Raw genomic sequence first — 57,671 nt, 5'->3', positions numbered from 1 at the left:
ATTACTGCAATCCTAAACTCATTTTGCCAGCTTTATACTGCTCAATAGATTTAGCCAAATGGGCAGCATTAGCAGATGACTTTAATAAATACAGCGTCTCCATTAAACCATTGTAATGAGCACTCGACATAACAACCGCATCATTATCGTTTTGACGATTTATGACTACTACATCGGTACCATTATTCACCGTATCTAAAACGGCTTTAAAGTCTTTATTAGCGTCTGTAAAGCTGATAAATTTCATAAAATTTCTCGTAATATAAAATTTTAATAAAATACAATCTATAGTAACTCTGCAAAATTGTGATGCTGGGTTAAAAACCCAGCCTACGCCAAATTCAAATAGTTAGAGATTATAAGCTTAAAAAAGCCGATGCCATATAGACACTCTATACAACATCGGCTTATTTATTACTTATACGCTATGCCTTAACGCTTACGCAATATCTAGCGTGCCTTCGATAAACTCTTTGGCAAAGCGCTGCAGCATACCGCCAGAGTTGTACATTTTTACTTCATCAGCCGTATCTAAACGGCAAATAACAGGCGCTTTATCGACTGTGCCGTCTTTGCGATGAATCACCAGTGTCATATCGCCACCAGCGGATACCTCACCTTCGATATCGAAGATTTCTGTACCATCGATGTTGAGCGTCTCACGGTTGATACCAGGCGCAAACTGTACGGGGAGAGCACCCATACCGACGAGGTTTTGACGATGGATACGCTCAAAATCTTCAGCCACGACGACTTCCACACCAGCAAGACGCACGCCTTTGGCAGCCCAGTCACGGCTTGAGCCTTGACCATAGCCGTCGCCTGCGATGATGATCAGCGGTTGGTCACGATTCATATACGTCTCAATCGCTTCCCACATACGCATGACCTGACCTTCAGGCTCTACGCGAGCGAGTGAGCCTTGAATGACGTTGCCGTCCTCGTCGCGTACCATTTCATTAAGCAACTTCGGGTTGGCAAAGGTGGCACGCTGCGCAGTCAAGTGATCGCCGCGGTGGGTGGCGTACGAGTTGTAGTCTTCCTCAGGCAAGCCCATGGTATCGAGATACTCGCCAGCGGCGCTATCACCCATGATGGCATTAGACGGCGACAAATGATCGGTGGTGATGTTGTCACCGAGTACTGCCAACGGACGCATGCCTTTTAGAGTGTTTTTCTTCGCCATCTTGCCTTCCCAATACGGTGGACGGCGAATATAGGTACTCATTTCGCGCCAGTCATATTGCGGGTCGATGACCGACGCTTCATTACGGCCTGCCTGCGCTTTGGCTTCATCAAACATCGGGATGTACACTTGATTAAACTGCTCAGGCTTGACCGCTGATTTGACAATAGCGTCGACCTCCGCATCGTCAAACCAGATATCTTTTAGATACACATCGTTGCCGTCTTGGTCTTTGCCCAGTGAGTCTTTTTCGATATCGAAGCGAATGTTGCCTGCGATAGCATAAGCAACCACAAGCGGCGGCGAGGCGAGGAACGCTTGCTTGGCATACGGATGGATACGACCATCAAAGTTACGGTTGCCCGATAGCACAGCGGTACTAAATAAGTCGCGATCGATGATTTCTTGCTGGATATCTGGGTCCAGCGCGCCGCTCATACCGTTACAAGTGGTACAGGCAAAGGCCACAACATCAAAGCCTAGCTTTTGTAGCTCAGGTAACAACCCTGCTTCCTCTAAATACAGCTTAACGGTTTTTGAGCCAGGGGCTAGTGAGGACTTCACCCAAGGCTTACGAATGAGGCCTTTTTCCACTGCGTTACGGGCGACGATACCAGCGGCCACCATGTTGCGCGGGTTTGAGGTGTTGGTACAGCTGGTGATCGCAGCGATAATGACGGCACCATCTGGCATCTGGCTATCTTCTGGTTCTGGTAGTTTTTCATTTTCACCGTGGGCGATGCCTTCCTTGACAAGGTCTGTCGTTGATACGCGCGCATGGGGACGTGACGGTCCTGCGATATTACGCACCACTTTTGATAAGTCAAAATGCAGCACGCGCTCATACTCAGCATCTTTTAGGCCATCCGCCCACAGACCAACTTGTTTGGCATAAGCTTCTACGATTTTGATTTGCTGCTCTGAGCGTCCGGTGAGACGCAGATAATCAATGGTTTGCTCATCGATAGAGAACATCGCAGCAGTAGCGCCATATTCAGGGGTCATATTAGAGATGGAGGCGCGATCACCAACAGTCAGGTTTCGTGCACCTTCACCAAAGAACTCTAAATAAGATGATACCACACCCTCAGTGCGTAAAAACTCGGTCATCGCCAGTACTAAATCGGTACCAGTGATGCCTTCTTGTAGTTTACCTGTCAGCTCGACACCGATGATATCTGGCAAGCGCATGTATGAGGGATTGCCCAGCATCACGCTTTCGGCCTCTAGCCCGCCGACACCGATAGAGATAACGCCGAGCGCATCGACCATCGGCGTGTGGCTGTCGGTGCCGACTAGGGTGTCAGGGAAGGCGATAGCATCGCCGTCTTGGTCGGCAACCACTTGTACGACAGGCGACATTTTCTCTAAGTTAATTTGGTGCATGATGCCATTACCAGGCGGTACGACGTTGACGTTGTCAAAGGCGTACTGGCACCAGTTAATAAAGTGAAAACGGTCTTCGTTACGGCGCTCTTCGATCGCGCGGTTCTTCTCAAATGCATCTTCTTCAAAGCCTGCGTGCTCTACGGCTAATGAGTGGTCAACGATCAGCTGCGTCGGTACGATGGGGTTTACTTTGGCAGGATCACCGCCTTCCGCTGCGATAGCATCACGTAGGCCTGCCAAATCGACAAACGCGGTCTGACCTAAGATATCGTGGCATACCACGCGGGCAGGATACCAAGGAAAGTCAACCTCTTGCTTCCGGTAGATATGCTGTGACAGTGCTTCGGTCAAATCCTCAGGTGGGCAGCGACGCACGAGGTTTTCGCATAATACCTTTGAGCTAAAAGGTAGTTTGGCATAAGCACCAGGCTCGATCTCATTGACCGCTTGCTCGACATCAAAGTAATGTAACTGGGTACCGGGCAAGGGTTTTTTGTACTTATCGTTCATGGTTTGCGGATTAACTTGCGTTAACGGCTGTTTGTTGTCTGTCATGACGGATCATCCTTACTAAGAAGGGTTATTAAAAATCGCTGTTATTTAAGAAAATTAACCGCGCGCGCCGATGTCCGGTAATGGGCGCAGCTCTTCGCCCGTATATTCCGCGCTTGGGCGAATGATACGGTTGTTGGCGCGCTGCTCAAACACGTGTGCCGCCCAGCCAGTTAGGCGCGAGCACACAAAGATCGGGGTGAATAATTTAGTTGGGATACCCATAAAGTGATAGGCTGATGCATGAAAAAAGTCAGCATTACAAAACAGTTTTTTCTCGCGCCACATGACTTCCTCACAGCGTACCGATACTGGGTATAGCACTTCATCACCGACGTCAGCCGCCAGCTTTTCAGACCAACCTTTGATGACGACGTTACGCGGATCCGACTCGCTATAGATCGCATGACCAAAGCCCATGATTTTATCTTTACGCGCCAGCATGGCCATCATCTCTTTTTCGGCCTCATCCGGTGAGCCAAAGCCTTCGATCATGTCCATCGCAGCCTCATTGGCACCGCCATGCAAATGCCCACGTAGTGAGCCGATCGCACCTGTGACACAAGAATGAATGTCCGATAACGTAGATGCACAGACGCGGGCGGTAAAGGTCGAGGCATTGAACTCATGCTCAGCGTACAAGATCAATGAGACATTCATCACGCGCTCGTGTAGCTCGTTTGGCTTCTCGCCTTTGAGTAGATGCAAGAAATGCCCACCGATAGTAGCATCGTCCGTTTCGGTCTCGATACGCACGTTGTCATGGCTAAAGCGATACCAGTAGTTGATGATAGATGGGAACACCGCCAGCATACGATCGGTTTTATCATTTTGCTGATCAAAGTCGGTTTCCATCTCAAGGTTACCTAGCATCGAGCAGCCTGTACGCAGTACGTCCATAGGATGCGAGTCCGCTGGAATGCGCTCGAGTACGTCTTTTAGCGCTTGCGGTAGGCCGCGCATTTTTTTGAGTTTGGCTTGATACGCATCAAGCTCGCTTTGGGTGGGCAAGTTGCCATACAGTAGCAAATACGCCACTTCTTCAAAGATACACTTTTCCGCCAGCTCAGAGACATCGTAGCCGCGATAGGTCAGACCTGAGCCTGATTTGCCAACTGTCGATAGCGAGGTCTTGCCTGCGACTTGACCACGTAGGCCTGCGCCTGATAATTCTTTTTGTGCTGCCATGGTTGAATTCCTTTTTTTAGGTGGCTTGTTTGGGTAATTGACGAAAAGGGTGATGTCATAGTGATAAGCACTTACTATAGATACTTATTGATTGACACTTATTAATCAGTGCTTACTTGTTATCTGCAAACAGTTTGTCTAGCGTTTGCTCAAACTCGTGATAGTTTAAGAAATCATATAACTCCATGCGGGTCTGCATGGTATCGACGACGTTTTCTTGTGTGCCGTCATCTAATAGATGCTGATAGACATTGAGGGCGGCTTTGTTCATCGCGCGAAAAGCAGATAAAGGGTACAGCACCATATCGACACCCACTCCATATAGCTGATCGGTGGTGTATAGATCAGTCTGGCCAAACTCTGTCATGTTGGCCAGTACAGGGATATCGAGCACATCGGTAAACTTGCGATACATCTCGATGTCGGTTAACGCTTCTGCAAAAATCATATCAGCGCCGGCCTCAGCAAAAGCAACGGCACGCTCAACCGCCGCGTCTAACCCTTCGACCGATAACGCATCGGTGCGCGCCATGACCACAAAATCAGGATCGGTTTTGGCATCTAAGGCCGCTTTTAGGCGATCGACCATCTCTGAGATACTGACGATTTCTTTGTTTGGGCGATGGCCGCAGCGTTTTTGTGCCACTTGGTCTTCGATATGTACAGCAGCCACGCCCGCTTTTTCCATTTTTTTGATGGTTTGGGCGATATTAAAAGCGCCACCAAAACCAGTATCGATATCGACCAATAACGGCGTATCTACCGCGTCGGTGATACGGCGCGCATCCTCTAGCACATTATCAAGGCTGGTCATGCCCAGATCAGGTAAGCCAAAAGACGCATTGGCCACGCCGCCGCCTGATAGATAGATGGCCTGATGACCGACTTGGGTCGCCATCATCGCGGTATAGGCGTTGATAGTACCGACGATCTGTAAGGGTTGGTTTTGGTCGTTTTTTTGAGCCAAAGCTTGGCGAAAACGTGCGCCAGCGGATAAAGAAGTCATGTGGTGGTCCTTGTTATCGTTTTATGCAAAACACTGAGTATAAAAAGTAAAAAGTGAGGTTGATCGTATTAGTTTTTGATTATACCCAAATATCTACCGATGCAAAGACCCTGCTAAGTTAGGTTTATAAATGATTGCTAACTTATCAGTGAAATAAAAGTAAATCTATTCGTATTTCAAATAGCATTATCCAAAAAATCATTATTTCTTTGATTTATTATTTATATCCTTTAAATCATAAAAGTACTGGCGGTGGTTTATTTACATTTATTTACAATTACATCTACGCTGGCAGGCTTTGACAAAGCAAAGGAGCAGGGGCGTTATCTAGTCGCCAAAAAAAAGCCCTAATAGCAATATTAAAAATGCTAAAAGGGCTTTTATGGCTTGAGCCTTATTCGCTTAAGAAAGAGGTGCTTTTATGCTCTCTAGCCAAACATACCGGTTAGGTTGGCTAAGAACAACAACGCAAAGCTGGCTAAGAAAATAAGCCCAGCGATCGACCAAGCATTCATGCCAGCTGAGAGCTTTTTATGCTTTTTCACCAGTGAGTAGTTGAGCCAGCCAAAGATGGGCGCTGAGACAAAGGCAGAAATCATAGCAAACTTGAGCATCGCGCCGAGCTGACCTGTAAAGAAGGTAATGATTACCAAACCACCACCGATGGCATAAGTTGTCCAAAACGCGACTTGTTTTTTGTTGATTTCCTTTTCGCCTTTGAGCAAACGCCAGCACTCTGCATTGGCGCGGCCATAACCGTCGGCACAGGTGATGGTGGTGCCAAACATACACATAAAGGCGACGAAGGCGACCAGCAGCCGCGACCACTCACCGATGGTCGCTGTGTACATGTTGATCAACTGATTGATATAAGCGCCGCCAACCAGCTCAATCTCTTGTCCTGAGCCGTACTGCACAAACACGCCAAGTGATAAGAAAAACAGCGCCAAAATCGCAGATACTGAGTAACCGACATTAAAGTCTAGCAAGCCCTGACGGTGGGTCGTATGATCGGTTTTGACCTTGGCAGAGGTCCACATAGAGGTAATGGCAGCAAACTCTAATGGCGCGGGCATCCAGCCCATCAACGCCACAATAAAGCCTAGTGTCGCCAAATTCCATGGCGAGGCGGCAACAAAGTCAGCCGCCATCACGGTCGGCTTGCCAGCCGCGATGATGACCGCCGCAACGGTAGCCGTCGCGAGAGCAATCATGATCCATTTGGTCACGCCATCGAGTAACTTATAGTGACCTGCAATCAAAAAGAACCATGACACGGCCACGATGATGAACGATAACGTCATCGTCGATAGACCAAGAGAGGCGGGCAGCATAAAGCCTAATATCACCGCAGCAATCAGTGACACAGCGCCGGTACTGATGACGGCAGACAAGATAGATAGGATAAAGTACACCCAAAGATAGACCTTTGAGCGCTTGGCATAGCCAGCAATCAGACTCTCACCTGTGTCATAGACATAATCAGTACCAAAGCGAAAAAACGGATACTTAACGACGTTGGCCAAAATAATCATGATCGCAAGCTGCCAGCCATATATCGCGCCAGCCTGCGTTGATGAGATCAGATGCGAGCCGCCGATAGCGGCCGTCGCCATCAAAATCCCTGGGCCAAAGATACGCCAGCTAAAGCCCTTGGGCTGCTGCGCCTCATCGGTTGCGCTGTCGGTCGCGTCGGTGCTTGCAATGCGAGAGTTGTTGAGTGGTTGTGTGGACATGAATACCTCGAGATGTTTGAACGGCAAATCATCACTTACCTGTGTCAGTCTGCCAATGAACGGTCATGAATCGTTTTATTACTTTTAATAAAACGATTCATCTTTTATCGACTTTAGCACACCGAAGCTGTTCAGGAGAATGATTATTCTAATAACTATTACTAATTGTTTGCATGCCCATTCTTGATAGTTAGCATAATTGCATATAAATATCAAGAGTTTGGACGAATTTTTTTGGCCGTTCTTTATAACATAATAATCGTTCGATATCTGATAATTTAAGGCATCGAGGCAAATTTTTGTGGTCGATAGGTGATACCGCGCTGCTCATACACTTGATACGTCGCGGTGAGTAGGTCGGGGATGCTTGGATGAACGCAGTCTTTGAGCGTATGTAAATAAATAGGGGAGGTGGCGTTTTCGTGAATGAGGCGCTGATAGCTGATCTGCTCGGTACGGACAGTGCTTAGGCTGGCAGGCACCAGCGTGATACCTTCGCCTGCCGCCACTAGGCCCAGCGCCACTTGTAAGTCACTCACTGTCGTGGTCATAAATGGTGATACACCATATTGAGCAAATAAATGCAGCAGCGGCTCGGTGATCGGCTCGTTTTGTCCTAGCGGCGCTTGAGAGTCCAATGACGTATGCTGCTGAGCTGCAGAATCGGTATCGATTGGCGAAGAGGCTTGCGACTTAGTCTTTGGTGACGAAAAAGCTGTCGATACTGTGGTGGCTATCGGTAGATGCGTTTGGTGGTATAAAATCAGGCGGTTATTTGCCAAATCGATCAAACGCTGCGCACGCACCTGCGCGAGCGGATGCGCCTTGGGCAAGGCCACCACGTAGCGCTCATGACGTAGGAGTATCTGCTGAATCCAAGGATCTTGGTGAGCAAAGCGCCCAAAACCAATGTCAATCTCGCCAGATTTTAGGGCATCGATCTGCTGATAAGAGCTGATGTCTTTAAGATTGACATCGATGTCAGGGTTTGACTGCTTTAGGGTGGCGATAATATCGGGTAGTAGCCCATACAACACCGATGGCACAAAGCCGATATTGAGTGTGCTACTGGGCATAGATAAGCGCTGAGTCATGCTGGTGACTGCCTCAATCTCTGTCAGTACGGCACTGATTTTTTCATAAAAAAACGCCCCCGCATCTGTCAAATGCAGCGGCCGATGGTAACGATCAATGAGCACCACCCCCATCTCTGTCTCAAGCTGTTTGAGCAGGCGACTCAGACTTGGCTGCGACAAACCTGTCTGGGTTGCCGCTGCGCTAAAGCTGCGTAGATCTGCAATCGCAATGAACGCCTTCAGTTGTTTTAAATCCATATCTGAGTGCCTGTTATATCTATTGTTATCTTTATACTGTATTTTAATCGTTTGATTTAAAACGTTGGCAACGCGCCTGACATGATGAAAGAACCATCATACGTTTGAAAAAATCAAGCGCGCCCTGTAAGGGTAAATAGGTAAAACCTACAAATTGTGCTTGAAGATAGAGCAGTAGGCAATTATATTGGCCGTAACGGTGCTGTTACATTTGGCAAATAAACTGTATCATCCTTTATCTAATGGTAATAGTATAACTGGCTCGGTATCATTCTATGAACGATATAAATAATGACAGTAGTATTGATCTTGAAGCAAAGCTTGATACAAAGTTGGCAAAAAAGATTGCCAATGCTAAAAATCGCAGAGACAAGCGCAATGGTGATATCTACAAGCGTTTTTTGAAACGCGTGCAGCACCCTGAGCCTCATAAAAAACTAGAGCCGCTAAAAAGCGCACATCATCTGCCTGCTTATGAGCCGCTGACCGACGAAGAGCTACAATGGTTTGCCAGTCAAGATAAGCATGACAGCCAGCCAAAACAGCCGCCAAAAAACCCAACAGCTGCGGCACCAGATACTGAGCGCGACAACGACAAACTTGATTTTACGCTGGATTTTTCTGAGCCAGATAGCACGACTTCTCACAGTGTATCAACATCAACGCCTGAGGGTGGGTTAGATACTGACAAAGGGGCGGGCAGTGTATTTAGCGCAGATATTGTAGAAATAGATAGCGGCGTAGCGCCAAAGCATCACATCGACGACCATGAACCACAGGATCGTCAAGCGGCTGCCAGCACAGAGGTTGAGGCTAGCAGCTATCAAATTACCGACTCTCAAAGCCGAAGTATCGATCCTCAAGACGAGCAAGCGCTGGCAAGTAAACGCAAACCATCCACACTCATTATCGGTATCGGCTCAGTACTTTTGGCAGCGGCCGTGCTGGGTTATGCCGCCATCACTTATTTCTCTAGCGATACAAAAGACAACCCTATACAAAGTACAGAAGCCACAACCCCTGATAATGACGATGCAGCAACCACGGGCACTGTAGCTGTAGCGACTCAGCAAGAGCAAGATGCGATGACAGACACCAGTGCAACTGCTGATCATACAGCGTCAAGCGACTCTGCTGCAGCACTTAGCTCGGATAAATCAGACGAAATCGCCACAACCGAGCAGCCAGCTGATGAAAATCAAAACAATGCTGCCTCAACCAGTGAGGATGAGGATTTGGATACTGAGTTGGATGCTGAGCCTGTGATTACTTACGAAGAATTTAAAGATGAATCACAAACCACCTTGTACCGCGAGACCAATGATTAATGATGTTCCTTGTAGGGTGGACTGACCATACAGTGCTTAGCAAGGCAATATCTAGTAAGCGCTAATATAATCACTGATATAATATTTTATAGACCTTATTTAACATAATATACATTATGCGAAAACAAACCAATGCTTTTAATAGGTTACCGATAAGCTTTTTATAAATACTGATTCGACGATTTTACTTACGTTACTTTCTATTGATGCTCCCAGCAAATCATCAATCCGTCACCAAACCAATCCGTCACCAAACCAATCCATTACCATACTTTTCTCAAACTAACGGCAAGCTTTTAGCAAATGCTCACGCAGCGATTTTCCTTGATCCGTTAATATCACGTCTGCCACTTGGCAATTTTTATTATCACAAGTCAAATCATAATAGACATCGCCGCCTTGTGCCAAGCTGACTTTAACCAGCCCTTTATCGGTGATAGCAAACTGCTTGTCTTGCTGATAATCAGGATCCTGTGAGTTCCATAGTACATCATAACCCACATGACAAGACATTTGCGCTGTCTCAAAATATGTTTGTTCTAACTGCATGGCGTTTTGCAGCGCTGTATTGGCGTATTGTTGCAGGACGACTGGATTATCCATCCCTTCATTACGGATGTCTTGCTCATACATCTGGCGAATGGTTTGTAGTTTTTGCGCGTTATATGTCTGCGCGCCTGTTGTGGTATTACTCTTTGTAACATTACTTGCTGCATGAGCAAACATCGCAAATCCTGTCGCGAGCGATATCAGTATGGGTATCAATGGTTTAATAATCTGCATGGGTCAATTTACCCTATTTTTTTACACAAATAGCTATTAACCATTACATCACACTCATATGAGGGCTGTGCTGTCTTATCGTATCATTCAGGTTGAGATGATTAATGATTGTCGCTTTGCATACTCCCAGTAATGGCTATCATAAGGACACAATATGACCCTATTTGCAGCGTTAAAGCCCCCTTATTTTTCGATAATGACAAGTGGTATGTTCGCCTTTGTATTGGCAGCAACAGGCTGTCAATCCTCAGCTGAGTCCACTATAAATGCATCGGCGCAATCCACCAACACCCCCGTAACCACGGATATGAGCCAGCAAACGCTCAAACAGCAAGCGTTACGCATCCAGCGTGCACTTGCCAATAACGACTATGCCAGAATCACCAAAGACATTCATCCTACCCGTGGTGTGCGTTTCTCCATGTATGCCTATGTGCGCCCTGAGTCCGATAAGGTCTTTAGCCGTGAACAGTATGCCCAGTATTTGCAGCAGTCCAAAATCCGCTTTACTTGGGGTGAACGTGACGGCTCTGGTGAGCCATTAATCATACCGCTACCAGAGTACCTAGACACTTGGGTAAAGGCCAAAACCTTTAATGATGCTACCCTTAGCGTCAATGAGTTTCAAAAAAGTGGCAACAGTATCAATAACCTAAATAAAATATATCAAAACTCTGATGTCGTTGAGTTTTACTATGAAGGTAGTGATGAATACAGCGGTTTAGACTGGCGGGTGTTGCGCTTGGTGTTTGATGACTATCAAGGTAAGCGTTATCTGGTAGCCGTTATCACTGACCAGTGGACGATTTAGTGCATTTATACGCAAATAGTGGCTAAAACAGCAGAATGTTGACGCTCAACCATGATGCCCTGCCCTTTTTTGCTGTCTTTATGCTATATATTCGTATATATAAATATAAAAGACTGTGTTATTGCTTATTTTCAAGTATTTCAGTTTAGCGTTAATAATACCTTGTTATTCCGTGCTGGGCGTATCTTGAGGTGGATAACCAAAATACTGTTTATAAATGCGAGAAAAGTAACTTTGGTCGCCATAGCCGACCCTATGAGCGACTTCTTCAATGGTGACATAGCTCTTTGATTTTAGAATATGATTAGCCTGCTTTAAGCGCAGCATCTTGACCCATTCCGAAAAGCTATAAGGCAGGCTGGCAAAGAGTTTGTGCAGGTATTTAACAGAAAGATGATGAATCAGCGTCAAAATTTGCTTCATCTGAAACACCAGTAACCCAGTAATCTGCCTGCACCTTCGTCGATAGACAAGCTGCGGGCAAACTGCTGCTCAATGGTGCCCGACTGCGCTCTTAACAAGGTTAACGGGACTTTGATCACATACGATGACACTTCATGCAGATGATAAAACTCATAAGGTAAGTTGGACAGCTCAATAAAAAACTGGCCAGGTTTGGCGCTCAGTGAGCGATTTTTTTGAATAAAGCGCACATCGCCTGTCAGCGGAAACGTGATTAAAATTACATCTATGACTTACGGTTTTGCTATAAAGACTACAGCGGTGTTTGCTGAAAAAACTTCACCATAATGTCATAAATATCAGGAAACGCATCGAATAGCTTTTGCGGGGTCTCAAAAAACACTTCGCTAAGCACCGCAAAAAACTCCGCTGGATTGGTCGCACCATAGCGATCCAGTCCTGACTTGTGATGATTTTGAAAGTCTTCAAAATCACGGCTCATAATTTCCGTCCAGCGCGCCGGATCCATATCAGGGTGCATGGGCGGAAATCCGTTGGCGCGGCCATTTAACATATCGAGCTTATGCACAAACTCATGAATGACCACATTATGACCGTCACGCTCGCCTGAGTGCTTGGCATCCTTCCATGACAGTATCACAGGCCCACGCTGCCACGCCTCTCCGCTTCGATGCTGCTGGCCCTCATGAACGATACCGAACTCATCAACAGTGGTGCTCTCACTTTTATATGAGCCGTGGTAGATGATGACTGAAGACCAGCCTTTATACCATTCCAGCCCTAAATTTAGAATCGGTAGGCAAGCTTGCAAGGCAATAGACAGTCTGACTTTATCGGTAATCTTAAAGCCCTGCGCACCGGTAATCGACTTTTCATCTAAGAATAACGTCGCCAGCTCAAACAGACGGCTCCTTTCGTCCTCATTTAGTCTATCAAGTATCACAATGCGCTTGGCAGCTTGCCGCCAATCAGCCGTGGTAAACTCACTATTGTCTAGTATGCGCTGCTCACGCCAGTCTTTTATCATGCCAAACATGGTTGTTCCTTAACGTTAAACGATATGCAATGATGATAATACTGCGCCAATTAACGCTATATCAATAAAAACGGTGCAGTTTGGCTGGTCTTTGATGTTGCCACATCCTCAGGTATACCTTGAGCAACGACTTGCCCGCCTGCATCCCCTGCTCCCGGCCCAATATCGATAATCCAGTCGCTATTGCTGGCCACTTGCATATCGTGTTCAACCATAATGACGGTATTGCCTGCCTCTACGAGCGCATCTAATTGCGCCATCAACATCGACACATCGGCAGGATGTAGGCCAGTGGTCGGCTCATCAAGGATATAAAGCGTATCGCCACGCTGGGTACGTTGTAGCTCGGTGGCAAGCTTGATACGCTGCGCCTCGCCGCCCGACAGTTCAGTTGCTGGCTGCCCCAGCCGCAAGTAGCCAAGACCAACTTGCAAGAGAGCATCTAAAGCACGTAATATCGAGGCTTCTCCATCAAAAAAGGTATAAGCAGATTCTACCGTGAGATCCAGCACTTCAGCGATGTTTTTATCTCGGTAAGTAATCGCCAACGTGTCATTATCATAGCGCTGACCGTGACAGACTTGGCAAGGCGCATAAACACTCGGCAAAAATAGCAGCTCGACACTGACAAACCCTAGGCCTTCACAGTTGGGGCAGCGACCCTTTGGCGTGTTAAAGGAAAAACGTCCCGCATCATAACCGCATGCTTTGGCCTCCGCCGTTGCCGCAAATAATTTACGGACATCATCGAACAGCCCTGTATAGGTGGCAAGGTTTGAGCGCGGCGTACGACCAATGGCTTTTTGATTGATATCAATAAGGCGGCTGACTTTGTCCATGCCAGCAATGATTTGGCCTTTAGTGACCGTCTCAAACTCCTGCTCTAGTAAATCCGCTTCATCAGTTGCGGCTTGGGTAACCACCTCTTTCCCTAAGGCTTCATTAACCAACTCAACTAGCGCCTGACTGACCAAGCTCGATTTACCTGATCCCGATACGCCAGTGACACAAGTCATCACGCCTAGTGGCAACGCAATACTTAACCCTTGGATGTTGTTACGCTCTATATCAGCAAGCTTTAGCCAAGCGTTAGGTTTTCTAAGCGGTTTTTTGTGCGCCGTCTCTTTATCGGTAAAGAGATATTGCGCGGTTGTTGATGCAGCAACCTGACGCAAACCCTCTACAGGGCCGCTATAGACAATTTCGCCGCCATGCGTGCCCGCCTTGGGTCCGACATCGACCACCCAATCGGCATGGCGAATAACGCTCACATCATGCTCGACGACAAACACTGAATTGCCAGCGGCGATGAGCTCATCCAATGCCCCCAGCAGTGCTTGCGTGTCGGCAGGATGCAAGCCTGCGGATGGCTCATCAAGCACATACACCACCCCAAACAGCTGCGAGCGTATTTGCGTGGCTAATCTTAGACGCTGTAGCTCACCTGGCGATAATGTCGGCGTGGTGCGCTCAAGCGACAAGTAACCCAAGCCCAGTCTCGTTAGCGCTTCAACACGCGCTAATATATCACTAGCAATGCGCTGTGCGACGATAGCTTTTTCACGGTTGGGGGTGTCATCTTCGATTTTTGCATGCGCTGTTTTTTGCAGCGTTAATGCTAGATCAGTTAATGTAAGTTGCGACAGCTCGCCGATATCCAGCCCTGCAAACTTTACTGATAGCGACTCTTTTTTGAGCTTTTTACCGTGGCACTCTGGGCATACAGAGATTTGCATAAACTGCGAGACCCGTTTTTTGACCCGTGGGCTTTGCGTGGTGGTAAAGGCATTTAGGATAAAGTTTTTGGCGCTGATATAGGTGCCCATATAATTGGGCTTTTCACCTTTTTCAATCGCAGCACGCGTCTGCGCCATATCGTATTCAGGATAGACCGGGACTGTTGGCGTCTCATCGGTAAACAAAATCCAGTCGCGAGACTTTTTGGACAATTTGTGCCACGGCGTATCGATATCATAGCCAAGCGTGGTTAATATTCGGCTTAGGTTTTGTCCTTGCCAAGCGCCAGGCCACGATGCAATCGCCCGCTCACGAATGGACTTGCTACCATCAGGCACCATCAACTCTTCGGTCACATCAAACACTCGGCCAATACCCGAACATCTTGGGCACGCCCCCTCTGGCGTATTGGGCGAGAATGCATCGGCGTAGAGCATGTCTTGATCTGCTGGGTACTCGCCAGCTCGTGAGTACAACATCCGCAAGCCGTTTGATATGGTCGTGACACTACCAACGGAGGAGCGTACAGAAGGCGTGCCCCGCTGCTGCTGTAAGGCGACTGCGGGAGGCAGGCCTTCTATGGCATCGACATCTGGCTCATCCACTTGATCGATCAGACGCCTTGCATACGGCGACACCGAATCCAGATAACGCCGCTGTGATTCGGCGAACAAAGTCCCAAACGCCAGCGATGACTTCCCTGAGCCTGATATACCCGTAAACACCACCAGGGCATCACGTGGCAAATCAACATCGACGTTTTTTAGATTATGCACGCGTGCGCCTCGGACTTGAACGTGGCTGTTTGGTTGCTTGTTTCGCTGGTGATTGGGAGTACTATAAGGGTCGTGGGAGTTTGTGTTATTGTACTTGGCCATACGGCAGTCTTTCCTCTTAACGCATTATTATTATAAGATTTGATTAACGAGAGGTTAGCACACCTTGGCTGTAGGCTAGAGCTAAGCTTACGTATTCATAGCATAGAGAGACAAAACGATAACTTTATACCTAAATGACATAAAAAGAGCGTGTTAAGAAAATATCTTAGCACGCTCTTTTTAATTGAGATTGACAGCTCAGAGGAATTTTTAACCTTAGCCCACCACCAGCCGCATCATCTGCGTACTGATATAGCCGCCAAAAGTACCGACCGCATAACCAAGAATACCCAAAAATACCCCAACTGGTGCGAGTGATGGATGAAAGGCGGTAGCGACAATCGGGGCTGAGGATGCGAACGGCGCACGAATAAGTCTTGCGACAGCAAAGATAATGACGACGTGAATACTCATCCATAGCAGACCGATAAGTAGCAGGCGCCACTGCGAGACAATACCGGCTAGATTGATTTGCATGCCGATAGCCGCGATAAGTACAAAGATAAATACTGTACCGATTTTGGAGGCGCCCACATGATCAAGCCGGCGAATTTTGGTAAAAGAGAAGATCACCCCTATGATGGTAATGATGACCACCATCCAAAAGAAGCTACTGGCAAAGCTGTACTGCACCGCCCAGCTATAAGGCGCAAACAACCCTGCGATTTGCCCGCCCAAAAAGTGCGCCACACCCACCATGGCAAAGCACAGACCAAACATCACCATGAGGTCATTTAAAGTCGCAGGCCGCGCATGGTGGCGCTCATAGCTCTCAACTGCGGTGATAACTTTGTCGATACTACTGCTATCAGCTTTTAACAATTTATCAATTTTATCGCTGTGTTTGGCCATGATAAGTATCGCGAGTAACCACAGCGAAGCGTTGGTGGTATCGACCAGAATCATCATGCCAAACAAGTCATCACTGACCCCAAATAGCTCCTTCATCGCCGCTTGGTTGGCCGCGCCGCCAATCCAGCTGCCCGCCACCGCCGAAAACCCACGCCACAAGGTGTCATCACTAAACATACTGGGCGACACCCATTTGGCGATGCCTAAGCTGATCGGACCACTGATGATAATGGCGATGCTGGCGGCAAAAAACATGGCAATGGCTTTCCAGCCTAGACCCAATATCTTGGGCACATCCATCGACAGGGTCATCAGGAGCAAACTGGCTGGCAACAGGTAGGTAGCAGTAAAGCCATAAATCTGCGAGCCAACACCGTCTGCAAAAACCCCTAAGCTGTTGAGCGTTGCAGGTATAAAGCAGCACAGCACGATACCGGGCAATACCGCATAAAACCGTCGCCAGAACTTACCCGGCAAACCTTGGGTATAGAATACTAGGCCAATGATTGCCATGATAATACCAAAGGCTAATGGCAGGCTATCGATTGCTAAACTTGAAGTGGCGGGCATCAGAGGCCTCCGAGTGTACGATTGATCAAGCCCGTCAGTATAGACAAGGCAAAAAATAGGTGCAAGCAAGGATCCTGCATTCACCTGCGTTTATCCTATTTGTTTGATGATGGGTGATTATTAAATGGCCAACACCATTTAGTCCTTACCTATAGCCACAAAAAAGCCAGATAACACGTATCTGGCTTTTTTGTTATTGGGCGAGTTTTATACCGCTATATATCACAGTGTCATCAACGCCAGCAATATTATGGCGCTGTATTACGAGTTTTTACCACGGTTGCCGCCGTTTGGACGACCTTGGCCACGGCTATCAGCGCGACCCGCTGGGCGGCCTTGACTACCACTTGGACGACCACGGCCTGTAGCTGCACGGTCACCGCGCTTGCCCTGATATGGTTTACCACCAAAACGGTCTTTTGGCTTACCTGATGAATCACGTGACTTGCCAGCACCTTGGCCTTGGTATCCACTATCATTGCTGGCGCGCTGGCCTGTTGCTGCGCGATCGTTTGAGCGACCACGGCCAGTAGACTTGCCAGCATAACCACCGCTTGAGCGGCCACGGCCTTGACCACCACCGTTAGAGCGTCCGCGACCACGGCCACGCCCGCGTCCTTTGTTTTCGCTTGGTACGTAGGTTTTCTTAGGCTCCATGCCTTCGATGACGCACACTTCCATCTGACGATCTAAGTAGCGGTTGATGGCGTTTAACTGTGGGCGATCATCCATACTACATAGGCTGATGGCGACACCGGTACGACCTGCACGGCCACAGCGGCCGATACGGTGCACGTAGTCTTCTGTTTGGCGCGGTAAGTCGTAGTTGATGACGTGTGAGATGGCTGGCACGTCAAGACCACGGGCAGCAACGTCAGTCGCTACTAGGATTTTGCATTTGCCATTACGTAAGTTTTGCACGATACGGTTACGCTTGCTTTGCGGCAAGTCTCCATGTAAAAAGCTGGCTTTGTGGCCTTGCTCTTGTAACGATTTGGCCAGCTTTTCTGTACTGCGTTTGGTCGCCGCAAAGATGATGATTTGATCCATCTCTGGTTGGCAAACCACTTTATCAAGCAATCTGTTTTTGTGATCAAAATCATCACAGTAGTACACTTTTTCTTCGATGTGTGCTGACTCTACCTTGATAGACACGCGCTCAGGGTTTTTGGTAAAGCTGGCAGCGATTTTGCCGACAGGGCCATCCCAAGTGGCTGAACACATGATCGTCTGACGATCGGTTGGCGCGGCGCTTAAGATATCGCTGATATCATCAGCAAAACCCATGTCAAGCATACGGTCCGCTTCATCTAGTACCAACACTTCAAGGTTTGATAAATCCACACGGCCTGCTTTGATATGGTCAAGCAAACGACCAGGCGTGGCGACGATGACCTGTACACCTTTACGTAGGGCGGTGATTTGACCGTTGTAAGGCGCGCCGCCGACCAATGGTACGCAGAACAAACCGCGCATGTCTTTTGAGTACGTGCGCACGCTGTCATGCACCTGCTGAGCAAGCTCGCGCGTTGGCGTTAGGATAAGGGCTTTGGTGAGCTTATCAAAGCTGGTGGCACGGCTTAGACGATCGAGTACAGGGATAACAAAAGCGGCGGTCTTACCACTACCGGTTTGCGCAGACAACAATAGGTCGCGGCCTTGTAGGGCAAAAGGAATGGCTTGTTCTTGAATAGGTGTTGGATTGGTATAACCGATGCGATCAAGCGCGGTCAAAATCGGCTTGGCAATATTAAGATCGCTAAAGGTTATTTTGTCTTCTGAGGCCGCGTCTGTTGCTGCTTGAGCAGTAGCGTCTGTGTTAGAGGTGTCAGTGTTTGGCGTATCGGTGCTTTCGATGATGCCGTTTTCAGCGGCGATGGCAGATAAGATATCAGTCATGAGAATCCTTGGGTAAGTATAAGATGCTGTACATTCAGCAAGCTTGATGCATACCACTGATAACCGTTCACCACACCGCCTTTATGAGCTACCATCGAATCATATAACGATATCGATCGTTAGAAGCTAAGCGATTCAAGCCAAGCTTCTATCATAAATGCATGTGTGCTGTCTGACGTATTTTGGTGGTAGTGCCGAGTGTCTTATCCTTGCTTGCTATCAGCGTATTATCAATGCTTTGTCCAAAGCAGATAATCGAAAACAACAACCAATCCAAACCATAGTGATGATTCAGTAGATAAGATATGAGTCAAAAACAACGATAAAAACGTTATTTAAGTACACAAAATCATCGGCAACAATTACTCATGGTCAATCCTAGACCCAAAATCGCAGGCGATGTTATCAATCTCATAATTCACAAAAGCCTAAGCTTTCGTGGCGACGTAGTATAGCACAATAAAAAACTATCTGTAGCTATTTTTGCAATATCCTATTATTTGCCTATTTTTACCTCTGTGACATAGGTTGGCAGCTGCCACGCGCCGCCCGCCTCGATCATACGGCACAGTCCTGTGGTGCTTTCATGGCTTTTTTCAAATGCCCTGCCCGTCCATAGCCAATCAACCTGACTGATACAGTCGCCGATGCCGCGGCCTTTTTGTACCGAGCTTAGCTTGCCCTTGTCATAGCTGGTGGCACTGGTGGTCACCAAGGTCGGCTTATAAGGTTTTTTGTCATTAATGACCCAGACGCCGCTGCCTGCATTATAGGCACTCACCCAGCAATCATGCTGCGCGAGTAATTGAGAGTTGTTTAAGCGGCTGACCCGCCATGGCGACTTATCATCTAAGTTTGGGCAGTCACGATCAGCATCTCTTAAGGTCTCTTTCATCAGCGCGGCAAGCTGGGACGACCTCATGACGAATTTTCGTTGACCGCTGGGCACAGCTTTCGGGTTGGGAGCGACAAACCTTAGCTTTGGCGCAGGCTTGGGCGCCAAGACACTGCTATTGGGTTTGGCGTCGCCTTCAGTCTTAATAAAAGCGCTCGGTGTCCCTACTCGCCCCTGAAACTCATCGGCCTTGAGCATGACAGCGCTGGCCCCTTTATCCGACAACTGCCAGCGGGAGTTGCGCAAAACCAGCTCAATCTTACTCGTTTTGGTCAATGCCTCTAATAGCGCATTGACTTGCGTGGCGGTCAGCTCAGCGTTGCCAGCGGCAGCAGAAAAAGGCCGAGTCTCGCCATAGTCTCTGCCATTGATCAGCAGTGATATACGGTGACGGCTGCCAAGCTGCATCAATGCCTTTGAGGAGCTTTCTTTAGCGCCGCCCAGCTTGACCTTGCCATCGACATCTGCATTTGCCCCAGCGCGGCGTACTAGTAGCACCGAGACTGGAAACTCACTGTTGTTTTCTGCTTGATAGCCTGCCAGCCGGCAAGTGCGTGTGTTATCACAAGCCACCTGCCAGTCTTGACTGATAAACTCGATACCACCGCCTGCCGCCATGCTGGCTGTACTAACGGCAGCAGCACCGATAGCAGCGACCAAGGGTATAGGAAGATGAATAAACTGAGAAAATGAGAGGGTATTTTTTATCATAAATAAAAGTATCTTTGTTATTTTTTTAAAAGATTTTATTGTTTTAGGAATGAGATAATGTTTGGATATAGGCAACTCACTACCTATCATAAGAGCAGTCACGCCAGCTACAGGGTTTGGTCTGCTGTCTTGCTCGCTGCTATGTAACTCGCTGCTATGTAACATACACATATGTAATATACGCCGCTGCTGAGCTTGGCAGGAGTTGCTAAAGCCTCCTAGCTTGGTATCATCCTTCATAGTCACTATCCATTAATTAATAGACGATGTCTACGCATCTGTTATAAATGTGGCGACATGCTATCTTAACGTATTAATGTTTCTATCTGTTGTACTAATGTACCATTGTGTAATTAGATGAGTATACTGCTATTACAATATAAACATATATAAATGTAGAATGACAAGCGATATCTAAAACAGCATATTAAGTATCAAAAGATCAAAAATAAGGCTGATAAGTCATCACTTATCAGCCCTATTGTTCTAACTATAATCAATTTGGCATAAAATCGATATGCCGACATACCCTGTGTGACTGGTATAAATACGGTTATTGATTGATAGGTTTTAAGCTCAAGTCTACAGCGCGCTTGACCGCTGGACGCTCAGCGATATTTTGAGCCCAGCGTTTGACATGCTGATACTCATCGACTTGTAAGAATTCAGCCGCATCATAAAGCTTGCCAAGCACCAATTGTCCATACCATGCCCAAATAATCATATCAGCGATGTTGTAATCGCTGTCATCATTACCGCACATATAGCTGTGGTCTTTTAAATGCTTATCTAGCACATCAAGCTGCCGTTTGGTCTCCATCGTATAGCGGTTGATCGGATACTCTAAAGGCTCAGGTGCATATGCGTAAAAATGCCCAAACCCGCCGCCTAAAAAAGGCGCACTGCCCATCTGCCACATGACCCAAGACAGACAATCGGCGCGCGCCTTGCCTAAAGATAGCGGAATAAACTTGCCAAACTTTTCGGCCAGATACATCATGATAGCGCCCGACTCAAAGATAGCGATAGGCTCGTCTGCCTCATCATGCGAGCGATCGACCAAGGCGGGAATCTTTGAGTTTGGGTTTATGTCTACAAACCCTGAGCCAAACTGATCGCCCTTAGAGATATCAATTTTATACGCATCATACTCAGCACCTTTGACGCCCAGCTCAGCCAGCTCTTCTAAGAGGATGTTGACCTTAACGCCATTAGGCGTGTTGAGTGAATACAGCTGCAACGGCGCGCTGCCCACCGGCAGCACTTGCTCGTGGCGCGCGCCAGCGGTCGGCCGATTGATACTGGCAAACTTGCCGCCATTGTCTTTGTCTTGCACCCATACTTTGGGCGGGACGTAGGCGGCGTTTGCTGTACTTGTGCTGTTGTTATCAGCATGCGTGCTATGGTGATTGTTTTGTTTCATCATATCTCCTTACTATCGAATATTTTATTGATGCCTATTATTTATTGGTACTGAGGTATTAGTCCCTAGGTGATTAATAGGTTGTTCAGTGCCTATTATCTATCCGTTGGATGTCGGCTGTTTTTATTTAAGATGTATCAGTCATTACTATAACGACACTGTGCCTTGATATTAAAGCCCTCTCTTGTAAACAAGCGCTTTTTGACCATACCAGGTGACCATGCCAGCGCCTAGGCTCTAAGTTTGTGGTCAGCTCTGAATGCAGTTGATGCAGTTTTTGATGGTGGTTTTCTCTGCGGTGATGTCTGTTTTTTATCGCCTTCTTTTATTGCTACTGTTTATCGTTGCTATTTATCGTTACTTTGATTCACTGTTATTATATGCCGCTGTTTCTTATACTACCCAGCTTGTGCCACTTATCGGCTGTGGCTGCTTCGCTCGCGAATAAACAGATCATTTGCTGATTAACACCCAATATCCAATGAGAGTCACATGGTAACGCTAACCCCAACGCAAGATAAATACCTACCCTACGTGTTAGCGGTGGCACTGTTTATGCAGATATTAGATGCGACTATTTTAAATACCTCGCTGCCACAGATGGCACAAGCTCTCGGCGAGTCGCCGCTAAAAATGCAATGGGCAGTAATCAGTTATGCGCTGACGTTGGCGATTTTTATTCCTATCAGTGGCTTTTTGGCGGACAAATACGGTACGCGGCGTATATTTTTGACTGCCATTGTTATTTTTTCTATTGGCTCGCTACTGTGCGCAGCCTCGCCCACGTTGGATTTTTTGATAGGCTCACGGGTGATACAAGGGATTGGCGGGGCGATGATGACGCCTGTTGCGCGCCTAATCTTGGTCAAGTCTTATCCGCGCAACAAGCTGCTAACTGTCATGAACTTTGCCGTGATACCGGCCTTGGTCGCGCCGCTCGTGGGTCCGGTACTGGGCGGCTATATCGTCCAGTATGCCAGTTGGCATTGGATATTTTTGATCAATATCCCGATGGGTGTTTTAGGGTTTGTTATGGGCAAAAAACTGGTGCCTGCTTTGTTTGAAGACACCCAGCGCCTTGATTGGCTAGGCTTTGGGCTGTTTGCCGCTGCGGCATGTGGGTTTACTCTCGCCGTAGAGTTTGGCTCGCAGGTAGGCCGCGGCATGTATGGTCTGGTGCTAGCGGTGGCCGCCAGCGTATTGCTAGGCGCTTATGTGGCACATGCCAAACGCCGCCCTGCGCCTTTATTTCCACTGAGTCTGTTTGATATTCGTACCTTTCGTATCGGTATCACGGGCAATTTATTTACTCGTTTGGGTATCAGCGCTGTGCCGTTCTTACTGCCATTATTATTACAAGTGGTGTTTGAGTATTCGCCCTCGCAGGCAGGCTGGCTACTTGCGCCTATCGCCATTGGTGCCATCGGCATCAAGCCTTGGGTCAGCAAAATCATCCAGCGCTTTAGCTATCGCAAAGTTCTGGTGTTAAACACACTGCTCATCGGTATACTCATCATCTTATTGGCGCAGTTCAACGACGCTGATAATTGGTTATGGTTTATCCCGCTGCTTATCTTGATGGGCGCGTGTAACTCTATGCAGTTTAGCGCGATGAACACCATTACCATCGGTGATTTGGAAGGCGTGCAGACCAGTAGCGGTAATAGCCTTATGGCAGTCAATCAGCAGCTAGCAATTGGCTTTGGTATTGCCTTTGGGGCGGCGGTGCTCAACCTATTACGTGAGCGCTTTGGACTAGACACGCTGGCGGCGTTTCAAACGACTTATTGGATACTGGGGATTTTGACCATTTTATCAGGGCTGTATTTTTTAAGACTCAAGCCTGAAGATGGTCGCGGTTTATATTAGGCTTATCTTAGGTACGTCTCACAGGCAACAAGCAATCGATAGTTGTCTTAACGCTTTATCATTATAAACACCTGTCTTATAGACATAAAAATACCAGCATGTCCTTTGATATATCTTAAAAGATACTCAAAAAACAAGCTGGCAAGTGTCAGTCAAGAGTGGCCAATTACGGTGCGTCGTCGTCATGCATTTGTGACTGAATATAACGCTCAACCCCGATACTTTCTATCAAGTCTTCTTGAGTCTCTAGCCAGTCGTCATATTCCTCATTACCGTCTTTTAGCGTGACCAATAGCTGGCGTGATACATAATCGCGCTTTTCTTCACATAGGGTAATTGCCTCAGTGATAATAGCAAATTTTTGCTTTTCTAAACGCAGGTTGCACTCAATCATCTCAGGCACGTCCTCTGCAAGGAACATCTTGCCATAATCTTGTAAGTTTGGCAGACCGCCTAATAATAAGATACGCGCAATCAAATCATCCGACCACTTCATCTCAGCGATAGATTGTTTATAAAAATGCTCGTTTAATGTTTCAAGCCCCCAATGACGAGCGATACGCGCATGCAAAAAATACTGATTGATGGCAATCAATGACTGTCCGAGTACTTTATTTAAGGCGCGAATGACCTCTTTATCCCCTTTCATATTTTCTCTCCCTACTCTATTTAATCTATGATACGTGCTCTAAATATTGCAGCTTAATATAGCTGTGACGATACTAGACAATATCAGGAGACACTTCTGCCATTTGGCTTTGTAGATAGTTTGGCAGACCGATCATATCGATAAGGCGCAGCTGCTGCTCTAACCAATGTGCATGATCTTCTTCAGTATCTTTGAGCTGCTCGACCAACATCTCGCGGGTGACATAGTCGTGCTCTTCTTCACACAGCGCAATACCGTCTTTTAGGTGCTGCTGTACTTGATACTCTAAATCAAGGTCAAACTGTAGCATCTCAGGGACGGTGCTACCGATGTTGATCTCATCAACGCTCATCTTTGGCGTGCCGCCAAGCATCAAAACACGGCGGATAATGGCCTGCGCGTGCAAGGTCTCATCTTCCATTTCATGATGGATGCGGTCATATAGCTTGCCGTAGTGCCATTCAGCATACATTTCTGAATGAATAAAATACTGATCACGCGCAGCAAGCTCGCCGCCCAATAAAAAATTTAAATAATCAATGACTTTCTGGCTACCTATCATCACCCATACTCCTATTGTTGTCTCGCAGGTTAAATTCACAATATTGCATATAATAAAAGCGTTATTGGTAAACTGCTTAGTAAAGATTAAAGTCCGTCAGACTTCTTACAATATCAGACAGATATAGTAGCATATAGAGGTGCTAGCGCTTGTAATGTTATGAACTAAGAATAAGATGCTAATTGAGAATTATAATTAACTAGCATGGCTGATGAGCGCGTCATCAACCAGTATGTGAGATAGAGGCAGTACGTGAGGTAGAAATTGCGTGAAAGGATGGTGATGCAAGAGGTATACGCAGGAAAAAAATGGGGCAGTTTCTGGTGCTACCCTACACTGCATAAGCCAGCGCATCGAGCTTGGCATGATGTTCGTCTAGAAAGTCATTGACCATAGGCTCGCAGCAGCCGCAACAAGTCGCCACATCGAGCGTGTCTTTTAGGCCTTCGAGCGTATCGACACCCGAAGCGATCGCTGCTTTGATTTGCTTGTCTTTTACGTCATTACAGATACATACGTACATAGATTGGCTCCTTTACGTGATGGGTATATCATAACGATAACTATTATCATTTTCAATAGTGTTTGCTGCATTTATCACCCTATCTTTGACTACGCAGTAAATAAATGCAGACAGATATTTTGAAAAATAAATTCATGTAAAGGAATATAAGTATCGATGTAACCGAATGGTATCAAAGGTAGTAAATTAACGACGAACTGTAATTTAGCTCAATTTTTAATCGATTTTATTGACGACTGCTGTTATATTGACCCCCTATTAACAACGCCCTATTGGAATTATGCTATGTCTGATAATAATTTTATGATACGACCTATTGATTTGTTTAAAGTCTTATCTGATCCGACTCGTCTAAAAATATTTCAAATTCTTTTTAAAAAAGAAGCACGCTGTGTGGGCGAGTTGGTTGAGATATTGGATCAGCCGCAGCCAACTATCTCACGCCATCTAAATCACCTAAAAAAACTGGGTATTCTAAGCTGTGTGCGTGACGGGACTTGGATGTGGTACGAGGTCGCCGATGACTTGCCAGAGTGGTGTCAAGAGATCTTAGAGATCACGCATGAGCAGACATCGTTGGATGCAGATATAAAGCTTACCTAGTAGATAAGATGGGCATGATGCCATAAAAAAGACCTATAATTGTATAGGTCTTTTTTATGGCGTTTTATAGCTTATGCACCAACTGGTGTGCAGATACTGGCGTGTTTGCCGTATCCGATTAAGCTAAATCTAAAAAATCACTGACAAAAGCATTGGCCGGCTGGTGTATCAGTGCCTCTGAGGTGCCTACCTGCTCTACTCGTCCTTGGTTCATCACCACGATCTCATCTGACACCGCCCTTGCCTCTTCTTGATCGTGAGTGACCATGATGCTGGTGATACCCAGCTCATGGTGGATGTTTTTTAGCCACGTGCGCAGCTCTTTACGTACCTTGGCATCGAGTGCGCCAAATGGTTCATCAAGCAATAATAACTTGGGTTTGACTGCCAAAGCTCGTGCCAGCGCAATCCGCTGACGCTGTCCGCCAGAGAGCTGATGCGGATAGGCGTTGGCGACTTGGGGCAACTGCACCAACTCTAATAGCTCATTTACACGCTTATTGATATCGGCTTTGCTAGGACGCTTGTTTTTTGGTAATAATGTCAAGCCAAAAGCGACGTTTTCGGCGATGTTTTTATGGCGAAACAATGCATAGTGCTGAAACATAAAACCGATATGGCGCTTTTGTACCGGGGTGTTGGTCACATCCAAGTCATCAAAGAATATTTGCCCAGAATCTGCGTATTCAAGACCTGCGATGATACGCAGCAAGGTGGTCTTACCGCAGCCTGAGGGCCCAAGCAAAGTGGTTAGTTTGCCAGTTGGTACGGTGATATTGATATTGTCTAAGGCGGTAAAACTGCCAAATTTTTTATTAACGTTGCGAATCTCAATACTCATAATCGTGTCTCTTATTCACTTTTGCTTATCGTGGCAGCGTCTATGCTGGCGACAGCGTTGTGGTAATCAATCTTTCGTATAGGCCGTCAGTTGTTTACACATTTCCCGAGCTCTTAGCTGCCTGCGCCGCCGTCTTATGGGTGTCGGCCGCATTGGTGGCATTGGCGCTCACTGGTAGCTCAGACGCAGCCGCGAGACGTGCCGATTTGGCAAATTTGCGCGCTTGCATCTTGGTCATGACCTGCTGAATCAGTAGTGTCACCAGTGCCAGTGCCGCAAGCAGGCTTGATAAGGCAAAAGCGGCGGTAAAATTATAATCGTTATAAGCAATCTCGACCAGAAGCGGCATGGTATTGGTCTCACCGCGAATATGACCGGACACTACGCTGACTGCACCAAACTCGCCCATCGCTCGGGCATTGGTCAAAATCAAACCATAAAGCAGCGCCCATTTGATATTGGGCAAGGTGACATGCCAAAAAGTCTGCCAACCACTCGCACCCAATGTCAGCGCCGCTTGCTCCTCACTGTCGCCTTGCGTCTGCATCAGCGGTATCAGCTCACGTGCCACAAATGGGAAGGTAACAAACAATGTCGCCAATACAATGCCTGGTACCGCATATATCACCTGAAAACCCATACTCTCAAGCCAGCCGCCCACAGTAGAGTTGAGACCAAATAACAGCACAAACATGAGGCCTGCGACCACAGGCGATACCGAAAATGGCAAATCAAGCAAGGTGGTGACCAGCTGCTTACCTTTAAACTGATAACGTGTCACCAGCCATGCAATCGCAATACCCAGCACCATATTGATCGGTAACACGATGCCGGCAGTGATCAAGGTCAGCTTAATCGCTTGCAAGGCCTCAGGATCGACCAAGGAAGCAACATACAACTGCCAGCCGTTTTTAAAGGCTTCATAAAACACCGCAAGTAGCGGCACGACCAGCATCACCACCATAAACAGCACAGCAATGGTGATAAAAGTGCGACGTATCCACGGGGTGTCTTTGGTCGCAGGATTGCTTTGGTAATCATAGCTATTGGATATCTGCATATCAGCGAGCTCCTACGCGGCGAGACAGTTTCCACTGTGCGATATTGATGGTCAATAAGATGGTAAATGAAATCAGCAACATAAATAGTGCCACGGCTGATGCGCCCCCAACATCGAACTGCTCGAGCTTACTGATGATAATCAGCGGCAAAATCTCAGTTTCCATCGGGATGTTGCCGGCGATAAAGATCACCGAGCCATACTCACCTGTCGCACGGGCAAACATCATCCCAGCGCCCATCAGTAAGGCTGGCATCATCTCAGGCAAGATCACCTTGCAAAACGTGGTCAAGCGATTGGCACCCAGTAACCGACAGCTCAGCGAGTACCGGCTGCACCGCCCGCACGATAAATGGAAAGCTGACCACCACCAAAGCCAGCCAAATACCTAAAGGTGTAAAGGCCACTTGAATATCAAACTTGGCAAACCATTGACCTATTAGGCCGTTGGGCGCGTACAGGGTAGCAAGCGAGATACCCGTCACCGCCGTCGGCAAGGCAAATGGTAGATCCACCAAGGCATTGATTAAGGATTTGCCCCAAAACTCATAACGCACTAGCACCCAAGCGACCAAGGTACCAAACACCATATTGGTCAGCATCGCTGCAAACGCCATCCACAAGCTCAGCTTAATCGCAGCCGTCACCTGTGGTTGGCTGATGGCCTGCCAAAATCCCGTCCAGCCCATTTGCGTCGTGGTATAGGCCATCATGGCAAACGGCAGTACCACCAGTAGCGATAAGCTAAAAACCGTGATACCCATGCTCAGCCCAAACCCTGGCAGCACGTTGCGCTGACGCATACGGGTCAGCCAGCCTTTTTTGGCAAGGGCTTTGTGGGCGGATGAAGCGGTTGCACTCATAGTGATGTCCTATTGCCTAACGAATGGTACGTAACAAAATATTGAGCAATCTACTTAATAATAATTATGCTGGGTCAGCTGAGCTCACGGTATAAAGGACATGGTGTAGATGACCATGTCCTTTTTTTGTTTACCACGGCTTCTCTTGCACTAGAGTATCGCTCTAGGTGCTGCGCTGCCTATTGTTTACTGCAGTGCTTACTGTTTACTGCGGTGCGTTGATCGCTAATTGATCAAAGACGCCATTGTCGCTAAAGTAAGTGCCCATGATCTCATCCCATGAACCAAAAACATCATTTGGACGGAAAGTCTCAACCGGTGGCAGTTTGTCACTGTTTTTATCGAGTACGCTTTGTACGCTCGGACGTAAGTATAAATCGGCTGCTAGTTGCTGAGCAGGCTCACTCCACAAGTAATCAAGATACGCTTTGGCCGCGTCTGTAGTGCCTTTTTTGTCTGTTACCGTCTTCACGACAGCCACAGGGCTTTCTGACTTGATCGAGTATTTTGGATAGACGATGTCCACTTGACCGGCACCAAAATCAGTCGCCGCCAAGTTGGCTTCGTTTTCAAAGGTTACTAAAACATCGCCAATACCGCGCTGCACAAAGGTTGTGGTTGCTGCACGGCCACCGTTTTCGTAGACTTTGACGTTTTTGAGCATCTCTTTTACGTAGTTTTTGGCTGGTGCCTCTTCGTTATTAAACGCATGCAGACCATAACCATAAGCGCCTAAGAAGGCATAGCGACCATTGCCCGTGACTTTTGGATTGGCCATAACGATCTCAAGACCGTCTTGAGTCAAATCTTCCCAGTCATTGATGCCTTTTGGATTGTCTTTACGCACCAAAAACACGATGGTGCTGGTAAAAGGCACGGCATTATCAGGGAATTTACTCTCCCAGTCTGACTCAACCAAACCCTCTTTTTCTAGTAGCTCGATATCAGAGCCTTGGTTCATAGTGGCAACGTCGGCTTGTAGACCATTGGCCACTGACAAGGCTTGCTTACTTGAGCCGCCATGCGACTGTTTGACGGTGATGGTGCTATTTGGGTGCTCGCTTTTGTAGTGCTCTACAAATAGCGGGTTATAATCTTTATAAAAATTACGGGCAACGTCATATGAGACGTTGAGCAGCTCGATGTTTTGACCTTCTGCAGCCGCCGTATCATCAGCGTTTGCGGTGGTGTCGACTGCATCATTATTGCTGCAGCCAGCTAGACCTAAGCTCAAGGCTATGCCTGCAATGCTGAGAGCGCTGCGAGTTTTACTTTTTTGTTGATATGGGGCGGCGTATGTCATACTTTCCTCAAAGATGCTGTTAGGTAATGCAAGTATGCTAACAGCGCCATCTTATTATGTTTAATGATGAATATGCGTATGGTATTGCCAAAAGGGAATAACAAGCAGGCAAAGCCAATTATATCAATAAGTTGTTTAAATACCCTGCGTGTATAACTGGCTGTTTGCTAGTCGATGAATTCCCTGCTGGCAAGCGCCTGATATGTATTGCACGCGCCTCACTTGCCAGTGAGGACACAAGCCCTGCTACAAACCAAAACTCAATGACTAAATAGCCAAATAACTACTTAGTACGTGCCAGCTGATCGAAACGACCACCGTCTACAAAGAAAGTATCCATAATCTCTGCCCATGGACCAAAGACGGCGACAGGCTCAAACGTTTCAATATCAGGTAACGAGTCTTTGTGCGCAGCAAGGACTTGCTCATCACTTGGGCGCATGTACATCTCTGCCATCAGCTCTTGTGCAGGCTTGTCCCACAAGCCTTTTAGATAGGCACTTGCCGCTTCGGTCTTGCCCGCTTTATCAGTCACTGCCGTGACGACTGCTACTGGATTAGCAATCTCAATCGAGTAGCTTGGATAGACAATATCGACCTGACCCATGGCAAATTGCTGAGCGGCCAAATTGGCCTCATTTTCGGTAGTGATGAGTACATCGCCTAGGCCGCGCTGGGTAAAACTGGTCGTCGCAGCACGCGCGCCATTGTCATAAGTGACCACGTTTGCCAACAGCTTTTTGATAAAGTCATTGGTTTTAACAGGGTTGTCGCTACTGTTTTCTTTAAATTGGTGCAAGCCGTAACCGTAAGCACCCAAAAAGGCATAACGCGCTGTACCACTGGTCTTGGGATTGGGCGTGACCACATCGATATCGTTACGGGCTAAATCTAACCAATCCTGAATGTTTTTTGGATTACCTGCACGAACCAGTAGCACCATGGTACTGGTGTACGGTACAGCATTATTGGGTAGTGCTTGCTGCCAGTCAGAAGCGACCAGACCTTTTTCCACCAACAGATTCATATCGCTCTCTTGGTTAAAGGTGACCACATCTGCTTGCAAACCATTGGCAACAGAGAGCGCCTGCTTACTAGAGCCGCCATGCGACTGATTGATATTTACTTTGCTGTTTGGATGGGCTTTTTGATAGTCAGTGCTAAATAGCGCGTTATATTCTTTATAAAAGTCGCGAGATACATCATAGGAGACATTGAGTAGATTGACATCCTGCGTCTCACCATTAGCGTTGTTTGCTGCCTTGTTTTGCGCCCCTTCGGTTGGACTACAACCTGTCATCATGATCGCTGCTGCGAGCATGCCGCTAGTGGTAAGTACCCGCGCTTTTATATGTTTATTATTGGTTGGCTGGATGCTAGCCATGCGGAATTTTTGGAATTTTTTTTGCATGATGCTCTCGATAAAGGTGGTAGAAGCGTTTTGTTAAAATTCTGATCATCATAGGGCTTACAATCATTTGAGCTTGGTTGTTTTGACTTTTACTCTGTTGATTTCGGTTTTCGGATGATGAAAGCTATGCTAGCAGCACAAATAGCAAACGCTTAGTGACGAATCCGCTTATCAAGTCTTGATGTTGGCATAAGCACTTAGCATGTGCTTTTAGGAAATTATGGGAAACGTGAGGTAAATCATTGCAGGCAGGCTTATTAAATAGGCTATAATTTAGCTAGGCTGTACCCTCATTCTATATGGTAGGGCCCAAGCGCCAATACTATATCCATTTTACCGTTTTATTTAACCAAAGGCCTTTTTATGACTCTTTCGTCCCATCGCTTTCACTCTGCTGCAGCATTAACATTAATGGCCTCTGCCCTAGCTGCCGTAACAGGTTGTCATAACGTGACGCCCGCGGCGAAGAGTTCTGCGAACAATGCTGTAGCGGTTCATTCAATTCCAGTGGATGTTATGAAAGACTATATTTCTGGTGATTATGCTTCTGCGGATTATGACAAACGCGCACAAGGCTATGACTGGGTTGGCGTGATGGTACGATCGGCGGGCAATGAGCAGATCGATATCAAGGTACGTGCACGTAGCGACATCAAAAAACCAACGTGTCAGTTTGACGGCACCGCCAGCTTAATGGGTCAAGACAAAGCACACGGTGTGATTTTTCAAACCAAGGTCAATGACAGCACGGCGTTTTTTCAGTTTAAAGATGGGATGTTGACCATTGATAGCCAAGATAAGTACGCGCTGAATTATTTTTGTTCGGGTGGCGCTTCACTCGTTGGCGACTATCAGAAGCTTGAGGGTGATTTAGCGCTCAATTAATAGCTTTAATTGCCTATTTTAGATAATAAAATGAGATAAGAAAAAAGGTGCCAGATTTATATTCTGCCACCTTTTTTTATGAGTGATGTTTATCAAAAAATCAATTTTGCTCTATACCGCAGATGCACCAGTTAACTTGACCTCAGCACGTTGGTCTTTTGCGATACCGGCATAGTAATTACGCAAAATCTCTAGCACTTCTGGACGGCTAAAGTTGTCGGGTACCTCCAGATCTTCTGATAGCGCCTTACGCAGTTTAGTGCCTGAGACTTTGACGTGCTCAGAGGCATCATGCGGGCAGGTCTTATCAGACGCCATGGCGCTACAAGCATTACACCAAAACGTCCAGCCAATTTTTAGCGGCTGGGTGATGAGATCGTCTTTGCCAACCTGTTCAAAAATGGTTTGTGCATCAAATGCACCGTAGTAATCGCCCACACCAGCATGGTCGCGACCAACGATCAGATGACTACAGCCATAGTTTTGGCGGAATAACGCATGTAATAAGGCTTCACGTGGACCAGCATAGCGCATATCTAATGGATAACCTGCTTGAATCACCGTGTCTTGTTTAAAGTAATTATCAATCAAGGTTTTGATGGCTTCTTGACGCACTTCTGCTGGAATATCACCTGGTTTTAGTGCGCCGAGCAATGAATGAATCATAACGCCATCGCAGATCTCAATTGCGATTTTGGCCAGATATTCATGTGAGCGGTGCATCGGGTTACGCGTTTGGAAAGCCGCCACAGTCTTCCAGTTTTTCTCTTCAAAGATTTGACGTGTTTGCGCGGGCGTTTTATAGATACCAGGATAACGCGTTGGGAACTCGCCCTCGCTCAGTACTTCTACGCTACCTGCAATATTGACATCATCTTGATCCAATACTTGCTGGACGCCTGGATGCTCTGGATCTGTGGTGGTAAATACTTGCTGACACTCGTGTTCTTTATCAATGGTATAGGTCTCTTCTACTGTCAAGATGCCCATAACTTCGCCATCTTGTGCGACCAATGCGACTTTGTCGCCTTGACTCAAACTATCCGCCGTCGCTTTTGGTGCAGACAAGGTGATCGGAATGGGCCAAAACAAACCTTTATTATCCCCACTTTGCAAGCGCATGTTATCAACCACGCCCTGCCAATTGGCTTTATTCATAAAACCATTTAGCGGCGTAAAACCACCAATACCGAACATGATCAGATCACCACGCTCGCGTGAGCTTAAGGTAATGGTTGGTAAGGTGCTGGCAAGCTCTAGTGCTTGCTCGCGTGCTTCGCCTTCTAACAAAAGTGGTTTAAGCTCGGCACTGCCATGTGGTGGAACCAGCTTTGATTGGGATTGAGTTTGGCTTTGGGTCTGGATCTGGGTCTGAGACATATCGTTATTAAAACCTCTTATTAGAAAGAATGGTTGGAAGAGATGAGCAAAAATACGAAAGTGATTAAATATACAAAACTGAGAAGAAAGCCGTCGATAGATAAGAAGTAGCGTACTAGTGATCAGGCGTTAAATTTGATAAGCATAGGCTACCTAACTTTCGTTATGAAAATTTATGCTGTGTTTGGATATGGATATGTCTGAAAGGAATTTATGTTTATAGATAGAAGCTTATATGATGTGACCCTGAATTGTTTAAATTGCGATTTGTGGTATAGGCTACCATGTACGAGCACAGACATCAGATTGCTTCCATCGCTGCTTTTAAGACCAAAAACAAAACTGAGATTACGTCATGTATCAATATAATTACGCTGACCAGACGTTAGTAGACGAACGAGTTGCCCAATTTCGCGACCAAACCGAGCGATTTTTGGCAGGTGAGCTGCCAGAAGAGCAGTATTTGCCACTGCGATTGCAAAACGGCTTGTATATCCAGCGTTATGCACCGATGCTCCGTATTGCCATTCCTTACGGCTTGCTTGCCAGCTATCAGCTACGCAAATTGGCTGAAATTACCCGTAAGTACGATAAAGGTTATGGGCACATGACCACCCGTACCAATATTCAGTTGAACTGGCCAAAACTAGAAGAAGTGCCAGACATTTTGGCTGAGCTTGCGACAGTACAGATGCATGCCATTCAAACCTCAGGCAACTGTATTCGTAACACCACAACCGATCCTTACGCGGGTATCCATAAGGAAGAAATCTCTGACCCACGCCCTTATTGTGAGATTATCCGTCAGTGGTCAACCTTTCATCCTGAGTTTGCCTTTTTACCGCGTAAATTTAAAATTGCAGTGATCGGTACCGAAGCGGATCGTGCGGCAACGCAAGTACATGATGTGGGTCTGCACGTCGTTACCAATGACGCAGGCGAGCTTGGCTTTGAAGTGATCGTTGGTGGTGGCTTAGGACGTACGCCTATTATTGGTAAAACGATTCGCAAATTCTTACCGCGCGAGCATTTGCTCAGCTACCTCGATGCCATTTTGCGCGTTTATAACCTGCACGGTCGCCGTGATAACAAGTACAAAGCCCGTATTAAAATTTTGGTTGATAGCTTAGGCGGCGATCAGTTTGCCAAACTGGTAGAAGCTGAGTGGGAGGCGCACACCAAAGACGGTCCGCTGACCTTGACGGATGACAATTTTGACACCGCTGCCAGTTACTTTAGCATGCCTGATTATCAGTCATTTGATGCGCTCGCAGTACAGTCTGAGCTACAACAACAACTAAACGCTGATAAAGACTTTGCCAATTGGTATAACCAGAATACTGTGGCACATAAGGTGGACGGTTACCGTGCGGTCGTGATTTCTTTAAAAGCCGGATTGGTGGACGGTCGTTATGTACCATCAGGTGACTTGAGTGATGCTCAAATGGATGCGCTTGCCGATTTGTCTGATCGTTATAGCTTTGGTGAATTGCGCGGTACATATCAGCAAAATCTGGTATTCGCTGATGTGCAAACCAAGGAGCTTTATGAATTGTGGCAGCAGCTATCAGATTTGCATTTAGCACGCGCCAATATCAACACCTTAACCGACATGATTGTCTGCCCAGGTTGGGATTATTGCTCACTGGCCAATGCGACTACGCATAATATTGCTGAGCAAATCGAAAAGCAGTTTGATGATTTAGATTACTTGTATGATCTTGGTGATATTCGCCTAAACATGTCAGGCTGCATGAATGCCTGCGCCCACCATCACACAGGTGATATCGGTATCTTGGGTGTGGACAAAAAAGGCGAGCACTGGTATCAGATTAGCCTTGGCGGTAACTCTAGCAATGACGCCAAATTGGGCAAAATCTTAGGAAAAGCGGTGCCAGCGGATGATGTGGCCAGCACCTTACAAACCATTTTAGATGTGTATCTCGATATACGCGGCACTAACGAACAAGATGTTGAGGGTTTTGGTGACGTGATTGACCGCGTTGGTATCGCCCCCTTTAAGGAGAAGGTCTATGGCTAATCATCATGTGCTCGATAGCCATGGCGCAGACATCAGTGGCGAAGATACTTGGCAAGCGCTAGTGACAGCGCAGCTGCCTGACGGTATCGCGTTATCAAACCTGACCTTACTTGAGCTGTTACACAAACAAGAAAAAGTTGATGTACTTGTCCCATTAGCAGATTTATTAAATGCTGATGGAAAACTGGCAAACGGTTTGCTCGCGCAAGTATTGGATATCCTAAAGCAGCACAGCAGCCGATTGGGTGTGTGGATCACATCCAATACCGATGCTGATGATCTGCCTGATGTAAAAGACTTTTTATTGACGCAAGACTTGATCGTCATTCATGTCCCAAGTTTTGTGGATGGTCGCGGTTTTAGTTTTGCACAGACCCTGCGTCAGCTTGGTTATGAAGGTGATATTCGCATGGCAGGCGCGTTTGGTCGTGATCAAATCGCTTATTTGCTGCGCGCTGGTGCTACTAGCTTTGTACTCAATGAGCATGATGCTAAATCTGATATTAGCCAAGCCTTCACTGCCCTAGCCAGTAGCTATGATGGTCGAGACGCTTCAGCATTACCGATGTTCTCAAAAACCTAAACTCGATATTAAAGAACCATTTTTATATTAACAATTATTAAGGAATGTATTATGAGCCAATTACACCCAAACCTAGATATCGACCAAGCAAACCAAGATTTGCAAGGTAAATCACCAGAAGAGATTGTAGCGTGGGCGCTGACGCAAGCCAAAAACCCAATCATCACCACCAACTTCCGTCCTTATGAGTCAGCGATCTTGCATTTGGTCGCCAAACAAAAACCTGATATCACCGTACTCTGGGTAGATTCAGGCTATAACACCGATGCGACCTATCAATTTGCCAACAAATTGATTCGTGATCTTGATCTCAATGTCGTGACGTATATCCCAAAACAAACCGCTGCACACCGTGATTCAACCATGAATGGTATCCCAGGCATTGACAACCCGCAACATGGCGAGTTCACTGAACAAGTGAAACTTGAGCCATTCCGCCGCGCCCTTGCTGAGCTAAAGCCTGACGTATGGTTTAACGCGATTCGTAAAGACCAAACTGAGTTCCGCCAAGGTCTTGATGTACTTAGCTTATCAAAAGACGGTGTATTGAAAGTAGCACCATTGTTTGAAAAAACCGATGCAGATTTGGATGTGTACTTAGATGAGCACAACTTGCCAAACGAGCATGACTACTTTGATCCAACTAAGGTAGAAGAAAGCCGTGAGTGTGGTCTGCATACGCAGTTGTAATCAAGCGTTACCGTCATTCATCGTTTAAAAAGCTCTGTTTAAAAGGCTCTTTTACTCTTGTAAGAGAGCCTTTTTGTCGCAAGCGCTCTTATCACTACTCCCTTCTCTATTCTACATTCCATCAAAAACTATAATAAATATGATGAAAACGACTATGCTAATGCCAATTCACTGCATGAGACGTAGCGCCTGATACCTCATAATGGAAGCATATTTTACGACATTGAATACATAATTGGTGATGCTATGAACACCTTTCCATTATTTTTTAAACTAGAAAATCGCAAGGTACTGATCGTGGGCGGTGGCGATGTGGCGCTGCGTAAGGCAGATTTGCTTAGCCGTGCTGAGGCTGCCATTACCATTCTAGCGCCAGATATCAGCACTGAGATACAAGCCTTGCTCTCAGACGATAAGCACGAGCTGATTTATAAAAACTATGATAAATTCTATATGACAGGTGCACGAGTCATCATTGCGGCGACTGATGATGAGGCGCTTAATCATCAAATTCACGCTGATGCCACCGCGCTCAACATCCCCGTCAATGTGGTTGATACCCCGCATTTATGTGACTTTATCTTCCCCGCTATCGTCGATCGTAATCCCATCGTCATCGGCATCTCATCGAATGGCAAAGCGCCGGTACTGGCACGTCTACTACGTGCACGTCTTGAAACCCTCATTCCGCAAGGTTATGGCAAGCTGGCCAAGCTGGCTGGTGAGTTTCGTAGCGAGGTAAAACGTAAAATACCAACCCTGACAGGCCGTCGGCAGTTTTGGGAACGTGCCTTTGAAGGTCAAGTCAGTCAACTGATGTTTGCCGGTAATGAGCGTGAGGCCACTGCCCAGCTAAAAGCAGATCTAGACAGCACAGTAGCTGCTCTTGAAAATAGCGCTAATCATAGTGTTGACCCTGATGTCCATAACCCTAGTAATAGCCCTGCTACGACGACTAGCCAGCATTCACAGAGCCACAGTACAGAATCACTATCAGCCTCTGCGCCTGTAGCAACAGATAAGTTGACAACTACTCAACATAACAATATTAATCAGGCTCAAGCAGCTGTCGGTGAAGTCTATATCGTCGGTGCAGGGCCTGGTGATCCAGAGCTTTTGACATTTAAGGCGCTACGTCTGATGCAGCAAGCAGACATCGTCTACTATGATGCCCTAGTTTCTCCGCAAGTATTAGACTTATGCCGCCGCGATGCCGATAAAGTGTTTGTCGGTAAAAAACGCAGTAACCATGCGGTCGCGCAATTAGGCATCAACGAGCTGCTCATCAATAGCGCCAAACAAGGCCGCCGTGTGGTACGTCTAAAAGGTGGCGATCCCTTTATCTTTGGGCGTGGCGGCGAAGAGATTGAAAGCTTGCGGGCGCATGAGGTTCCTTATCAAGTGGTACCAGGTATCACCGCTGCCAATGCCGCTGCCAGCTATGCTGGTATCCCCCTTACCCACCGTGATCATTCGCAGTCGGTGCGTTTTGTCACTGGGTTTTTAAAGGCGGGTGCGCCCAATGAGAAGTTTGAAAACTTACTTGATACCAATGAAACCGTGGTGTTTTATATGGGTCTGCATTCGCTGGCACGTTTGACGACAGGTTTGATAAACGCTGGCCGCTCGCCTGAGACGCCAATTGCCATCGTCTCCAATGCCAGCATGCCCAATCAGCAAGTATTAACTGGCACACTTGAGAGTATCGTGGCGCTGCAAGAACAAAACCGGCTGCCCACGCCCGCCTTACTTATCATGGGAGATGTGGTGGCGCTGCATGATGATTTGGCGTGGTACAACAAACACAATAAAGATACCGGCGATACAGAGACTAACTGGTTACGTGCAGGAAAAACTATCACGGACCAAGATGCAAAAAAGCCGATAGACCAGCAAGCCCATGCGCTCTCTATGATCGCTAATTTGGCAGCGCAGCAAGAAGAAGGTTTGGAGCAATTGGTGATTGGATAATGTTTGCTTGATTTCGAAAAGACTATAATGTAGCCCTGTCAATATGTTATTGGCAGGGCTTTTTATGCGTTTGCAACACAGCAAAGCCTAGCAATTCTTGCTAGAATGACAGCTTGCTTATAAACACCCTTCCGCTCAATGACACCCCCACTTGCCGATACCACGTTTGCGCCGCGCCTATGAAAAATTTAAAACCTTTAACTGTCTTACATACCTCCGATTGGCACTTAGGGCGCAGGCTCTATGGCCGTATGCGTTATGATGAGTTTGCAGCGTTTTTGGGTTGGCTTGAAACCACCATTAGCGAGCAACACGTCGATGTACTGATTGTCGCCGGTGACATTTTTGACACCATGACACCAAGCAACCGAGCGCAAGCGCTGTATTATGAGTTTTTGGGGCGAGTCTCACGCTCCTGTTGCCAGCATATCGTCATCGTCGCAGGCAATCATGACTCTCCGACGTTTTTGGATGCACCAAGTCATGTGCTTAAGTTTCTAAACGTCCATGTCATTGGCACCGCTTGCGAGGACTTAAACGATGAGGTCTTGGTATTAGATGACACAGACGGCGCCCCGCATTGCATCATCGCCGCTGTGCCCTATCTGCGCGATCGTGATGTGCGCAGTAGCAGCGCTGGCGAGTCGATGGACAGCAAAGACGCCAATGTCATCAAAGGCATTCGCGCCCATTATGATAACGTCGCCAGTATCGCCAAAGCCAAGCAAGCCCAATTAATAAAATCCCATCAGCGTCACATTCCGATAATCGCCACAGGTCATCTATTTGCAGCTGGCGGCACGACGACCGAAGATGACGGCGTACGTGAGCTTTATGTCGGTTCGCTTGGTAAGGTGTCTGCTGACATGTTTGACGATGGTTTTGATTATGTCGCCCTTGGGCATTTGCATGTCCCGCAGCGGGTCGGCGGCCGTGAGACCATTCGCTATTCAGGCTCGCCGATTGCCATGGGTTTTGGTGAGGCGCGCCAGCAAAAACAAGTGTTGCTCATACAGTTTGGCGCAGTAAAAAACGAGTTTAGTGATAAAAAACCAATGTCAAACAACACCGCTGCTCGTACCATTGCAAGCAATGTGCCTCAGATCACCCGTACAGTTGCCACAATTGAAACATCGGTAGAAAAAGCGGCTAAAAAAGTAGCCAATCAGACGAGTGGTTTTATGGATGATTTGTTTGGCTTTGATGATTCAGTAGACAATCAGGGCCGCGACAAAAGCAATGTAGACGAACACCATGTAAAGCAGGAAAGCAAGGTTGATAACCTCAATTCAAATGATATTGACTCAAAAATGACCTCTCCACCGCAGCGACTACATTTTGACAAATCATGTCAGATGCAGATCGCTTCCTTGCCTATTCCCACGTTTCAAAAACTGGCACAAGTCTCAGGTGATCTACAGTCTATCCAACAGACAATTGACAGCACTGCTCAGTCTTTAGATGACACGGAGTCTGTTTGGCTCGAAGTGATTTACACAGGTGACGAGCTGGTCAGTGATTTACGTGAGCATATCCAAGCGATGGTAGATGGCTTGCGGTGTGAGGTACTAAAAATAAAAAACACCCGCACTTATAATAAAGTGCTAAACCAGCAGCAAACCTCTGAGACACTACAAGACTTGGATGAGGAAGAGGTGTTTGAGCGCTGTCTGCTTCTGAACAAGGTCGCAGATAAACAAAAAAACGCCCTGCGAGAAGCCTATCAGCAAATCATATATAACTTGCGTCATGAAGACACTCAGGCGGAATAACGGCCGCTCATGTCAACTACTTTGATAATCACTCTATAGACCTATCTAAAAATAAGACCTGCTCATGCGACTGATTGAACTGCGACTAAAAAACCTCAACTCCCTAAAAGGCGAATGGCATATTGACTTTAGTGATCCTGCTTTTTTGAATGAAGGCATCTTTGCTATTACTGGGCAAACAGGCGCTGGCAAGACCACCATCTTAGATGCGATTTGTTTAGCACTCTATAGCCAAACACCACGATTGGGCGATATTACCGGCTCAACTAACGAGATCATGACCCAAGGTACGGGTGAATGCTCAGCAGAAGTCATCATCGAGATCGACTCTACACGTTATCAATGCTACTGGTACCAGCACCGCGCGCATAAAAAAGCCAAGGGTAACTTATTACCGATTAGACATGAGATCAGTGAGGTTAAAACTGGCAAGATTTTAGAAGAAAAAAAGTCCAAGACATCCGCCTATATCCAAGACCTTATCGGTATGGATTTTAATCAGTTCACCCGCTCCATCATGCTGGCTCAAGGCAGTTTTGCCGCATTTTTGAAGTCGGATATTGGTGATAGAGCAGCTATACTGGAAAAAATCACCGGCACTGCCATCTATGCCAAAATATCGCTCAATGTCCATGAAAGACACCGTACTGAAAAAGAAGCGCTTGGCAAACTACAGGCAGGCGTGAACAGTTTATCTTTACTGAGTCCTGAGGATGAAAAACGACTGGCAGCAGAGCTTGAGACGCTTAACCAGCAACAAAGTAAGCAGCGCCAACGCTTTAAAACCGTAAGTGAGCAACTGCAGTGGCTGGAGCAGGTTGAGCAGCTACAGCAGAGCCTTGCGAGTTATCAAAAAGGTTTTTCCGCAGCGCAGCATGCACAGATAGAATTTACTCCAGAGGCCAAGCGCTTGGAGCTGGCCAGTAAAGCTTTAGAAATTGACAGCCAGTTTCATAAGCTTGGCTATAGCCGAGAGACGGTCAATCGGCTTAGCAGTGAACAACATCAATTACTCAGTAATATTCCATCTCAGCAAGCAGTGCTTGCACAAGTTACGACCCATTTAAACGATATCACTACCATTGAAAAACAAGCAACAGATAATCTGCAAACTACTCTGCCTGTTATTTCAAAAACACGCGAATTGGATGCTGAGATAAAACAGCAACTTCACTCTTTGGCAAACGACAAGCAACGTAAAGACGACTTAGTCAATAATACGAAACGATTACATCAAGAAATAGCCAGACACAGCCAAACAGAGCAAGAGACGAAGACTCAGCTTGGCAGTCTAGAAAAGTATTTTGATGACTATAAAGAGCTAAACGACCTCGATACAGACATGGCGACCTTTGATAGCAGCTGTGGCCGATTAAAGACGCTGCTAAAAGATAATGTCGGCTTGACTACGGATAAACTTGCGTATGACCATCGAGCCGGCCAGCTACAAGCTGATTTCGATAAGCTGTCTAAGCAACAAGATTCAGATCGTTTATTAATAACCAAGCAACGCGAGCAACTTGCCAGCGTACAACAGCAGCAAGCGGCACTTATCGAAAAACAATCGCTTGCGAGTATGCGTCATGAGCAAGAGCAAGTCGACCAAATCAACACTCAGATTGCACAAGCCAGCTATAAGTTACAGCAGCTGTCCGATCTTGCTCACCAAATCGAAAATACCAAACGTTTACTACCGACGCTCAATGAAGAGTTAACGGCCTTAGAAGGACTCATTGCTGATCATCGATCAGACATTCAAGAAGCCAAACTCAACCGGCAAGAAAAGCAAGAGCATCTGAGTCTACTACAAAAGGTCGCTAAGCTTGAAGACTACATAGCAGATCTTGAAAATGGATCGCCCTGCCCGCTTTGCGGCGCCACTGAGCATCCTTATGGTAAGCATCATCCATTATTAGACCACAGTCACCAGGATACCAGCCAACACCAACCCTCTAAGACGCAACAAACACAGCAGCAAATAGCGGAACTAGAGACCGTTATTGATAACCTTGAACAAGCTTTATCAAAACACAATATCGAATATGCCACCAAAAAACAGACGCTAAATAACCAGCAACAACAACTGGCGCCACTACAGCAGCAAGCCGAAACCTTACATAGTGATGTTCAGGCTTACCTTTCCTCGCTATTTGAGGCTAAAAACAATCACTCTGAAGCAATCGCAGCAATTATCGACCCACTTACACAGATAAACGATAACATTGATGCGGCTACTGCGAACCTAGAGCCTAGCTTATCCTTATTAGATACCGCCAAACACGATCTAACTGAACATAAACAGTCTCTTAAAACCATAGTAATCGAATATGACAATTTAACTGAAACTGCTGCACAGCTCAGTACGACTATTGAAGCTGATGAAAAAAAGCAACAAGTGGTCAGTCATGATATTAACAACCTGACAACTGACATTAAGCTTAACTCACAAAAAATTGTTGGGATAAAAGATAAGATCACTGCTAATTTCTCAGAATTAACGCCTCTGCTGAGCACCATTTCAGCCCTGGTAAATAAGTATCCCATGAACCAACATAAAGCATACTTAACCACAGCGCTCAATACGGCAGACTTATCTGACGCACTTACGCAGTTGGGTCATAGTTTTGATAAGCAAACCGTAATAGACAGCGCAGAATGTGACCATCATATTGAAAAACTGCGGCAACAGCGCAGCGCTTTAAGTCAGTTAAAACAACAATTCAATGAGCAAAAAAACAGCCAACAGCAGCTGACCAACACCTTAAGCAGCTTGACTGCGCAGATTGAAACCAAGCAAGCACAGCTGCACAGTGATGAAACAACGCTCAACGAGCTAGAGCGCTTAATTGCTCATAAGGTCAAGACTATCGAACAATCAAAACAAGATAGAACAGAGGTTTTTGCAGATAAAGATACAGATGATGAAGAAAATAAATTACGCAATGCTGTCGATGCTGCTAAAGATAAGCAAAGAGTAGCGCAAAGGCAGCTAGATACCGTACAACAGGCATTAGAACAATTAAAGAGTAGAGAGCAGCAGCTAGCAACAGAGCTACAGTCGGCGACGACCACGCTGAGCACTCAGCAAAGTATCTTTACAGACTTACTCACAGCGTCCGATTTTGTCGATGAAGCCGCTTTTGTCAAAGCCCGCTTGCCCAAAGAGGAGCGTGACGCCCTACATAGACGTAAAGTAGCGATTGATACTGCGCTGCATCAAGCTCAGCTGCAGCTGGACAGTACGCAGCAAGCACTGACGCAAAGTCTTGCTGCGCCTATGACGAATGCAAGCCGAGAGCTCCTTGCTGAGCAATATCAGCAGATACAAACAGACATCGACGAGTTAAATCAAAAAATTGGTGCCATTGATCAAAAGCTTAAAGACAACGAGCAGCAAAAAAATACACAAGCGGCGCAGCTGATCGCCATTGATGAGCAAAGACAAAAGCTACAAGTATGGCAGCAGCTGCATATGTTAATTGGCTCGGCTGATGGCAAAAAGTATCGTACCTTTGCCCAAGGCCTAACGTTTGAAGTCATGATTGGCCATGCCAATACGCAATTGCAAAAAATGAGTGACCGTTATTTGCTGATTCACGACGACAGCAACCCACTTGAGCTGAATGTCATTGACAACTATCAAGGCGGTGAGGTTCGTAGCACCAAAAACCTCTCCGGCGGTGAAGGCTTTATCATCAGCCTAGCACTGGCACTTGGGCTGTCGCAAATGGCCAGTCATAATATCCGTGTCGATTCGTTATTTTTGGATGAAGGTTTTGGTACGCTTGATGAAGACTCACTTGATATCGCACTCGACACTTTAACCAATTTGCAGCAAGAAGGTAAATTGATCGGAATCATCTCCCACGTACAGGCGTTAAAAGATCGTATCTTGACGCAAATCAAGGTCGAAAAACTCTCAGGCGGCTTTAGCCAAATCACTGGTCAAGGCTGTCGCCGAGTTGTAAAAACAACCGCCGAAAAAGACTCATAGGCTACTCTATAGGTATAAGCAGGCAGGTAAGATTGGGTTTGAGAGTAGTAACGCTGATCATTGATCTTGAGTGAACTCAACTAAGTTCAACCAATAAAAAGCCACCGCTGATTATCAGCGGTGGCTTTTAAAAGAATGCTAAAGGATAGCAGCGACTGCTGTGTCCATCCTTTACCAAATTGCCTATTTTGTCACCAAACTACTCAACTCGCTCATCAGCACGGACAATGTCGATAAACCAATCTCACCATCGATGGCGTCAAGCTTATCCATTTCAGCCTCAGTCGCTGCCAATTGATCTAGATGACGCGAGCGCCATTCACTAAAAGCTTGCTTGGCATCTGGTTTTGAGAGTATCGCGTCCATCAGCATACGCAAGCTGCGTGACAGCTCATTGACTAACGCATGACGCGCGCGGCGATCCCAATAGTCTTGCTGTGGTAAGGTGGCGATATTATCCATCATCCAATCGAGCTGCAAGACATGATACGCCTCAAAGTACAATGTGGCGATTTCATCGACAGGGCGATCATATTGCTCAGCGAGCAATGCTGCATCTAGCGCATCCACGTGATATGGCAACATCGCAAACATCGTCGCATCATTTTCGGCCAAATCTTCTTGCATCAAGCTTGTGGCATCTTCTTGCAAATACTCGGAAAATTGCTGCTCAATAAACCCGCCAGATTTGGTCAGTTTTTCCACACTGTCGCTAAATCGGCCAATCATATCAGCGACTTGTAAGTCCTGACCAAAGGCATTGATAAACCAGACCACGCCATGCTCTAGTGCATCACGCAGACGCAGCTCTAGATTTAATAGCAACGTGGCGTCCACTTGATTGTCTAACACTTCAAGCGTTTTCCATGCTTTGGAGATATTAAAGACATCACGGCTGATGGCGTAACCGCGCACGATGGTTTCCAGTGATTGCCCCGTCTCTTCATACAGGCGGAACAGCGCCTCGATACCCAACCGGTTGACCACACTATTGGTCAGGTAGGTGCTGATGATCTCACGGTGCAAGCGGTGCTGGGTCATCTCATCAAAGAAACGCGTCGCCAGCTCATCAGGGAAGTATTTGCGTAGCTCATTGATAAAATATGGCTCATCTGGCAAATCAGACAATAGCAGGTTGTCATATACCCACATTTTTCCATACGCTAAGACGACTGCCAGCTCAGGATTGGTAAGGCCTACCCCAGCTCTTTGGCGTTTAACAATCTCTTCATCCGATGGTAAATACTCAATAGCGCGGTCCAAACGGCCTTCGCCCTCTAGCATTTGAATAAACCGCTGATGATCACTTAAGTTGGCGGCTGCACGGATATGACTGAGCTCAATCGCCTGTGGCTGTAGGTAGTTTTGGCGCAGTACCAGCTCGGCCACGGTATCCGTCATGGACTCTAGCAGCTCATTACGCTGCTTTAAGGTCATATCACCTTGCTCAACGACTTTGCCAAGCAATATTTTGATATTGACTTCATGGTCTGAGCAGTTGACCCCGCCTGAGTTGTCAATCGCATCGGTGTAGATGCGGCCGCCCGTCTGTGCGTACTCGATACGCCCTTGCTGGGTAAAGCCTAAGTTGCCGCCCTCACCGACCACCGCCGTGCGCAGCTCACCACCATTGACCCGAACAGCATCATTGGCGCGGTCGCCGACATCGGCGTGTGTTTCGTTTTCACTTTTGACATAGGTACCGATACCGCCATTCCAGATTAGATCGACAGGTGACTTTAGTAATGCGCTGATCAGCTCATTGGGCGCCAAGCTATCTTCGCTGATATCAAACAGCGCTTTCATCTCAGCACTGATAGGGATGCTCTTATCGGTACGCGAAAACACGCCGCCACCTTGGCTAATAAGCGATTTGTCATAATCATCCCACGTCGAGCGCGGCATCTCAAACAAGCGCTCACGCTCTGCAAACGACGTCGCAGTGTCTGGGTTGGGGTCGATAAAGATATGCAAATGGTTAAAGGCGGCGACCAGCTTGGTATGAGTGGATCTGAGCATGCCGTTACCGAATACATCACCGCTCATATCACCGATACCGACCACAGTAAAGTCATCGCGGTTTTGGATATCCATGCCGCGCATACGGAAGTGACGCTTGACCGACTCCCAGCCGCCGCGGGCGGTGATACCCATGGCTTTGTGATCATACCCAACCGAGCCACCAGAGGCAAAGGCATCATCGAGCCAAAAGTTATACTCGCTTGCTATGCTGTTTGCAATATCAGAAAAACTTGCTGTGCCTTTGTCAGCGGCGACGACCAAGTACGGATCATCTTCGTCATGACGCACGGTGTTGGCTGGCGGGACGATCTGTCCATCGACGATATTGTCGGTGACATCAAGCATACCGCGCAGGAATGTCTGATAGCAGGCAATCCCTTCTGCTTGGAAGGCATCGCGGCCATCAGCCATGGTTTTGGTTTTGACGATAAAACCACCTTTGGAGCCGACAGGAACGATCACCGCGTTTTTGACCATCTGCGCTTTGACCAAGCCGAGTACTTCAGTACGAAAATCTTCCATACGATCTGACCAGCGCAGACCGCCGCGTGCCACTTTACCGCCGCGCAGATGCACCGCTTCTACGCGCGGCGAATAGACAAATATTTCAAACATGGGCTTGGGTTTGGGCAGATTGGGGATATCGGCTGCCAAAAACTTAAACGACAAGCGATCTTTACGCTGACCCTCGCTATCGGTTTGATAAAAGTTGGTACGTACCATGGCTTTGATGAGATCCAAATACCAACGCAAAATACGGTCTTCATCGAGGCTATCGACATCCGCCAACGCTGATAAGATCTGCTCTTCGATTTCAGCGGTTTTTTTGGTACGACTCTCATCATCATGCTTGGGGTTCATGCGCGCATCAAACAGGCTACCGAGTGCCACACTGATATCACTGTTTTTGACCACCGTTTGCTGGATATAGGTACTAGAGAACGGCGCACGAGCTTGTACCATATAGCGTGATAAGGCGCGCAGCACCACCACATCAAAGGTATCTAGCTTGGTCGTGAGCACCAGCTCGTTAAACGAGTCACTCTCGACCAGCCCTGCCCAAATCTGCTTAAGGCTGTCCTCAAACTGACCACGCACCACTTGCATATTGACCGCATCCACGTGTTCGAGCATAAGCTCATACTCTTGCATCCAGATGGGCTGCTCTGGCAAGTCAAACTCATATGTCTGCGCCGATATCACCGACACCCCAAAGTTCTCAAGGATAGGCAGTACTTTTGATAAGATAACTGGCTGCTCGCGGCCGTAGAGCTTTAAGTGTAGCTGATTACTAGCGTCGCCTGTTGATTGGTATAGGTGCCAAATCATCGGCTGCTCATCACTCAAGCCCGCCAAGCGTTTGATGTCCTCCACACCAGTGCGCGCATCAAAACGCTCTTGATACGCAGCTGGGATATGGCTCATAAAACGGCGGTTTAAGGCATTGGCCTGCTGCTCGCCGACATTATCTAGCAGCATTTTTTGGTAATTGTCGCTCCAAGATTGCATCAGCGCTGAGAGCTTTTCTTCAAGCGCGGCGGTATTGACCTCTTTTACTTGACCTGGCACGGTGCGCACATGGACGTGTACGCGGGCATGGGCCGATTCGTTGAATTCCGTGGTAAAACCAGATGATGTGCCGCCATAAGCTTCTTTTAGGACGTTTTGCACCTTGATACGCAGCTCAGTGTTGAACTTATCGCGCGGGATATAGACCAAACAGGAGACAAAGCGCTGATAATGATCGACGCGGCTAAATAAGCGCAGGCTTTTTTTGTCTTGTAGCTGACTGATGCCAGAGACGATAGGATAGAGCTCTTCTACGCTGGCTTGAAACAGATCATCGCGAGGCAAGGTGTTGATGACATGCATCATTTTGTGATGGGCGTGACCATCGCGCGGTAGATCCGCCATTGCCATGATTTTATTGGCTTTTTCGCGCAGTAGCGGTATTTGCTGCACAGTGAGCTGATAGGCTTGTGAGGTCAGTAGCCCAATAAAGCGATATTCACCGACCAGCTTGCCGCTGTCGTCGAACTTATGAATACCCAAAAAGTCCATATAAACAGGGCGATGTACAGGCGAGACTCGGCTTGATTTGGACAGCATCAAGACGCGCGGCTCGGTCAGTAGCTGCTTTAGGACGTTGGGCAGTTGGCTAAAGCTTTCTGATAGCTTGTCTTCCTCCGCGCCGCGCAGTAGCCCAAGGCCACTATTGCCGATCGCAAACAAATCTAAGTCCGCAGGCTTATCATGAGAATTAACGTTTTCCTTATTATCGACACTATCTACCTCGATGGCTTGCCCGCCCTCCAGACGATACTCGCGGTAGCCCAAAAAGATAAAATGATCGTCCAATATCCATTCTAAAAAAACACCTCCGGCAAGGGCTTGCAAGCCAGCTCATTTTTGACTTCCATCAACTGCGCACGCATTTGTTTCCAGTCGCCAACGACTGTATCGAGTGTGTCGATTTTATTTAGTAGCATTTTCTGGAGGGCGGCCAAGTCTTCACTGTCCTGATAGGCGATTTCGCAATGAATCATCGATAGGTGCGAGGTGGCGCTTTCATGCGCGTTATGAATGTGAGTGAGATTACCCTCAGCGTCGCGCTCAACATTGATAATGATGTTGTACGTGCGATGAACATCGATACCTTCGGACTCTAGACTCATCAAAATCGTATCGACCAAAAACGGGCGATCATAGGCGACGATTTGAATGACGGTATGTGAGCTATGAAAATGCTGCTCTTCGGCCTTTGGGTTGAGCACCGACAATTGCGGCTTGCTGCCATCATAAGCCTTGAGCAAAGTAAAGTGATGAAGTGCCATACCAGCTAAGTCAGCATTGCTGATAGCCTTCGCCGTCTCTTGATAGAGCGGCTGATAATAGCTATGAATAAAGCGATCGAATGACGATTTATCCTTTTGTACATAACTGGTGGCGATATCGCTTATCTGGCTGATTCGCTCTTCGGCGATATTCAGAGAGTTTGGCATGTCCTTTGTCCTTTTTTATATATGTAACATACTGATATTTATTTGAGTTTATTAATCTGTGCTATTTTGCTGTCCATAACGCTATCGTTTTTCATGTCTGGTTTGTGTGGATTTTCTCTTTTTGATGCATCTGTTAAAAAACATATAGCCGGTCAGACTTAACACCGTTAATCTATGGCAGTTTAACGCACCTCAGGCGTCAGCTAAAGCGTACAACATCATTTCATGAATCAGCGCGATGTCGATAACCTTTACTAATGAAACCGTCAGGGGTTTTAGACTCAGATGGTGCAATATAGGCTGGCGGGCGGATACTCATGGCAATCGCTGCGCTTTTTTTGTTAGAATACGGCAGTATATTTAACAGTGCGTCAATGGTTCACATTTCTTGCTGAATACGGCGAATACTAAAGGCAATAATACTAAGGGCAAAATGTATGATGAATATTTTGGTGATTGGTTCAGGTGGCCGCGAGCATGCGCTGGCATGGCAATGTGCAAAAGATGACACTGTCAAAAATGTCTATGTCGCACCAGGTAATGCAGGTACTGCTCTAGAGCCCAAATGCCAAAATGTCATATTAAATGACACCGATGGCGAGCACAGCGGTGTGATTGAGTTTTGTCAAGCCAACGCCATCGACATGGTCATCGTTGGGCCTGAGGCACGGCTGGTCTCAGGCATCGTCGATGCTTGCCGCGATGCTGGTATCAAAGCGTGGGGGCCGACGGCATATTGCGCGCAGCTAGAAGGCTCAAAAACCTTTGCCAAAGAATTTATGGCGCAAAACAACATCCCGACTGCCGTCTATCAAGGCTTTACCGATGCCGCTGCTGCCAAAGCTTATATCGATGAGCAAGGCGCACCGATTGTTATTAAAGCAGACGGTCTGGCCGCAGGCAAAGGCGTTATCGTAGCAGAGACGATCGAACAAGCCTACGAAGCCATCGATGATATGCTGGCGGGCAACAAGTTTGGCGATGCTGGCAGCCGCGTGGTCATTGAGCAGTTTTTGCAGGGCGAAGAAGCCAGCTTTATTTGTATGATTGATGGTGACAACATCTTGCCTATGGCGACTAGCCAAGATCACAAACGCGCCTATGAAGGTGACACAGGCCCCAACACTGGCGGCATGGGCGCATATTCTCCTGCCCCCGTCGTCACCCAAGCGGTGCATGAAAAAGTGATGGCAAAAGTGATTCAGCCTGTGGTTGATGCTATGAAAGCTGCAGGTCATCCTTATACCGGATTTTTATATGCAGGTCTGATGATTGATAAATCAGGCGACCCTTATGTTATCGAGTTCAACTGCCGTTTTGGTGATCCAGAAACTCAGCCAATCTTGATGCGCCTGCAGTCATCAATGGTCGACTTGGTCGCGCAAGGGCTGGCAGGTCAGCTGCCGAGTGCTGCCAAATGGGACGCGCGCCCTGCCCTTGGTATCGTCATTGCCTCTAAAGGCTATCCTGAAAGCTCATCGAAAGGCGATGTCATTGCAGGCTTGCCAAAGCTTGATACCGACAATGCCAACTCAGTCAAAGTATTCCATGCTGGCACCGCGTTTTCTGACGCAGAGGCGCAAGATCAAAACGCCAATCATCAAAAAGAAGTCGTGACCAACGGTGGTCGCGTCCTATGCGTGACTGCCTTGGCAGATAGCATTTCGGACGCGCAACAAGCGGCGTTGGCAGTGACTGGTGCGATTAGTTTTGATGGGGCGCAGTATCGCCGTGATATTGGTCATCATGCTATCGCTCGAGAAAACAGCCGCTCATAAAATGGCGATAAATACAGGCCAACTTTAGCCTACCCCATTTACTGTTTTAGCTTATTATCGTAACTCTGATCAGATCTAGTGTCATGCTAGATCTGATTTTCTTTATGCTGCATCTGTGATGACTAGCTTCATGCACTGAGCTTACAAAGTAACTGCTATCAGAGTGCATCGCTTTATCAACCCAAGGCAGTTTCTATGATACAATTTTGTACCGACCATCGCATGTCCCTTGTATTGTAGGTTTTATGCCCGCAAATCAATAGCAACCGGATGAATGATTATATTTATGGCACACGATACGTCTAAACCCTCTAGTACCAAGCATTCTATCGATAACCTAAAAACCTCAGGGTTTGAGCGACGGATGTCGATTGCCAAAACCTCCTTAAATATTGGGCGTCGTTGGGCGGGCAACAGCGTGTCTGGTATGTTTTTAAATAAAGAAGCACGCACCGCACGCAACCAAGCCTTTATGGAGACACAAGCAAACTATCTTGCTACCGAGCTTGGCAAACTAAAAGGCTCCGTGGTCAAAATCGGTCAGATGCTCGCAATATATGGTGAGCACATACTGCCTCCCGAGATTACCCGTGCGCTGCAAACGCTCAATGATGATAGTGAGCACATACTGCCTCCCGAGATTACCCGTGCGCTGCAAACGCTCAATGATGATACCGCCACGCTATCATGGCCAACGATTGAGCAAACGCTTCATACATTGTTGGGCGATAAAATAAGCGAGCTGACGATTGATCCGACCCCTATCGGTACAGCGTCTTTGGCTCAAGTACATCGTGCCACCGTTATTGCCACAGGTGAGCAAGTCGTGCTAAAAGTCCAGTATCCAGGCGTCGCGGATGCCATCAACTCAGACTTGGCTTTGTTTAAACAGTTATTGAAGGTTAGTAACATCGTGCCGCAAACGCGAGCGCTTGATGCTTGGTTTGAGGAGATACGCGACCTACTCCATCATGAGGTAGATTACGAAGCAGAAGCGGCCACGACAGAGCGTTTTTATGAGCGTCTAAAAGATGATCCACGTTATATCGTACCCAAAATCAATCGCACGTATTCTAAAAAACGTCTACTGTGCATGTCCTACGAGCCAGGTATCACAGTGGTTTCTACATCGCTGCAACAGTTGTCGCATCAGCGCCGTAACGCCATTGGTCAAGCCGCTATCGAAATCATGATGAAAGAGATTTTTGTTTGGGGCGAGATGCAGACAGATCCTAACTTTGGCAACTATCTGGTACGCGTTAGTGAAAACGAAGACGATATCGACAAATTGGTGTTATTAGATTTTGGCGCGATACGTCAGTTTGACAACCATCTTTTGACCATCGCCCATGGTTTACTAAAAGCTGGCTATCACCATGATCATCAGGCCATGATGCGAGCCATGACAGGTTATGACTTCTTTGATAGTATGAGTCAAAAGGTCAGATCTGATATTGCTGCCCTATTCTTATTGGCCACCGAACCCTTTAGCAATCCTGCGACCAACCCTGATATTCCAGCGGAATGTCTAGATGCTGACAACCGCTATATCTGGGCAAATAGTAAGCTGCATTCTCGCCTCTCATCAAAGGCTAGCCGTGCTATGCAGTCTTTTGAATTTAATTTACCGCCAAAAGAGTTTATGTTTATCAGTCGTAAGTTTATTGGTGCCTATACATTTTTGACAGTATTAGATGCTTATACTGATTCTGATAAATTGGTAAAGCCTTATTTATAATTTTAGTGATTTTTTGCTTAAGTTTATGCGTTATTTTTTTGACCGCCTTCTTTTAGAGGCGGTTTTATTTTTTTAATTTTATTTGCTTAGGCTATTTTATATGGTTTATTTAGCCTTGTAGGTTTATGCAAGCTTTTCCCTCTATTTTTACTTAGGCTATTTATTCTTAACTTTTATGAGTACTTAGATTCGCTTGCCATCGATCAAATCTGGTATTGTAGCCGGCAGGCTTACGCATACAGAGTTCCCAGCATATCTCACCGCGCGCCAGATACTTCACTTCGAAGTGGGTACGCTGGCTATCTTGTAGTACCTTGTAGCGCTCATTGGGTAAGCACCATACTTTCGTCGCCTGCTGCTCAGCATTATCCATATAGCTCTCAATATTTGTGGCCAATATGATCTCTCCACCTACCTGCAAACGTGATAATAAAAACTCAAAAAACGGCATGTTTAACCACTGCTGATTGGGGTTATGCTGCTCAGGATTGGGGTATAGAATAAAGATCTTGGCGATACTATTCGGCTCTATCGCATGGACAATCCAGGCGATCGCATCAGCATGTATCGCATCTAGGTTCGGCAGCGCTTGGCGCTCGGCCAGTTTTGCAAAAGCATAGAATTTGTTGCGCGTACGCTCAATGGCAATCAAGTGCTGGTCTGGGTGCTCGGCGGCAAAGCTGAGCGCATGCTTGCCCTTCCCCGCTCCAATCTCTAAGAGTAAGGGCGCAGGGGTTGTCGTTTGTTGTATGATTGGAGGAATACAAAAACTGCGCGGTGCTGAGAGCTTGTTTGGTTGAAAGGCACGCTGCTGTCGATGCGTAAGCTCGATATGTTCGGTCATCTACTATCCTTAAAGCATTTGTCTTTTGCCATTATTCGGCCACATGCTATTATATAGTCAATCCGCGACAATAGTAATATAACGCTGGCAAGTCATGCTTCCCACCTCCCTGTTTTGGGAATGTCTTCTTATCAAAAAATCGATAAAACTGAGATAGATAACCATCAAACAAATAGCACTGATACCTTCATGCTATCTGGTCTGGCAAATATTTAGACGTTTTTTACTATTTGTTGTTTACTCGGCAGACTGAGGGCGCATGTTGGTAGCATTAGATTGGCCTCAATCAGCTGATGACTGACCCATACGCTTGCCAAGCTGATAATCATAAATTTAAGGATGTATGCATACCGACTATGACCCACTCAACCTCCAACCCAGCCAATTCAAGTAATCCAAGTGAGCCTCCCAAGACTTATCCTTGCCCTCGCTGCGGCACGCAGACCGCTTGGCAAGACAATAAGTACAAGCCATTTTGTAGCAGTCGATGCAAACTGATCGACCTAGGCGCTTGGGCAAACGAAGAATACACCTTACCTGCAGAAACCACGCCTTTTTCTGACGAACTCTAACACTTACTTTTTTACTCACTTATCATCTTAAGGATGTTTACTATGTCTGCAACTTACCTGATGCCCACTTATAACCGTCAACCAATCAGCTTTACTCGTGGTTCAGGCAGTTGGCTGTATACCAAAGACGATACCCCGTATTTAGATGCGCTAACGGGCATTGCCGTTTGTGGCCTAGGGCACTGCCATCCACAAGTGACAGACGCCATTCAGCAGCAAGCCGCGACTTTGGTTCATACCAGCAACTTATTTGGTATCGATTGGCAAGAGCGCGCTGGAGAAGCGCTATGCACCGCCGCGCAGATGGACAGTGTGTTTTTTGCCAATAGCGGTGCTGAAGCAAACGAAGCCGCTTTAAAGCTTGCACGCTTATACGCCAACCAGCAAGGCTTTACCCGTCCAAAAGTCATCGTCATGGAACAGTCGTTTCATGGCCGCACATTGCTATCGTTGTCAGCCACCGCTAACCCAAAAGCTCGCGAAGGATTTTACACTTTAGATGAGGATTTTATCCGTGTGCCCTTCGGCGATATTGAAGCCATCAAACAAGCCGCGCAAAAACACGATGAGATTTGCGCTATCTTGGTAGAGCCTATTCAAGGAGAAGGTGGTCTAAATACCGCCGCAAATGGCTTTGGTTATTTAGAAGCACTACAGGCTGAATGTGACGCTCACAACTGGCTGTTTATGCTCGATGAAGTACAAACCGGTAATGGCCGTACTGGCAAATACTTCGCTTATCAGCACAGCAATGCCCGCCCTGATGTTTTGACAACGGCAAAAGGCTTGGGAAATGGCTTTCCTGTAGGTGCTTGTATGGTACGTGGCCGTGCCAATGGGCTGTTTGGCGCGGGCAGCCATGGCTCAACTTATGGCGGTACGCCGCTGGCAAGTCGTGTGGTGCATAGTGTTTATGATGTACTCGCCAATACTGACATCATGAATAATGCCGTCACCGAAGGGCAATTCATCCGTGAGACGCTAGTCAATGCACTAGGACAGTATGGCGTCAGTGCGCGAGGCGCAGGTATGATGATCGGTATCGTACTACCTGAGGACATGGACTGTACTCAGCTGGTGGATCGTGCACGCGATGAGCAAAAGCTTATCATCAACGTCACCGGTGGCCACGTGATACGCTTATTGCCGCCACTAAATATGAGACGTGATGAGAGTGCACAGGTCGCTGATCATTTGATTGAGCTATTAAAGACCTCATGGTAAAGCGATAAAGTAATTGACTGTGACATGTAAAAAAGAGCCTATAGATAATCGAAACCTATAGGCTCTTTTTTATGCTAAAGCCATCATCGCACTGATGATGCATCGCGCTTTATTTAGTTGGCATGAAAATACTTCTTTAATACTTCAAGGCAACGGGTTATTTTTGCAGGCTGCTGTTCGCGATTTAAAGTAACGGCATATAGCACAAAGCTTGGCAGCTGATAACCGGTCAATACCTCTACCAACTCGCCGCTCTCTAGCTCTTTTTTAACATCCATCTCCAGCATTCGCACCAGACCGTGGCCTTCTTTGGCCAATGTCGTCGCCATAAAGACGTTATTGGTATAGATACGAGAGTTCATTTTTATGCGGGATTTTTTGCCCGTTTCTGTCTGAACCAGATCAATTTGATTGGCGTCTTTCATGATTTCGATACAGATCAGCTGGTGATCATTGAGGTCTTTTGGGCTTTGTATTTTGGCATGCTGACGCAAATACTGCGGTGAGGCAACCAGCAACTGGCGTACATCAGTCAATGGATGGCTACTCAGGCTCGAGTCATTGATGGTTGGACTCATACGAACCGCAATATCAATGCGCTCGTCGATCATGTCGATATAATGGTTGTCTGCCAAATAGGTGATGCTCAAGTCATCGTGGGCGGCCATCCACGTCGAGAGCGCAGGCAAAATATGATTGACGCCCAGCTCAGGGGTAGTCGCCACTCGCAAGCTACCAGCAAGCTCATCTCGCAATTGATTGACTTTGATGCGCCCTTGCTCGGCCGCGCTGACCACATCTTTTGCCGCTTCATAAAAACTCTCGCCTGCCTCTGTTAAGCTAAGCTTTCGAGTAGATCGGTGCAATAACACCACACCCAGCTCGTTTTCTAATGAGCGGATTTGCTGACTGACTGCACTGGTTGTAATACCAAGCTCACGGGCTGAGCCACTAAAGGAGCCATGTTCAACCACACTGGCGAACACAGCCATACCGCGTAAATTATCCAACATATTCTCACCTAACCTGCATTTGGTTTTTTAATATAACTTAACTATTATAACGAATTTTACTTTGTCTTACAGTGATTAAATACCATCCTTTTTTATCTAAAATGACGCATCACTCTTGATAAAAACAAAAATATCAAGGTGATAGCAATCATCGCCTTGATATTTTTGGATAGCAATTGTGTTTAGTAGCCATATAGACTGTTAATCGATTTTAATATAAAAAAATTTGACTGTTTAGTATAGCTGAACCTTACCCATTTTACCTTCGCCGCGCTCGAGTAGGTACTGCATCACAGGGGTGTTACGCAATTTGGTTTCTGCCAGTGACTTTGCTTGCACCATACGCTTTTGTTGACGGCGCTCTGGGGTTTTGTCTTCAGACTGCATGATACTGCTGTCGATTTTTAGGTCGATCTCGGCTTGCTCAAACTGCTGCTGCAGTTTTGCCGCTAAGTGTTGAAAGGTGGCTTGTAAATAGCGGCTGTCCACACTGGTCACAAAGGTCGATTTGCCATTACACAGCCCAGTCATCATGCCCTGACGCGCCAATGCTAGCTCGTCTTGCGCCAAGTTCTCAGCCTCGCGAGCGGTCTGTAGCCAATAATCCCATTTGTCTGGCGTCCACTCGCCAGTCAGCTCCTGTGGCGGGCAACGCAATAACGTGCGAGGATCATCCACTGTCATAGTCAATTGAGAATCATTTCCGTCAGGCTCTGCAATCGGTTCAGGCTCTGCAATCGG

At 46.9% G+C, this 57,671-nt stretch carries 42 protein-coding genes and 3 pseudogenes; 16 read left to right on the top strand and 29 right to left on the bottom strand.

What is annotated here, in order from left to right:
* Position 1 precedes the first annotated feature (1 nt).
* The 6 genes from NK638_RS00865 to NK638_RS00840 form a co-directional block, all read right to left on the bottom strand.
* Positions 2 to 247: a type II toxin-antitoxin system Phd/YefM family antitoxin gene (locus tag NK638_RS00865; RefSeq protein ID WP_274631548.1), complete on the bottom strand. Its 246-nt coding sequence runs from the start codon at positions 245 to 247 to the stop codon at positions 2 to 4.
* A 192-nt stretch (positions 248 to 439) separates the two neighbouring features.
* Entirely contained in the window at positions 440 to 3,085 is a 2,646-nt protein-coding gene (acnD, locus tag NK638_RS00860) for a Fe/S-dependent 2-methylisocitrate dehydratase AcnD (RefSeq protein ID WP_274631580.1), read from the bottom strand.
* Between the two features lie 99 nt (positions 3,086 to 3,184).
* Positions 3,185 to 4,315 (bottom strand): bifunctional 2-methylcitrate synthase/citrate synthase, encoded by a 1,131-nt coding sequence (gene prpC, locus NK638_RS00855; RefSeq protein WP_274631547.1) that lies wholly within the window; start codon positions 4,313 to 4,315, stop codon positions 3,185 to 3,187.
* 112 nt (positions 4,316 to 4,427) lie between these two features.
* A complete protein-coding gene (prpB, locus tag NK638_RS00850) occupies positions 4,428 to 5,321 on the bottom strand; it encodes a methylisocitrate lyase (protein WP_105245810.1) in 894 nt (297 codons plus the stop codon).
* Between the two features lie 428 nt (positions 5,322 to 5,749).
* A complete protein-coding gene (locus NK638_RS00845; RefSeq protein WP_274631546.1) occupies positions 5,750 to 7,057 on the bottom strand; it encodes an NRAMP family divalent metal transporter in 1,308 nt (435 codons plus the stop codon).
* A gap of 278 nt (positions 7,058 to 7,335) precedes the next feature.
* Entirely contained in the window at positions 7,336 to 8,391 is a 1,056-nt protein-coding gene (locus NK638_RS00840; RefSeq protein WP_274631545.1) for a LysR family transcriptional regulator, read from the bottom strand.
* Between the two features lie 275 nt (positions 8,392 to 8,666).
* Between NK638_RS00840 and NK638_RS00835 the strand changes: the two genes are divergently transcribed.
* On the top strand, positions 8,667 to 9,719 hold the full coding sequence (locus NK638_RS00835) for a hypothetical protein (RefSeq protein WP_274631544.1): 1,053 nt from the start codon (positions 8,667 to 8,669) through the stop codon (positions 9,717 to 9,719).
* A 282-nt stretch (positions 9,720 to 10,001) separates the two neighbouring features.
* Here NK638_RS00835 and NK638_RS00830 read toward each other — a convergent pair whose 3' ends face one another.
* The gene (locus tag NK638_RS00830; RefSeq protein WP_274631543.1) at positions 10,002 to 10,502 is read right to left on the bottom strand and encodes a hypothetical protein; all 501 of its coding nucleotides are present in this window, start codon (positions 10,500 to 10,502) and stop codon (positions 10,002 to 10,004) included.
* A 154-nt stretch (positions 10,503 to 10,656) separates the two neighbouring features.
* Here NK638_RS00830 and NK638_RS00825 point away from each other — a divergent pair, with 154 nt between their 5' ends.
* On the top strand, positions 10,657 to 11,313 hold the full coding sequence (locus NK638_RS00825) for a hypothetical protein (protein WP_274631542.1): 657 nt from the start codon (positions 10,657 to 10,659) through the stop codon (positions 11,311 to 11,313).
* Positions 11,314 to 11,478: 165 nt separating this feature from the next.
* Here NK638_RS00825 and NK638_RS00820 read toward each other — a convergent pair whose 3' ends face one another.
* The 8 genes from NK638_RS00820 to yghU form a co-directional block, all read right to left on the bottom strand.
* Entirely contained in the window at positions 11,479 to 11,736 is a 258-nt protein-coding gene (locus NK638_RS00820) for a helix-turn-helix domain-containing protein (RefSeq protein WP_274631541.1), read from the bottom strand.
* The gene (locus tag NK638_RS00815) at positions 11,733 to 11,990 is read right to left on the bottom strand and encodes an AraC-like ligand-binding domain-containing protein (RefSeq protein ID WP_274631579.1); all 258 of its coding nucleotides are present in this window, start codon (positions 11,988 to 11,990) and stop codon (positions 11,733 to 11,735) included. Before NK638_RS00815 ends, NK638_RS00820 begins: the two co-directional genes overlap by 4 nt.
* 38 nt (positions 11,991 to 12,028) lie before the next feature.
* Entirely contained in the window at positions 12,029 to 12,772 is a 744-nt protein-coding gene (locus tag NK638_RS00810) for a M90 family metallopeptidase (protein WP_274631540.1), read from the bottom strand.
* 56 nt (positions 12,773 to 12,828) lie between these two features.
* On the bottom strand, positions 12,829 to 15,387 hold the full coding sequence (gene uvrA, locus NK638_RS00805; protein ID WP_274631539.1) for an excinuclease ABC subunit UvrA: 2,559 nt from the start codon (positions 15,385 to 15,387) through the stop codon (positions 12,829 to 12,831).
* 216 nt (positions 15,388 to 15,603) lie between these two features.
* Positions 15,604 to 16,809, bottom strand: coding sequence for a DUF819 family protein (locus NK638_RS00800; protein WP_274631538.1), 1,206 nt, complete (start codon positions 16,807 to 16,809; stop codon positions 15,604 to 15,606).
* A 261-nt stretch (positions 16,810 to 17,070) separates the two neighbouring features.
* Positions 17,071 to 18,708, bottom strand: coding sequence for a DEAD/DEAH box helicase (locus NK638_RS00795; protein ID WP_274631537.1), 1,638 nt, complete (start codon positions 18,706 to 18,708; stop codon positions 17,071 to 17,073).
* A 496-nt stretch (positions 18,709 to 19,204) separates the two neighbouring features.
* Positions 19,205 to 20,314, bottom strand: coding sequence for a DUF1176 domain-containing protein (locus NK638_RS00790; RefSeq protein ID WP_274631536.1), 1,110 nt, complete (start codon positions 20,312 to 20,314; stop codon positions 19,205 to 19,207).
* A 553-nt stretch (positions 20,315 to 20,867) separates the two neighbouring features.
* The gene (gene yghU / locus NK638_RS00785) at positions 20,868 to 21,737 is read right to left on the bottom strand and encodes a glutathione-dependent disulfide-bond oxidoreductase (protein WP_274631535.1); all 870 of its coding nucleotides are present in this window, start codon (positions 21,735 to 21,737) and stop codon (positions 20,868 to 20,870) included.
* A gap of 259 nt (positions 21,738 to 21,996) precedes the next feature.
* Between yghU and NK638_RS00780 the strand changes: the two genes are divergently transcribed.
* Both NK638_RS00780 and NK638_RS00775 read left to right on the top strand, forming a co-directional pair.
* A complete protein-coding gene (locus NK638_RS00780; RefSeq protein ID WP_274631534.1) occupies positions 21,997 to 22,185 on the top strand; it encodes a hypothetical protein in 189 nt (62 codons plus the stop codon).
* A 44-nt stretch (positions 22,186 to 22,229) separates the two neighbouring features.
* A complete protein-coding gene (locus NK638_RS00775; RefSeq protein ID WP_274631533.1) occupies positions 22,230 to 23,606 on the top strand; it encodes a DHA2 family efflux MFS transporter permease subunit in 1,377 nt (458 codons plus the stop codon).
* 166 nt (positions 23,607 to 23,772) lie between these two features.
* On the opposite strand, the gene bfr (NK638_RS00770) is transcribed toward NK638_RS00775, so the two are convergent.
* The 3 genes from bfr (NK638_RS00770) to NK638_RS00760 form a co-directional block, all read right to left on the bottom strand.
* Positions 23,773 to 24,255 carry a bacterioferritin gene (gene bfr / locus NK638_RS00770; RefSeq protein WP_274631532.1) on the bottom strand — a complete coding sequence of 161 codons (483 nt, stop codon included), beginning with the start codon at positions 24,253 to 24,255 and terminating at the stop codon, positions 23,773 to 23,775.
* Positions 24,256 to 24,328: 73 nt separating this feature from the next.
* Positions 24,329 to 24,817 carry a bacterioferritin gene (bfr, locus tag NK638_RS00765; RefSeq protein WP_100749627.1) on the bottom strand — a complete coding sequence of 163 codons (489 nt, stop codon included), beginning with the start codon at positions 24,815 to 24,817 and terminating at the stop codon, positions 24,329 to 24,331.
* 331 nt (positions 24,818 to 25,148) lie between these two features.
* Positions 25,149 to 25,340, bottom strand: coding sequence for a (2Fe-2S)-binding protein (locus NK638_RS00760; RefSeq protein ID WP_075100851.1), 192 nt, complete (start codon positions 25,338 to 25,340; stop codon positions 25,149 to 25,151).
* Between the two features lie 285 nt (positions 25,341 to 25,625).
* On the opposite strand from NK638_RS00760, the gene NK638_RS00755 reads away from it, so the two are divergent.
* Positions 25,626 to 25,943 carry an ArsR/SmtB family transcription factor gene (locus tag NK638_RS00755; RefSeq protein ID WP_274631531.1) on the top strand — a complete coding sequence of 106 codons (318 nt, stop codon included), beginning with the start codon at positions 25,626 to 25,628 and terminating at the stop codon, positions 25,941 to 25,943.
* A 121-nt stretch (positions 25,944 to 26,064) separates the two neighbouring features.
* Here NK638_RS00755 and NK638_RS00750 read toward each other — a convergent pair.
* The 5 genes and pseudogenes from NK638_RS00750 to NK638_RS00730 form a co-directional block, all read right to left on the bottom strand.
* A pseudogene (locus tag NK638_RS00750) lies at positions 26,065 to 26,784 on the bottom strand (sulfate/molybdate ABC transporter ATP-binding protein); the annotation flags it as partial.
* 94 nt (positions 26,785 to 26,878) lie between these two features.
* A complete protein-coding gene (gene cysW, locus NK638_RS00745; RefSeq protein WP_274631530.1) occupies positions 26,879 to 27,844 on the bottom strand; it encodes a sulfate ABC transporter permease subunit CysW in 966 nt (321 codons plus the stop codon).
* Between the two features lies 1 nt (position 27,845).
* Positions 27,846 to 28,647: pseudogene (cysT, locus tag NK638_RS00740) on the bottom strand (sulfate ABC transporter permease subunit CysT).
* A gap of 265 nt (positions 28,648 to 28,912) precedes the next feature.
* A complete protein-coding gene (locus NK638_RS00735; RefSeq protein ID WP_274631529.1) occupies positions 28,913 to 30,010 on the bottom strand; it encodes a sulfate ABC transporter substrate-binding protein in 1,098 nt (365 codons plus the stop codon).
* Between the two features lie 283 nt (positions 30,011 to 30,293).
* Complete coding sequence (locus tag NK638_RS00730; protein WP_274631528.1) at positions 30,294 to 31,421, bottom strand: sulfate ABC transporter substrate-binding protein; 1,128 nt, start codon at positions 31,419 to 31,421, stop codon at positions 30,294 to 30,296.
* Positions 31,422 to 31,784: 363 nt separating this feature from the next.
* Between NK638_RS00730 and NK638_RS00725 the strand changes: the two genes are divergently transcribed.
* Complete coding sequence (locus tag NK638_RS00725; RefSeq protein ID WP_274631527.1) at positions 31,785 to 32,306, top strand: hypothetical protein; 522 nt, start codon at positions 31,785 to 31,787, stop codon at positions 32,304 to 32,306.
* Between the two features lie 111 nt (positions 32,307 to 32,417).
* On the opposite strand, the gene sat is transcribed toward NK638_RS00725, so the two are convergent.
* Complete coding sequence (gene sat / locus NK638_RS00720; RefSeq protein WP_274631526.1) at positions 32,418 to 33,686, bottom strand: sulfate adenylyltransferase; 1,269 nt, start codon at positions 33,684 to 33,686, stop codon at positions 32,418 to 32,420.
* Positions 33,687 to 34,041: 355 nt separating this feature from the next.
* Between sat and NK638_RS00715 the strand changes: the two genes are divergently transcribed.
* From NK638_RS00715 to NK638_RS00690, 6 genes are all read left to right on the top strand, one after another.
* Positions 34,042 to 35,727: a nitrite/sulfite reductase gene (locus NK638_RS00715; protein ID WP_274631525.1), complete on the top strand. Its 1,686-nt coding sequence runs from the start codon at positions 34,042 to 34,044 to the stop codon at positions 35,725 to 35,727.
* Positions 35,720 to 36,310, top strand: coding sequence for a DUF934 domain-containing protein (locus tag NK638_RS00710; protein ID WP_274631524.1), 591 nt, complete (start codon positions 35,720 to 35,722; stop codon positions 36,308 to 36,310). Before NK638_RS00715 ends, NK638_RS00710 begins: the two co-directional genes overlap by 8 nt.
* Before the next feature lie 51 nt (positions 36,311 to 36,361).
* A complete protein-coding gene (locus NK638_RS00705) occupies positions 36,362 to 37,000 on the top strand; it encodes a phosphoadenosine phosphosulfate reductase domain-containing protein (protein ID WP_274631523.1) in 639 nt (212 codons plus the stop codon).
* Positions 37,001 to 37,246: 246 nt separating this feature from the next.
* Positions 37,247 to 38,971 carry a uroporphyrinogen-III C-methyltransferase gene (gene cobA / locus NK638_RS00700; RefSeq protein ID WP_274631522.1) on the top strand — a complete coding sequence of 575 codons (1,725 nt, stop codon included), beginning with the start codon at positions 37,247 to 37,249 and terminating at the stop codon, positions 38,969 to 38,971.
* A 179-nt stretch (positions 38,972 to 39,150) separates the two neighbouring features.
* Positions 39,151 to 40,743: an exonuclease SbcCD subunit D C-terminal domain-containing protein gene (locus NK638_RS00695; protein ID WP_274631521.1), complete on the top strand. Its 1,593-nt coding sequence runs from the start codon at positions 39,151 to 39,153 to the stop codon at positions 40,741 to 40,743.
* 64 nt (positions 40,744 to 40,807) lie between these two features.
* Complete coding sequence (locus tag NK638_RS00690; protein ID WP_274631520.1) at positions 40,808 to 44,737, top strand: AAA family ATPase; 3,930 nt, start codon at positions 40,808 to 40,810, stop codon at positions 44,735 to 44,737.
* A gap of 183 nt (positions 44,738 to 44,920) precedes the next feature.
* Here the strand turns inward: NK638_RS00690 and NK638_RS00685 are convergent, their stop codons facing one another.
* Both NK638_RS00685 and NK638_RS00680 read right to left on the bottom strand, forming a co-directional pair.
* Positions 44,921 to 49,156, bottom strand: coding sequence for an NAD-glutamate dehydrogenase (locus NK638_RS00685; protein ID WP_274631519.1), 4,236 nt, complete (start codon positions 49,154 to 49,156; stop codon positions 44,921 to 44,923).
* Positions 49,126 to 49,761 (bottom strand): NAD-glutamate dehydrogenase domain-containing protein, encoded by a 636-nt coding sequence (locus NK638_RS00680; RefSeq protein WP_274631518.1) that lies wholly within the window; start codon positions 49,759 to 49,761, stop codon positions 49,126 to 49,128. Before NK638_RS00680 ends, NK638_RS00685 begins: the two co-directional genes overlap by 31 nt.
* Before the next feature lie 440 nt (positions 49,762 to 50,201).
* Between NK638_RS00680 and purD the strand changes: the two genes are divergently transcribed.
* Both purD and NK638_RS00670 read left to right on the top strand, forming a co-directional pair.
* Complete coding sequence (gene purD, locus NK638_RS00675) at positions 50,202 to 51,539, top strand: phosphoribosylamine--glycine ligase (RefSeq protein WP_274631578.1); 1,338 nt, start codon at positions 50,202 to 50,204, stop codon at positions 51,537 to 51,539.
* A 286-nt stretch (positions 51,540 to 51,825) separates the two neighbouring features.
* Positions 51,826 to 53,277 carry an ABC1 kinase family protein gene (locus NK638_RS00670; RefSeq protein WP_274631517.1) on the top strand — a complete coding sequence of 484 codons (1,452 nt, stop codon included), beginning with the start codon at positions 51,826 to 51,828 and terminating at the stop codon, positions 53,275 to 53,277.
* A gap of 166 nt (positions 53,278 to 53,443) precedes the next feature.
* Here the strand turns inward: NK638_RS00670 and NK638_RS00665 are convergent, their stop codons facing one another.
* Positions 53,444 to 54,121, bottom strand: coding sequence for a DUF938 domain-containing protein (locus tag NK638_RS00665; RefSeq protein ID WP_274631516.1), 678 nt, complete (start codon positions 54,119 to 54,121; stop codon positions 53,444 to 53,446).
* A gap of 356 nt (positions 54,122 to 54,477) precedes the next feature.
* Here NK638_RS00665 and NK638_RS00660 point away from each other — a divergent pair, with 356 nt between their 5' ends.
* Entirely contained in the window at positions 54,478 to 54,693 is a 216-nt protein-coding gene (locus NK638_RS00660) for a DNA gyrase inhibitor YacG (protein ID WP_274631515.1), read from the top strand.
* Between the two features lie 42 nt (positions 54,694 to 54,735).
* On the top strand, positions 54,736 to 55,917 hold the full coding sequence (locus NK638_RS00655; protein WP_274631514.1) for an aspartate aminotransferase family protein: 1,182 nt from the start codon (positions 54,736 to 54,738) through the stop codon (positions 55,915 to 55,917).
* 113 nt (positions 55,918 to 56,030) lie between these two features.
* On the opposite strand, the gene NK638_RS00650 is transcribed toward NK638_RS00655, so the two are convergent.
* Together NK638_RS00650 and NK638_RS00645 are read right to left on the bottom strand one after the other, a co-directional pair.
* Positions 56,031 to 56,930, bottom strand: coding sequence for a LysR family transcriptional regulator (locus tag NK638_RS00650; protein ID WP_201586692.1), 900 nt, complete (start codon positions 56,928 to 56,930; stop codon positions 56,031 to 56,033).
* A gap of 234 nt (positions 56,931 to 57,164) precedes the next feature.
* Positions 57,165 to 57,671: pseudogene (locus NK638_RS00645) on the bottom strand (DNA polymerase III subunit gamma/tau); the annotation flags it as partial.

This window comes from Psychrobacter sp. A3 (genome assembly GCF_028823565.1).
GTDB lineage: Bacteria > Pseudomonadota > Gammaproteobacteria > Pseudomonadales > Moraxellaceae > Psychrobacter > Psychrobacter celer.
This window is presented reverse-complemented; position numbering and strand designations above follow the sequence as displayed.

Excerpts from the sequence above, each read along its gene's own strand:
- NK638_RS00865 (WP_274631548.1), bottom strand. The coding sequence starts at position 247 with ATGAAATTTATCAGCTTTACAGACGCTAATAAAGACTTTAAAGCCGTT.
- acnD (WP_274631580.1), bottom strand. The coding sequence starts at position 3,085 with ATGAACGATAAGTACAAAAAACCCTTGCCCGGTACCCAGTTACATTAC.
- prpC (WP_274631547.1), bottom strand. The coding sequence starts at position 4,315 with ATGGCAGCACAAAAAGAATTATCAGGCGCAGGCCTACGTGGTCAAGTC.
- prpB (WP_105245810.1), bottom strand. The coding sequence starts at position 5,321 with ATGACTTCTTTATCCGCTGGCGCACGTTTTCGCCAAGCTTTGGCTCAA.
- NK638_RS00845 (WP_274631546.1), bottom strand. The coding sequence starts at position 7,057 with ATGTCCACACAACCACTCAACAACTCTCGCATTGCAAGCACCGACGCG.
- NK638_RS00840 (WP_274631545.1), bottom strand. The coding sequence starts at position 8,391 with ATGGATTTAAAACAACTGAAGGCGTTCATTGCGATTGCAGATCTACGC.
- NK638_RS00835 (WP_274631544.1), top strand. The coding sequence starts at position 8,667 with ATGAACGATATAAATAATGACAGTAGTATTGATCTTGAAGCAAAGCTT.
- NK638_RS00830 (WP_274631543.1), bottom strand. The coding sequence starts at position 10,502 with ATGCAGATTATTAAACCATTGATACCCATACTGATATCGCTCGCGACA.
- NK638_RS00825 (WP_274631542.1), top strand. The coding sequence starts at position 10,657 with ATGACCCTATTTGCAGCGTTAAAGCCCCCTTATTTTTCGATAATGACA.
- NK638_RS00820 (WP_274631541.1), bottom strand. The coding sequence starts at position 11,736 with ATGAAGCAAATTTTGACGCTGATTCATCATCTTTCTGTTAAATACCTG.
- NK638_RS00810 (WP_274631540.1), bottom strand. The coding sequence starts at position 12,772 with ATGTTTGGCATGATAAAAGACTGGCGTGAGCAGCGCATACTAGACAAT.
- uvrA (WP_274631539.1), bottom strand. The coding sequence starts at position 15,387 with ATGGCCAAGTACAATAACACAAACTCCCACGACCCTTATAGTACTCCC.
- NK638_RS00800 (WP_274631538.1), bottom strand. The coding sequence starts at position 16,809 with ATGCCCGCCACTTCAAGTTTAGCAATCGATAGCCTGCCATTAGCCTTT.
- NK638_RS00795 (WP_274631537.1), bottom strand. The coding sequence starts at position 18,708 with ATGACTGATATCTTATCTGCCATCGCCGCTGAAAACGGCATCATCGAA.
- NK638_RS00790 (WP_274631536.1), bottom strand. The coding sequence starts at position 20,314 with ATGATAAAAAATACCCTCTCATTTTCTCAGTTTATTCATCTTCCTATA.
- yghU (WP_274631535.1), bottom strand. The coding sequence starts at position 21,737 with ATGAAACAAAACAATCACCATAGCACGCATGCTGATAACAACAGCACA.
- NK638_RS00780 (WP_274631534.1), top strand. The coding sequence starts at position 21,997 with ATGCAGTTGATGCAGTTTTTGATGGTGGTTTTCTCTGCGGTGATGTCT.
- NK638_RS00775 (WP_274631533.1), top strand. The coding sequence starts at position 22,230 with ATGGTAACGCTAACCCCAACGCAAGATAAATACCTACCCTACGTGTTA.
- bfr (WP_274631532.1), bottom strand. The coding sequence starts at position 24,255 with ATGAAAGGGGATAAAGAGGTCATTCGCGCCTTAAATAAAGTACTCGGA.
- bfr (WP_100749627.1), bottom strand. The coding sequence starts at position 24,817 with ATGATAGGTAGCCAGAAAGTCATTGATTATTTAAATTTTTTATTGGGC.
- NK638_RS00760 (WP_075100851.1), bottom strand. The coding sequence starts at position 25,340 with ATGTACGTATGTATCTGTAATGACGTAAAAGACAAGCAAATCAAAGCA.
- NK638_RS00755 (WP_274631531.1), top strand. The coding sequence starts at position 25,626 with ATGTCTGATAATAATTTTATGATACGACCTATTGATTTGTTTAAAGTC.
- cysW (WP_274631530.1), bottom strand. The coding sequence starts at position 27,844 with ATGCAGATATCCAATAGCTATGATTACCAAAGCAATCCTGCGACCAAA.
- NK638_RS00735 (WP_274631529.1), bottom strand. The coding sequence starts at position 30,010 with ATGACATACGCCGCCCCATATCAACAAAAAAGTAAAACTCGCAGCGCT.
- NK638_RS00730 (WP_274631528.1), bottom strand. The coding sequence starts at position 31,421 with ATGCAAAAAAAATTCCAAAAATTCCGCATGGCTAGCATCCAGCCAACC.
- NK638_RS00725 (WP_274631527.1), top strand. The coding sequence starts at position 31,785 with ATGACTCTTTCGTCCCATCGCTTTCACTCTGCTGCAGCATTAACATTA.
- sat (WP_274631526.1), bottom strand. The coding sequence starts at position 33,686 with ATGTCTCAGACCCAGATCCAGACCCAAAGCCAAACTCAATCCCAATCA.
- NK638_RS00715 (WP_274631525.1), top strand. The coding sequence starts at position 34,042 with ATGTATCAATATAATTACGCTGACCAGACGTTAGTAGACGAACGAGTT.
- NK638_RS00710 (WP_274631524.1), top strand. The coding sequence starts at position 35,720 with ATGGCTAATCATCATGTGCTCGATAGCCATGGCGCAGACATCAGTGGC.
- NK638_RS00705 (WP_274631523.1), top strand. The coding sequence starts at position 36,362 with ATGAGCCAATTACACCCAAACCTAGATATCGACCAAGCAAACCAAGAT.
- cobA (WP_274631522.1), top strand. The coding sequence starts at position 37,247 with ATGAACACCTTTCCATTATTTTTTAAACTAGAAAATCGCAAGGTACTG.
- NK638_RS00695 (WP_274631521.1), top strand. The coding sequence starts at position 39,151 with ATGAAAAATTTAAAACCTTTAACTGTCTTACATACCTCCGATTGGCAC.
- NK638_RS00690 (WP_274631520.1), top strand. The coding sequence starts at position 40,808 with ATGCGACTGATTGAACTGCGACTAAAAAACCTCAACTCCCTAAAAGGC.
- NK638_RS00680 (WP_274631518.1), bottom strand. The coding sequence starts at position 49,761 with ATGCCAAACTCTCTGAATATCGCCGAAGAGCGAATCAGCCAGATAAGC.
- purD (WP_274631578.1), top strand. The coding sequence starts at position 50,202 with ATGAATATTTTGGTGATTGGTTCAGGTGGCCGCGAGCATGCGCTGGCA.
- NK638_RS00670 (WP_274631517.1), top strand. The coding sequence starts at position 51,826 with ATGGCACACGATACGTCTAAACCCTCTAGTACCAAGCATTCTATCGAT.
- NK638_RS00665 (WP_274631516.1), bottom strand. The coding sequence starts at position 54,121 with ATGACCGAACATATCGAGCTTACGCATCGACAGCAGCGTGCCTTTCAA.
- NK638_RS00660 (WP_274631515.1), top strand. The coding sequence starts at position 54,478 with ATGACCCACTCAACCTCCAACCCAGCCAATTCAAGTAATCCAAGTGAG.
- NK638_RS00655 (WP_274631514.1), top strand. The coding sequence starts at position 54,736 with ATGTCTGCAACTTACCTGATGCCCACTTATAACCGTCAACCAATCAGC.
- NK638_RS00650 (WP_201586692.1), bottom strand. The coding sequence starts at position 56,930 with ATGTTGGATAATTTACGCGGTATGGCTGTGTTCGCCAGTGTGGTTGAA.